The sequence below is a fragment of the Citrobacter sp. RHBSTW-00986 genome, assembly GCF_013783065.1.
GTDB lineage: Bacteria > Pseudomonadota > Gammaproteobacteria > Enterobacterales > Enterobacteriaceae > Citrobacter > Citrobacter braakii.
In genome coordinates this window covers 2417172-2474842 of the sequence record NZ_CP056200.1, presented here as the reverse complement: position 1 = coordinate 2474842, position 57671 = coordinate 2417172, and the positions used below count along the sequence as shown (strand labels likewise).

Below are 57671 nucleotides of genomic sequence, written 5' to 3'. Positions count from 1 at the left end.
TTGGCGGTGTGGATATTCTGGTCAACAATGCCGGGATCCAGCATGTTTCACCGGTGGAGACCTTCCCGGTTGATAAATGGAACGCGATTATCGCCATTAACCTCTCTTCTGTCTTTCACACCACGCGCCTGGCGCTTCCCGGCATGCGTACGCGTAACTGGGGACGCATCATCAATATCGCTTCTGTTCATGGCCTGGTGGCCTCAAAAGAGAAATCCGCCTATGTGGCGGCGAAGCACGGCGTGGTGGGATTAACCAAAACCATTGCGCTGGAGACCGCGCAGACGGGTATCACCTGCAATGCGCTGTGCCCCGGTTGGGTGCTTACGCCGTTGGTCCAGCAGCAAATCGATAAACGTATTGCCGAAGGCGCTGAGCCTGACGCCGCGCGTGACGCCCTGCTGGCGGAAAAACAGCCGTCGCGCGAATTCGTCACGCCGCAACAGTTGGGTGAGCTTGCGCTATTTTTGTGCTCAGACGGGGCGTCGCAGGTGCGTGGTGTGGCGTGGAATATGGATGGCGGCTGGGTGGCGCAATAAAGACATCTGGTGCCGGATAAGACCCCGTCGCATCCGGCACACCATCTTTACGATTTTAACTGATAATCCAGCGTGATTTCCGCGTTCAGTACCTGTGATACCGGGCAGCCGGCTTTTGCTTTCTGGATGATGCCGTCAAACGTGGCGGCATCTATCCCCGGGACGCTCACCTGACTGTGTAGCGCGACTTTGGTGATAGCAAATCCGGCATCCACTTTATCCAGAGAAACATCGGCAGTGGTATCAATGGCATCTGGGGTAAAACCCGCTTCGCCCAGCATGAGCGAAAGCGCCATTGAGAAGCAGGCTGCATGCGCCGCGCCAATCAACTCTTCAGGATTGGTGCCTTTCGCCCCTTCAAATCGGGTATTAAACCCATACGGTTGCTGATTCAACACCCCACTTTCGGTCGACACGGTACCTTTACCGCGCTTAATGTCGCCTTCCCAGTGTGCCTGACCTTTCTTATGGATAGTCATTACCGCTCTCCTGTGTTGTCGTTGGAGTTACAAGTATAGGACGGCTGAGAAAAAGCATGGCACATACGGGATAGTTCTCATTTGCCGCTTAAGCATTGACCTTTCAGCTGAAATGACCGACCATCCAGAAAGCCGCTATTTTTAACATCGGCTTTCTATCAGGTTGTATTTCGTCCGTTCTCATACGGACTCGCCCTTGAAACCAGTAACAGGATTAAGGAGTTAGAATGAAATCGAACCGTCAGGCCCGTCATATTCTCGGACTGGACCACAAAATCTCAAATCAACGCAAAGTCGTGACCGAAGGTGACAAAACCAACGTGGTCAATAATCCTACCGGAAGAAAGCGCCGCGCTGACGGCAAATAGCCTTTCGCACGTCTGACTGAATAACGAGATAAACACCATTGCAACCGCAGTGGTGTTTTTGCTTATAAAACCCCTTAACCCATTCACAATGCTTTATACTTCGGCCGTTTCCCTGGCGGACAGGCCACATACGATCATAAAGAGTGCCAGGGACGGTTATTCAAAAAAGAGTGAGTGACATGGAAAACGAAACTAAAAAACTGCGTTCCCTTTACATCCCCTACGCTGGCCCGGTTCTGCTGGAATTCCCTTTACTGAATAAAGGGAGTGCTTTCAGTGCGGAAGAACGCCGTAACTTCAACCTGCTGGGGTTACTGCCGGAAGTGGTCGAGACGATTGAAGAACAGGCTGAACGCGCCTGGATCCAATATCAGGGATTCAAAACCGAAATCGATAAACATATTTACCTGCGCAACATCCAGGACACCAACGAAACCCTGTTTTACCGGCTGGTGCATAATCACCTTGATGAGATGATGCCGGTTATCTATACCCCAACGGTTGGCGCGGCCTGTGAGCGTTTCTCCGAGATATATCGTCGCGCGCGCGGCGTGTTTATCTCTTATCAGAACCGCCACAATATGGACGATATCCTGCAAAACGTTCCTAACCACAATATCAAGGTCATCGTTGTCACCGATGGGGTGTAGATTCAATCTGTCAATGCAACACCCCTTTCAATTATCTCTTTCGGTGTTTTGAACTTCAGTGTCTTTCTCGGTCTGTTGTTTAGCTGAGCAGCAACCAGATCTAGTTCATGTTGAGTATATTGGGCAAGACATGTCTTTTTAGGAAAGTACTGCCGAATTAGCCCATTTGTGTTCTCATTTGTTCCCCGCTGCCAAGGACTCTGAGGATCGCAGAAGTAAACTTTAACGCCGGTGCTGACAGTAAATTCTAGATGTCTGGCCAGTTCCATTCCTCTGTCCCATGTCAGTGATTTTCTGAGTTCTGACGGTAAACTCAGGAATTTGTCGGTAAGAGCCTGATTTACTGAGACAGAATCTTTGCCCCTGAGTCTAAGGATGATCGTATAACGTGATTTTCGGTCTACAAGTGTGGCTATATGAGAGTTTTTTGTACCTGAGACTAAATCGCCCTCCCAATGCCCCAGAGAGCGTCTGTTATCGATATTTCGGGAACGTTCGTGAATTGGTGTTCCGTTCACTATGTTAATCGTACCTCTTTCGCCTTTGCGGGTATGACGCCTGCCATGGCGAAGGCTATGCGACCGTCGCAGATGCTGTATATTCAGGTGGTGTAGCGCTTCACGGCTACGAAAGTACAGCGTTTTATAAATTGTCTCAGGTGATATTCGCAGCGTTTTTTGACGTGGTTTTGTTCGCCTTAACCATCCTGATATTTGCTCTGGAGACCATTTCATCTCCAGCTTTTCCAGAACAAGCTTTCGCAATGGCAAATTTTGATCCAGTAAGCACGGTTTTGGCCTTTTCGCCATTCTGTTGGCTCGGTTATTAGCATCAACAGCTTTGTAATAGCGTCTGCCCCGATTACGCTGAACTTCACGTGAGATCGTCGAAGGACTGCGATTCAGCGCAGTAGCTATCGCACGAATGCTCATTTTGGCTGACAAACCAGCTCGTATCTCCTCGCGCTCAGACAGTGTCAGGTGAGCTACAGCCCGCTTACGCTCATGGGGTTTTATGCCGCCAGTATCCCTTAACATAGTGAAGATCGTTCCGGGTTTTGAACCCAGGATATTCGCTATTTCACTGAAGCCTGTTCCGTTCTTCCATAGTTCAAAAACAGAGGCTTTTTCCTCTGCTGTAAATGTTCGTCTCATTCAAAAAACCTCCGCAACCCCATGTTTTCACATAACTGTTGCGTTGACCAATTGAATCTACAGGAGCGTATTTTGGGTCTTGGCGATCAGGGGATCGGCGGGATGGGTATTCCAATCGGTAAACTGTCGCTGTATACCGCGTGTGGTGGGATCAGCCCGGCCTACACCCTGCCGGTGGTACTGGACGTCGGAACCAACAACCAGCAACTGCTCAACGATCCGCTGTATATGGGCTGGCGTAATCCGCGTATCACCGATGATGAATACTACGAATTTGTCGATGAATTCATCCAGGCCGTGAAGCATCGCTGGCCGGACGTGCTGTTGCAGTTTGAAGACTTTGCACAGAAAAATGCCATGCCGCTGTTGACCCGCTATCGCGATGAAATTTGCTCGTTTAACGACGATATTCAGGGTACCGCTGCGGTAACCGTTGGCACGCTGATTGCGGCCAGCCGTGCGGCCGGTAGCCAGTTAAGCGAACAGAACATTGTCTTCCTCGGGGCAGGTTCCGCCGGTTGCGGAATTGCCGAGCAGATCATCGCGCAAATCCAGCGTGAAGGTTTAAGCGAAGAAGCGGCGCGTCAACGCGTGTTTATGGTCGATCGCTTCGGCCTGTTAACCGATAAGATGCCGAACCTGCTCTCTTTCCAGACCAAACTGGTGCAAAAACGCGAAAATCTGCAGCACTGGGATACGCAAGAAGATGTGCTGTCGTTACTCGATGTGGTACGCAACGTTAAGCCGGACATCCTGATTGGTGTTTCCGGACAGACCGGCCTGTTTACCGAAGAGATCATTCGCGAAATGCATAAGCATTGCCCGCGTCCGATCGTCATGCCGCTGTCTAACCCGACTTCCCGCGTAGAAGCCACGCCACAGGATATTATCGCCTGGACCGAGGGTAACGCGCTGGTTGCGACCGGTAGCCCGTTTGCACCGGTACTGTGGAAAGAGAAAATCTATCCCATTGCCCAATGTAACAACGCCTATATCTTCCCGGGTATTGGTCTGGGGGTAATTGCTTCTGGCGCATCGCGTATCACCGATGAAATGCTGATGTCAGCCAGTGAAACGCTGGCGCAGTATTCACCGCTGGTGCTCAACGGCGAAGGACTGGTGTTACCTGAGCTGAAAGATATTCAGACCGTTTCCCGCGCCATCGCGTTTGCCGTCGGTAAAATGGCCCAGCAGCAAGGCGTGGCGGTGAAAACCTCCGCCGAAGCGCTGCAACAGGCGATTGACGATAATTTCTGGCAGGCAGAATACCGCGACTACCGTCGTACCTCTATCTGACGGTTTGCCCGGCGGCACGTTGCTGCCGGGCGCTCAGAACTTGCGCGACTGCGTGACTTACGATTACACTTTCACCATCGATTAACATTTGGGAAATAATAAGGAGGATACTTATGCTGTACTGTGAACGTTTTATCGTTTCACATGCTTTTGGCGATCGCCAGTGCTCAAGCGTTATCGGTATCGTGCTGCGATAACTTCTGCTTGAGCGAAGCTAACTTCTAAATCCCCTTCTCTCGGGCTTACCGGGTTATCGTCAGCGATGTTTGACGAGGCGTTTTTACGCCTGTAACTCTTGAGTAAGCAACAATGAGCACATTACTAACCGCACAATCCTTACACGTTGATACGGCATTCGGCACGCTATTCGACGATCTTTCCTTTACCCTGAAAAAAGGCGACCGCGTCGGGCTTATCGGCTACAACGGCTGCGGCAAAAGCACGCTGTTAAAACTGCTCGATGGCACAATTTCGCCGACCAGTGGGATTATCGCGCAGGCAAATCACTGCCATCTCGCCCGTGTAGAACAACATCTCCCAGACGAAATACTGCCGCTCACGCTGCAGGAAGCCGTTCTGGCTCAACTGCCCGAGCATGAACGCGCAGGTCAGCAGTGGCGAGTTGAAGCACTGCTCGCCGAAATGGGGTTCACGCCGGAGAATTTATCTCTGACAGCACACACGCTGAGCGGCGGCCAACACACGCGTCTGTTATTGTCGCGGGCGCTGATGCGAAACCCTGACCTGCTGCTGCTGGATGAGCCGGGTAACCACCTGGATCTGCCAACATTACTGTGGCTGGAACAGTTCTTACAAAACTGGTCTGGCAGTTTTGTGGTGGTTTCCCACGACCCGCAACTGTTAGACGCGGTGACTCACGGAACCTGGATCCTGCGCGATCGAACTCTTCATGCCTTCGATCTGCCCTGTAGCGCAGCGCGTCAGGCTCTGGCAGAAAGAGACATCAGCGATGCTCTGCGCCATAAGGCTGAGCAAAAGGAGATAGACCGGGTGACCGCCAGCGCCAAACGGCTGGCTACCTGGGGGCGGGTCTACGACAACGAAGATCTTTCCCGCAAGGCCAAGCAGATGGAAAAGCAGGTACAGCGCCTGAAAGAGGTACAGACTGAAGTGACGTCAGGAAGTCAGTGGACACTAACATTGCAGGGAGATGCCCTGCGTGCGGATCGTTTGCTGGAGATGACTAATCTGTCCGTGGCCCCTGCTCCCGACGCCGATACGCTGTTTTCCATTGCCGGTCTCCGGTTAAAAAGCGGCGATCGCGTGGCGATTGTCGGGCGCAACGGTTGCGGGAAATCATCGTTGTTAAGGCTTATCTGGCAACAGTTTCACTCACAACTGGCATCACCTTCACTGGTGTTGCACCCGCGCGTTACGTTGGGCTATTACGACCAGACGCTGCACCAACTCGCAGATAACGATTCGTTATTTGACGCGCTGGAGCCGTTTGCTCCGCAGCCTGATATCCGCAAAATGGCGCTGATTAGCGCGGGTTTTCCGTGGGTTCGTCACGCGCAGCGGATCAGTTCCCTAAGCGGCGGTGAGCGCTCCCGGCTGCTGTTTGTTGGGCTAACGCTTGCGCGCTACAGCCTGCTGATGCTCGATGAACCGACCAACCATCTGGATCTGGAAGGTAAAGAGGCGTTAGCAGAAACGCTGCAAAGCTATAACGGCGGCGTGTTGTTGGTCAGTCACGACCGTCAGCTTATCAGCCAAAGCTGTAACCGGTTTTGGTTGATCGACAAGGGCGAACTCAGTGAATGGCACGATCTGGACGCGGTCAATGCGCGTATTCGGGAAACATCCTCGGAGATAACCGTTCCCAAAACGGTGGTCGATGCAAGAGCCGAAACAAACGGTGACAGCGATGGATTGCTGGAACAACTTCTTGAGCTGGAGCAGCGTCTGGCTGACGATCTTGCCCGCAAGCCAAAACATCAAAAGCCGCTGTTACAGGCGCAATGGCGTGAGGAGATTGAGCGCCTGAACTCACAACTGGAGTAAACCGTATTGCCGGATGGCAGGCCTACATCAGCAAAATGCGCGTGTAGGGCCGTCATCCGGCTTATCGAAATATGACGTTTTTTGGGCAAAAAAATGGCGCTACAGGTGTAGCGCCATTACGATCAGGGCACGTCAGGAGTTAGTTAACCCCTTCCTCGCTCTCTTTTTTCGCTTCTTGTCGTTCAACTTCGCGATACCAGCGTGGGTGATGTTTCTTCGCCCAGCGACGGCTCACTTTCCCTTCGACCATGCCTTTAATCGATCCTTTCACCCAGAATGCCATATACATGTGGATGAGGATGGCGTGCATCAGGATAATCCCCGCAGCCGCATGGATAAGCAGGCTATAGCGCACGACCTGCATCGGGAAGAACTGCGCAAAGTACGGACGCCAGATAATGATGCCGGTGATCAGCAGCACGAAAATCATGCTCATGATCGACCAGAACATCATTTTCTGCCCGGCATTGTACTTACCCACGTCCGCCACTTTGTGTTCATTGCCTTTCAGCACTTCCACAATGTTTTTCAGCCACGGGATATCTTTTTTATCCGGGATGTTGTGGTGAACAAAGCGTACAAACATGAACATCAGCGCCACGAAGATCAGCAGTCCGAAGAACGGGTGCAAAATGCGCCCCATCTGCGGCGTACCGAATGTCTGCGTCAGCCATTGCAGAGTCGGGAAGAAAAACGAAATCCCCGACAACGCCACCAGGAAGAAGCAGATCACCACTGTCCAGTGACAGGCGCGGTCGATAAACTTCGTGCGCACAATCATTTTCGACTTACTCATGATGATCCTCCTCGTCGTCGTCCACTTCCTTATTCGGACCGATACCAATGTAGTGGTAAATCAGTCCGGCGAAGGTGGCGATAAATCCGGCAGCGGCCAGCGGTTTTAGCGCCCCTTTCCACAGATTGATAGAGGTATCGATCTGCGGTTCTTTCGGCAGGCCGTGATACAGCTCCGGCTGGTTGGCATGATGCAGAACGTACATCACGTGCGTGCCACCCACACCTTCCGGGTTGTAGAGACCGGCATGTTCATAACCGCGTGCTTTCAGTTTTGCCACTCGCTGTTCGCCCATTTCCAGCATTTCCTGCTTGGTACCGAAATGGATTGCCCCGGTCGGACAGGTCTTCACGCAGGCAGGTTCCTGCCCGACGCTGACGCGGTCCACACACAGCGTACATTTATATACGCGGTTATCCTCTTTATTGAGGCGCGGAATATTAAATGGACACCCGGCAATACAGTAGCCGCAGCCAATGCAGTGCTCTGACTGAAAATCAACAATCCCGTTGGCGTACTGGATGATAGCCCCGGCAGACGGGCATGCCTTCAGGCAGCCCGGATCTTCACAGTGCATACAGCCGTCTTTACGAATCAACCACTCGAGCTTGCCGTTCTGTTCGGTTTCGGTAAACCGCATCACCGTCCAGGACTTGGCGCTAAGATCGGCAGGGTTGTCATACACCCCGACGCAGTGGCCGACTTCATCACGGATATCATTCCACTCTGAACATGCCACCTGACAGGCCTTACAGCCTATACAGGTGGAAACGTCGATCAGCTTTGCGACCTCAGCTTTGTAATCACGGGCCTGAGGCGGCGGCGTGATGGCGTTTGTTGCGGACCGTTTGATGATGTCCTGCGTTTCCATAGACATATGTTCGCCTCCCTTACGCCTTCTCGATGTTAACTAAAAACGCTTTGTATTCCGGCGTTTGCGAGTTTGCATCACCGACATTCGGCGTCAGGGTGTTGGCGATATAGCCTTTACGCGCGACTCCTTCAAAGCCCCAGTGGATCGGGATCCCAACCGTTTCAACCTGCTGACCGTTGACGTGCAGAGTGCGCAGACGACGGGTAACCACGGCAACTGCGCGAATAAATCCACGCTTGCTGCTGACTTTGACGTGATCGCCGTTGGAGATCCCCTTCGCTGCCGCCAGCGTTTCGCTGATTTCCACAAACTGCTCTGGCTGGGCAATCGCATTAAGCAATGCGTGCTTGGTCCAGGTATGGAAATGTTCGGTCAGACGATAGGTCGTCCCGACGTACGGGAAGTCCTGTTTCGTGCCCATGCGTAACTTATCCGCTTCGTACAGACGCGCTGCCGGGTTGGAGATCACGTTCGGATGCAGCGGGTTCGTACCCAGCGGCGTTTCCATCGGCTCGTAGTGTTCCGGGAACGGACCTTCCGCCATCTTATCGATAGCGAACAGACGACCCAGCCCTTCCGGCTGCATAATAAACGGATTGGTGCCACTGCCCGGTGCTGCGGTGTTGAAGTCCGGGATATCGTTCCCCGTCCACTTCGTGCCGTTCCACTGGATCAGCATGCGTTTTGGATCCCATGGCTTACCTTGCGGGTCCGCCGAAGCGCGGTTATACAACACGCGACGGTTTAACGGCCATGCCCAGGCCCAGCCCAGCGTATTACCGAGACCTGACGGGTCGGCGTTATCGCGATTGGCCATCTGGTTGCCCTGCTCGGTCCAGCTACCGGTATAAATCCAGCAGGACGATGACGTAGACCCATCATCGCGCAGAAGCGCAAAGCTGCTGAGTAACTGGCCTTTCTTCGCAACCAGCACACCGTTGGCATCATAGAGATCTTCCAGCGCATAGCCGTTGTTCTCTTTTGCCACTTCCTCGGAGTGCGGTTCGTCCGGCTGCTTATAGTTCCAGCTCATTTTCAGCACGGGTTCTACGGCTTTACCGCCTTCAGTGCGATACATGTCGCGCAGACGGTGATAAATACCGGCCAGAATTTCGCCGTCGTTGCGGGCTTCACCCGGGGCATCCTGACCTTTCCAGTGCCACTGCAACCAGCGACCGGAGTTGGCGATGGAGCCGTCCTCTTCCGCAAAGCAGGTGGATGGCAAACGGAAGACTTCGGTCTGAATAGAAGCCGGATCAACGTCGTTTGATTCACCGTGGTTCTGCCAGAACGTAGAGGTTTCGGTCACCAGCGGATCGATAATCACCAGATACTTCAGTTTGCTCAGGCACTGCACCACTTTGTTTTTGTCCGGGAAGGACGCGACCGGGTTAAAGCCCTGACAGATGTAGCCGGTCACTTTCCCGCTATCCATCATGTTGAAGTATTTGATGACGTCGTAGGACTGATCCCACTTCGGCAGCCACTCAAAGCCCCAGTCGTTTTCTTTCTGCGCCGCATTGCCGTAGAAAGATTTCATCAGGCTGACGAAGAATTTCGGGTAGTTGCCCCAGTAGTTCACCTGATCGGCCAACGTCGCTTTTGGCGTGTTAGCGGCCAGATAGGTTTGCAGATCGGCCTGTTTCTCTGACGGCAGCGTCAGGTAGCCTGGCAGACTGGTAGGGAGCAGCCCTAAGTCGGTTAAACCCTGAATGTTGGAGTGACCGCGTAAAGCGTTGACCCCGCCACCTGCCATCCCCATGTTGCCGAGCAGCAACTGGATCATCGCCATGGTACGGATGTTCTGCGCCCCGACGGTATGCTGTGTCCAGCCCAGCGCATACAGGAATGTGGTGGTGCGATCCGCTGCGCTGGTGGAAGCCAGCACTTCGCAGACTTTCAGGAAGTCTTCTTTTGGCGTACCGCAGATGTTTTCCACCACATCCGGCGTGTAGCGGGAAACTTGCTGTTTTAGCAGATTCCAGACACAGCGAGGATGGCTTAACGTTTCATCGCGTTTTGCGTAGCCGTTTTCATCGAACTGGTAGTTCCAGGACGATTTATCGTATTGGCGTTTTTTCGCGTCGTAACCGCTGAACAGACCGTCTTTAAAAGCAAAATCATCCCGCACCAGCAGGCTGGCGTTGGTGTAATGCTTAACGTATTCAGCGTTGATTTTGTTGTTTTCAATCAGATACAGCAAGACGCCGGACAGGAACGTAATGTCCGTGCCGGAACGAATTGGCGCGTAAATATCCGCTACCGAGGCTGTACGTGTAAAACGGGGGTCAACAACAATTAGCGTGGCATCATTGTTGTTTTTAGCTTCCATCGCCCAGCGGAATCCCACCGGATGTGCTTCAGCGGCGTTACCGCCCATCACCATCACGACGTTGGCGTTTTTAATATCAACCCAGTGGTTGGTCATCGCACCGCGACCAAATGTTGGAGCAAGACTTGCTACCGTTGGTCCGTGTCAGACGCGCGCCTGGTTGTCTACTGCCAGCATGCCGAGTGAGCGCACAAATTTTTGCGTCAGCATGCCGGTTTCATTACTTGCCGCAGATGCACACAGCATCCCGGTAGAAAGCCAGCGGTTTACCGTTACGCCCTGCTCATTCTTCTCAATAAAGTTGGCGTCGCGGTCAGTTTTCATCAGCTTCGCGATACGGGTGAAAGCCTCATCCCAGCTGATACGCTGCCATTTGTCGGAGCCTGGAGCGCGATATTCCGGGTAATGCAGACGGTTTTCACTGTGCACGTAATCCAGTAATCCTGCGCCCTTAGGGCATAATGCCCCACGGCTCACCGGATGATCCGGATCCCCTTCAATATGGTAAATCGACTCTTTGGCGTTTTTTGCTCCATCTCCCAGGCTATACATTAATAGCCCGCAACCTACGGAACAGTATGTGCAGGTGTTTCGGATCTCTTTGGCGCGCAACAGCTTATAGTTTCGCGCCTGAGCCAGTGCCATTTTGGGTGCAAAACCCAGAGCGGCTACTGTTGTTCCCGCCATACCGCCCGCGCAGATTTTAAAAAATTGTCTGCGGCTGACGTCCATTGCTTTCCTCTTTTTTGCAGGGATTCGTACAGGAAATCTCTCAAATTGCGCCAGCGCGGCATGATTGAAAGATGACATGTACAACTTCGCGACGAAACTATCAGCTATATCCATATTTTTTTTGCGTCAAATCAATAACGAAACGGTTCCGCTACTAAATAGTGCACTTCGCTTAACCTTTGTACCCATAAGGGGGTAGACAAAGGGGAATTAATTAGCGCGCTACGGTGTAAAGGTGCTATACATTTCAGCTTAATTTTTGCCAGTACCATGGACAGACAATCAGCATGACAAAACAAAAAGCAACGTTAATTGGGCTTATTGCCATCGTGCTCTGGAGCACGATGGTCGGGCTTATTCGTGGGGTAAGCGAAGGACTGGGGCCGGCAGGCGGCGCGGCGATGATTTTTACATTAAGCGGCCTGTTGCTGATATTTACCGTCGGATTCCCAAATATCAGAAAAATTCCTGTGCGATATTTAATCGCCGGTAGCGTGCTTTTTGTTAGCTATGAAATATGCTTAGCGCTGGCCCTCGGCTATGCCGCTACTCGTCACCAGGCTATTGAAGTGGGTATGGTCAATTATCTCTGGCCAAGTCTGACAATATTATTCGCCATCTTATTTAATGGCCAAAAAACAACCTGGTTGGTGATTCCTGGATTAATCATCGCATTGACCGGGGTTTGTTGGGTGTTGGGGGGCGAAAACGGTCTCAATCCTGGAGAAATTATCAGTAATGTTGCCAGCAGCCCGCTTAGCTATTTCCTCGCCTTTCTCGGCGCTTTTATCTGGGCAACGTATTGCACGGTGACCAATAAATATGCAAAAGGTTTTAACGGCATCACCGTGTTCGTTTTACTAACGGCGGCAAGTTTGTGGGTTTACTATTTTATTACGCCTCAACCGGAAATGGTTTTCAGCACTTCGGTGACGATTAAAATGTTCACTGCAGCATTAACGTTAGGATTTGCCTATGCCGCGTGGAATATTGGTATTTTGCATGGCAACGTGACCGTTATGGCCGTCGGGTCTTATTTTACTCCAGTGCTCTCCTCTGCGCTGGCCGCAGTGTTGCTCAGCGCCCCGCTGTCTCTATCCTTCTGGCAAGGAGCGCTGATGGTCTGCGCGGGGTCTCTGCTTTGCTGGCTGGCAACACGCCGTGCCTGAAAAAAAGTCGGGTTTATCACAAACAAATAAAATCCGGCTATACTTTAGACAATTTAATGAATAATAATTGTTCATTCCACTGCGGTTTATGTTTATATTTTTTTAATTAAATGTTAAATATATGGAAATTAATTAACGCCAGAAAGTATTACTCGGTCATCTATATCTCTTCACATGTATATATTACACCTGCGAAACTAACGCCATTTAAATCATAGTCCGCACAATAGTCCCCCATGTAAATATACCCATTCCGATCTGTCACATATTAAGATTAATACAATCAGCTATATTATGTAGATCTGGATCACACAACTTCAAATATTTCGCAATATTATGAAACTTATTATTGAACTTATACCACTGCGTCATTTAAAAATGGTTTGCCATTGACGAACTCCTTCGTTTAGCAATGGTTTAGGAAACACACCAAGAAATAATTATAAGGATTATTTAGAATGAAACTTAAATTAGTTGCAGTGGCAGTGACTAGCCTGTTGGCGGCAGGTGCGGTAAACGCAGCTGAGGTATATAACAAAGACGCAAACAAACTGGACCTGTACGGTAAAGTTCACGCTCAACACTACTTCTCTAACGATACCAGCAGCGATGGCGACAAAACTTACGCGCGTCTGGGCTTCAAAGGCGAAACTCAGATCAACGACCAACTGGTTGGTTTCGGTCAGTGGGAATATGAATTCAAAGGCAACCGTTCTGAAGATCAGGGTTCCGACAAAGATAAAACCCGTCTGGCATTCGCTGGCCTGAAATTCGCTGAATACGGTTCTTTCGACTACGGTCGTAACTACGGCGTAGCTTACGACATCGGCGCATGGACCGACGTTCTGCCAGAGTTCGGTGGCGATACCTGGACCCAGACTGACGTCTTCATGACTGGCCGTACTACTGGCGTTGCAACCTACCGTAACACCGACTTCTTCGGTCTGGTTGAAGGTCTGAACTTTGCCCTGCAGTACCAGGGTAAAAACGATCGTAGCGCCGACAAAGAAGCTAACGGCGACGGCTTCGGTCTGTCAACTACCTATGAGTACGATGGCTTCGGCGTAGGTGCAGCCTATGCGAAATCTGACCGTACTGACTCCCAGAACAACCACAGCGGTCAGTTCAAAGCTGACGGTAAGAACGCTGAAGTTTGGGCTGCTGGCCTGAAATATGATGCGAACAACATCTACCTGGCAACCACCTACTCCGAAACCCGTAACATGACTACCTTTGGTGGTACTGTTAAAGGTACTGAGATCATCGGTATTGCAAATAAAGCACAGAACTTTGAAGCTGTTGCTCAGTACCAGTTCGACTTCGGTCTGCGTCCGTCCGTTGCTTACCTGAAGTCTAAAGGTAAAGACATCAACGGTTACGGCGACCAGGATCTGGTTGAATACGTAGACCTGGGTGCTACCTACTACTTCAACAAAAACATGTCCACCTTCGTTGATTACAAAATCAACCTGCTGGATGCCAACAACTTCACAAGAGCTGCCGGTGTAAGCACTGACAACATCGTTGCTGTTGGTCTGAACTACCAGTTCTAATTTTGTTGTAGTCTGAATACAAAGCCAGTCCTTCCAGGGCTGGCTTTTTCTCTTAATGTAGACTCGGTCATAAGGAGTATGCCGTGCAGACATTCACTGGTCGTTGTCTTTGCGGGCAGAGTCATTTTACCGTCGACGTCGAAATGCTGGATGTCTATGCCTGTCATTGTACGCTGTGCCAGAAGTGGTCAGGTGGCATCGCTATGTATCTGGAAGCCAGCGCTCAGCCGCTGATGTCGCCGGATTCAGCAGAACCTTCGCACTTCCCTTCTTCAAATCGTGGTGAACGTTTCTTCTGTTCCGGTTGCGGGTGCCCGCTGTGGTTTACCCTAACGGGCAGCGATCGTTATTTTGTGCCGTGGACGCTACTGGAGCTGAATGAGGTGGATCGCCGCCGCCTGGTTTTAGCGGCAGAGATCTATACGGAAACACAGCCTGCGTTCTGGAGGCTGACGGGGCAATACGCTCGACTGAGTGGGAAAGAAGTCGAAGAGATGGATTACCCCTGTCATTTAGCCCATTAGTTATTGACGCTGTACCTTTGCCAGACTGAACCACATTCCTACCGCTAATACGATAAGCATGCTGCCGGCGCTGCTTAAGGCTACGCTGTGCGACCAGGTAAAGGCTTCTTTAGCAGCCGACAGCAACGCCTCACTCAGCGACGACGGGAGCGAGTGCGCCAGTTGCACCGCCTCCCCCATTGACGATGAGGCTCGTTCTATCTCCTGTGGGTTAAGTCCGACAGGCGGCAGAATCGAGGCTGAAAAGCTGCGGCTCAACAACAAACCAAAGATAGCGATCCCAAGCCCGGCCCCCAGTTCATAAGCCATTGTCTCAATGGCGCCCGCGGCAGCGGCTTTTTCTGCCGGGGCTGCCGCCATGATAGCCGCCGTAGAGGCCAGCAGCGCACTGGCGGCGCTGAAACCGAGCAAAGCCATTAATATCCAGGCTTGAATCTGCTGAGTACTGAAATCTGTCATCGCCAGGCCGTAAAAACTGACGGCGCTAAGCGCCATACCCGCCGTTGCCACACAACGTAATCCCAGGCGTGACACCAGCATACCGGCAATGGGTCCGCTGAAGCCGCTTGCCAGCATCACCGGCAGCATAAACAGTCCCGCCTGATACGGTGTTAAACCATGAACAAACTGTAGCTCCTGAGCCATCAGTAACTCGAAACCCACCAGAGTTATCATGGCGGTCATCGCCATCACAACGCCGCTTAAGATGATGCGATGCGTGAACAGCCGCATATCAATCATCGGGCGGGAAGCGGCAAGCTGGATGCGGACAAACTGCCACAACAGTAACGCGCCGGTTAACAGCGTCAACGCAATGGCAGCAGTCGCCGTATTTCCTTTCAGCGCGGTTTTAGCGCTGTAAACCAGCAGCAGAATGGCGACAATCAGCATTATCGCATGACCGAAATTTAACGATTGATCGCGACGTTCGGCCTGGCGCGGCACTAAGCGCGCGGTTAAGGCCATTACCACCAGGACAATTGGCACATTAATTAAGAATACGGATCCCCAGTAGAAGTGCTCCAGCAGCATCCCACCAACCAGTGGGCCAAATGCCGCACCGCCGGAACCCACGGCAGCCCAGACACCGAGCGCCATATTGCGATGCCGTTGCTCAGCGAATGTTGCGCGAATGCCCGCAAGCGTTGCCGGAACAATCATCGCCGCCCCAATCGCCAATACAGCCCGAGTGGCAATCAGCCAACCCGCGCTGTGGGCAAAGGCAGCGGCCAGCGATGCGAGGCCAAATACTCCGCCCCCTAACAGCAGCAGACGTTTAAAGCCAATACGATCGCCCAGCGCGCCCATTGGCAATACCATTCCGGCCATTACCAGAGAATAAATATCAATGATCCACAGCAGCTCGTTACCACTGGCACCCAGCGTCATACTCAGCGTGGGCGCGGCAACGTGCAACACCGTTGCATCAATCGCAACAGGGATGTAGACCAGTACAATAATGACTAACGTTAACCACTGACGAAACATAAAACTCCCTAACGAAACTGAAACTGGACACGTGTCCAGCTTTAGCGATCCTACGGAAATTTGAACGTATGTCCAACTTTTTGTTAGACTGCGTGCTATACGGGTACAGGAGGAAAGATGAGCTATCTGAATCGGGACGAACGTCGGGAAGTTATTCTGCAAGCGGCCATGCGTGTCGCGCTTGAGGAAGGATTTACTGCTATGACGGTGCGGCGTATTGCCACGGAAGCTCAGGTGTCCACCGGGCAGGTACACCATCACTTTACCTCTGCGGGTGAGTTAAAATCCCTCGCTTTTGTGCAACTGATACGGACCCTTCTGGATGCCGAACAGGTCAGTGATAACGCCAGCTTCCGCGAACGACTGCATGCTATGTTGGGCAGCGAAGATGGCGGGTTCGAACCCTACATTAAACTGTGGCGCGAAGCGCAGGTCCTGGCGGATAAAGATCCGGAAATCAAAAGCGCCTACCTGCTAACCATGCGGATGTGGCATGAAGAAACCGCCGCTATCATCACTCAAGGACAGAGTGCAGGTGAATTCTCAGCAATACCGGATGCGGCCGAGGTGGCCTGGCGCTTAATCGCATTGGTTTGCGGCCTGGATGGCATCTATGTCTTAGGCATTGAGGAAATGGCCGACCCTGCATTCGAACGCCATTTGGATCGTATGATTACGTTAGAGTTAGTTAATTGATGTTATAGATGAATTAATAATACATCTTTTAATTTTACAATTGGTAACACTTAAGCAACATGTAATTCCCTCATCACGCCGCGTTATTGCGCTTTTTTATCTATTCTTTCAGTCAATATTCCCAAAACTTTTCAATAGTTTCTAAAAAGAACTCGCGCGGCGCTGTGTGCGTTTATTTCTTTTTCATGAACGGCATGGGCATGGAGAATAATATGTCAGCATCAAATGAGAAAAATAATCGTTATCTTTTAACTGACTGGAAACCGGAGAACCCCGCCTTTTGGGAAAACAAAGGTAAGCATATTGCACGCAGAAACCTCTGGATATCAGTAAGTTGTCTGTTGCTGGCGTTCTGCGTCTGGATGTTGTTTAGCGCCGTGGCCGTCAATCTGAATAAAATTGGTTTTAATTTCACTACTGACCAACTGTTTTTATTAACGGCATTGCCTTCTCTTTCTGGCGCAATATTGCGCGTCCCCTACTCCTTTATGGTACCTATATTTGGTGGGCGCCGGTGGACCATTTTTAGCACGATTATTCTGGTTATTCCCTGCGTCTGGCTCGGTTTTGCCGTGCAAAATAACGCTACTCCGTTTGGCGTATTTATTATCATTGCGCTGATGTGTGGTTTTGCTGGCGCAAACTTTGCCTCCAGCATGGGTAATATCAGCTTTTTCTTCCCCAAAGCGAAACAAGGCAGCGCATTAGGCGTTAACGGTGGTCTCGGCAACCTTGGCGTCAGCGTGATGCAGTTGATCGCGCCGCTGGTGATCTTTCTGCCTATCTTTACCTTTTTGGGCGTACAGGGCGTACCGCAAGCCGACGGCTCGTTATTGTCGCTGGCCAATGCCGCATGGATTTGGGTTCCGTTACTGCTGATAGCCACCTTAGCAGCAGGCATGGGAATGAACGATATTGCCAGTTCGAAGGCCTCAATTGCTTCCCAGTTGCCGGTCCTCAAGCGTTTTCATCTGTGGTTATTAAGCCTGCTGTATCTCGCCACCTTCGGTTCATTTATCGGCTTTTCGGCAGGCTTTGCCATGCTGGCGAAAACTCAGTTCCCGGACGTGAATATCCTGCAACTGGCGTTCTTCGGCCCCTTCATCGGCGCTCTTGCGCGATCGGCAGGTGGGGTGATCTCTGACAAATTCGGCGGTGTGCGCGTCACGTTAATTAACTTCATCTTTATGGCGCTATTTAGCGCCCTGCTGTTTCTCACCCTGCCAGGGTCAGGCGAGGGAAACTTTGTCGCCTTCTACCTGGTGTTTATGGGCTTGTTCCTGACTGCGGGTCTGGGAAGCGGCTCAACCTTCCAGATGATCGCGGTGATCTTTCGCAAAATCACCATATACCGGGTCAAGCTGCACGGTGGTACTGAAGAACAGGCCCAACGTGAGGCGGTAACCGATACCGCTGCCGCCCTGGGATTCATCTCTGCTATTGGCGCTGTGGGGGGCTTTTTCATCCCCAAAGCGTTTGGTTCATCGCTGGCGCTGACTGGCTCTCCGGTGGGCGCAATGAAAATATTCCTCGTGTTTTACATCGTCTGCGTGCTGGTGACCTGGCTGGTCTATGGCCGTAAATCACAAAAAAAATAACAAAATGGATACCGCAGGATCGGACAGTTCGATAGGCCGGATAAGGCGTTAACCGCCATCCGGCCTACCGTTCGATTCACCGTCGGCAATATTCTCAAAGCAGGAGTTATGTCATGAGTAAACTGTTCGATCGCTTTCGCTACTTTAAACAAAAGGGCGATACGTTTGCCGATGGGCACGGGCAAGTGATGCACACCAACCGGGACTGGGAAGACAGCTATCGTCAGCGCTGGCAGTTCGACAAAATTGTGCGTTCTACCCACGGCGTTAACTGTACCGGCTCATGCAGTTGGAAAATCTACGTCAAAAACGGACTGGTGACCTGGGAAACGCAGCAAACCGACTACCCGCGTACCCGCCCTGACCTGCCAAATCATGAACCCCGTGGCTGCCCGCGCGGTGCCAGCTACTCCTGGTATCTTTACAGCGCCAACCGTCTGAAATATCCCCTGGTGCGTAAACGTCTGATCGAACTGTGGCGCGACGCCCTGTCCCGCCAGCCCGATCCGGTGCTGGCCTGGGAATCCATTATGAACGACCCGCAAAAATGCCAGAGCTACAAACAGGTACGCGGGCGCGGTGGTTTTATCCGTTCCAACTGGAAAGAGCTTAATCAGCTCATTGCTGCCGCCAACGTCTGGACGGTGAAAACCTATGGCCCGGATCGCGTGGCCGGGTTCTCCCCGATCCCTGCTATGTCGATGGTCTCCTATGCCGCAGGCACACGTTATCTTTCGCTACTGGGCGGAACCTGCCTGAGCTTCTATGACTGGTACTGCGATTTACCGCCTGCATCACCGATGACCTGGGGCGAACAGACCGATGTTCCAGAATCCGCCGACTGGTATAACTCCAGCTACATCATCGCCTGGGGGTCAAACGTGCCGCAGACCCGTACCCCGGATGCGCACTTTTTTACTGAAGTACGCTACAAAGGCACCAAGACGATTGCCATTACGCCGGATTACTCGGAAGTAGCTAAACTGTGCGACCAGTGGCTGGCACCCAAGCAAGGAACAGACAGCGCGTTGGCGATGGCGATGGGCCACGTCATCCTGAAAGAATTCCACCTCGACAATCCAAGCGATTACTTCATCAATTACTGTCGTCGCTATACCGATATGCCGATGCTGGTTTTGCTGGATGCCCGGGAAGATGGCAGCTACGTGCCAGGGCGCATGATGCGCGCCTCAGACCTTGTCGATGGTCTGGGCGAAAGTAACAATCCGGAGTGGAAAACCGTGGCCTTTAACACTGCTGGCGAACTGGTGGTCCCGAACGGGTCTATCGGTTTTCGCTGGGGCGAGAAAGGTAAATGGAACCTGGAGCCACTGGCGGCTGGCGCTGAAACAGAACTTTCCCTCTCGCTGCTCGGTCAGCATGATGAAGTGACTGGCGTGGCATTCCCCTACTTCGGCGGTAACGAAAACCCACATTTTCGCAGCGTGAAACAGGAACCCGTGCTGATTCGTCAACTGCCGGTAAAACATCTTACCCTCGCCGATGGCAGCCGTTGCCCGGTGGTAAGCGTTTATGATCTGGTGCTGGCGAATTACGGCCTCGACCGTGGTCTGGATGACGCTCATAGCGCGCAAGATTACAGCGAAGTGAAAGCCTACACCCCGGCCTGGGGAGAGCAAATTACCGGTGTCCCTCGTCGTCATATCGAACAAATCGCCCGTGAGTTTGCCGATACGGCGCACAAAACCCATGGCCGTTCGATGATTATCCTCGGGGCTGGCGTCAACCACTGGTATCACATGGATATGAACTACCGTGGAATGATTAACATCCTCGTGTTCTGCGGTTGTGTGGGACAAAGCGGCGGCGGCTGGGCGCACTATGTGGGTCAGGAGAAACTGCGTCCGCAAACTGGTTGGTTGCCGCTGGCCTTTGCGCTGGACTGGAACCGCCCGCCGCGTCAGATGAACAGCACCTCGTTTTTCTACAATCACTCCAGCCAGTGGCGTTATGAAAAACTCACCGCTCAGGAACTCCTCTCTCCGCTGGCTGACGCGTCCAAGTTTAGCGGACATTTGATCGACTTTAACGTGCGGGCAGAAAGAATGGGCTGGCTGCCGTCCGCGCCGCAGCTCAACCTCAACCCTCTGACCGTCAAAGCAAAGGCAGAACAAGCGGGAGTGTCGCCTGCACAATACACTGCACAGGCGCTGAAATCGGGTGAAATTCGTTTTGCCTGCGAGCAGCCGGATAGTGGTAACGACCATCCGCGTAATCTCTTCGTCTGGCGCTCTAACCTGCTCGGCTCCTCCGGTAAAGGGCATGAATACATGCTCAAGTATCTGCTAGGTACCGAAAGCGGGATCCAGGGGGAAGCGCTCGGTTCAAGCGAAGGTATTAAACCTGAAGAGGTGGAATGGCAGTCCGCGGCGATAGAGGGCAAGCTTGATCTGCTGGTAACGCTCGATTTCCGTATGTCGAGTACCTGCCTGTTCTCCGATGTCGTTTTGCCGACCGCCACCTGGTATGAAAAAGACGATATGAACACCTCGGATATGCATCCGTTTATTCACCCGCTGTCGGCGGCGGTCGATCCTGCGTGGGAATCGAAGAGCGACTGGGAAATTTATAAAGGCATCGCCAAAGTCTTCTCTGAGGTTTGCGTCGGGCACCTTGGGCAAGAAACGGATGTGGTATTACAACCGCTGCAACACGACTCCCCGGCAGAACTGGCGCAGCCGTTTGACATTCAGGACTGGCGTAAAGGCGAATGCGATCTCCTCCCGGGGAAAACGGCGCCCAATATTGCCGTTGTGGAACGTGACTATCCCGCCACCTACGAACGCTTCACTTCGCTCGGTCCGCTAATGGACAAGCTCGGTAACGGCGGGAAAGGTATTACGTGGAATACCCAGGCGGAGGTCGATTTCCTCGGCAAGCTGAACTACACCAAACGCGAAGGTCCGGCGAAAGGCCGACCACTGATAGACACCGCGCTGGACGCGTCTGAGGTGATCCTCGCCCTGGCACCGGAAACGAACGGTCAGGTGGCGGTGAAAGCCTGGGAAGCGCTGGGAGCGATGACCGGACGCGACCATACGCATCTGGCGTTGAACAAAGAAGACGAGAAAATCCGTTTTCGCGATATTCAGGCGCAGCCGCGCAAAATCATCTCCAGCCCCACCTGGTCCGGGCTGGAAAGTGAACATGTCTCCTATAACGCAGGCTATACCAACGTCCACGAGCTGATCCCGTGGCGCACCCTGTCCGGTCGCCAACAGTTGTACCAGGATCACGCGTGGATGCGAGCGTTTGGTGAAAGTCTGGTGGCATATCGTCCGCCTATCGATACCCGAAGCGTCAGCAATATGCGCGAAGTTCCGCCTAACGGATTCCCGGAAAAAGCGCTCAACTTCCTGACTCCGCATCAGAAATGGGGGATCCACTCTACCTACAGCGAAAACCTGCTGATGCTGACGCTGTCGCGCGGTGGCCCCATTGTCTGGATCAGTGAGACCGATGCTAAAGAGCTGGGCATTGAGGATAACGACTGGATTGAAGCCTTTAACGCCAACGGTGCGCTCACCGCGCGTGCTGTGGTAAGTCAGCGCGTGCCGCCGGGAATGACCATGATGTATCACGCTCAGGAGCGAATCATGAATATCCCTGGCTCGGAAGTCACCGGTATGCGCGGCGGGATCCATAACTCAGTCACCCGCGTCTGCCCGAAACCCACGCACATGATCGGCGGCTATGCGCAACTGGCATACAGCTTCAACTATTACGGTACGGTCGGCTCTAACCGCGATGAGTTCATCATGATTAGAAAAATGAAAAATATTAACTGGCTGGATGATGAAGGTCGCGATTAGGTACAGGAGGCGAAAAAATGAAAATACGCTCACAGGTAGGCATGGTTCTTAATCTGGATAAGTGCATCGGCTGCCACACCTGCTCCGTCACCTGTAAAAACGTCTGGACCGGACGTGAAGGGATGGAATATGCGTGGTTTAACAACGTTGAGACCAAGCCAGGCATTGGCTATCCGAAAAACTGGGAAGATCAGGAAGAGTGGCAAGGCGGCTGGATTCGCGATGTTAACGGGAAGATAAGGCCGCGCCTGGGCGGCAAGATGGGCGTTATCACCAAAATTTTTGCTAACCCGGTGATCCCGCAAATCGATGATTATTACGAACCCTTTACCTACGATTATCAGCATCTGCATAGCGCGCCGGAAAGCAAGAATCAGCCCACCGCACGTCCGCGTTCACTGATAGATGGCAAACGGATGGACAAGATTATCTGGGGCCCTAACTGGGAAGAGTTGCTCGGCGGTGAGTTCTCAAAACGTGCCCGCGACCGTAACTTTGAGAAAATGCAAAAGGAGATGTACGGGCAATTCGAAAACACCTTCATGATGTATCTACCGCGCTTGTGCGAACACTGCCTGAACCCAAACTGTGTCGCCACCTGCCCGAGCGGTGCCATCTATAAGCGTGAAGAAGACGGTATCGTGTTGATCGACCAGGATAAATGTCGCGGCTGGCGCTTGTGCATCAGCGGTTGTCCGTACAAAAAAATCTACTTTAACTGGAAGAGCGGTAAATCTGAGAAGTGCATTTTCTGCTACCCGCGTATTGAGTCCGGCCAGCCGACGGTATGTTCGGAAACCTGCGTGGGACGCATCCGCTATCTTGGCGTATTGCTGTACGACGCCGACCGCATCGAAGAAGCAGCCAGCACCGAGCATGAGACCGATCTCTACGAGCGTCAGTGCGATGTGTTCCTCAATCCGCACGACCCGGCGGTCATTGAAGAGGCGTTAAAACAAGGTATTCCGCACAACGTCATCGAAGCGGCCCAACGTTCGCCCGTTTACAAGATGGCGATGGACTGGAAGCTGGCGCTGCCGCTGCACCCGGAATACCGCACCCTGCCGATGGTCTGGTATGTACCGCCGTTGTCGCCGATTCAGTCGGTCGCTGACGCGGGGGGACTGCCGCACAATGGCAACATTCTGCCAGCGGTTGAATCACTGCGAATTCCGGTTCAGTACCTTGCCAACATGCTTAGCGCGGGCGATACCGGTCCGGTACTGCGGGCGCTAAAACGAATGATGGCCATGCGCCATTATATGCGTTCGCAAACCGTAGAAGGCGTTACGGACACCCGCGCGATTGAGGAAGTGGGTCTGACCGTTGAGCAGGTTGAAGAGATGTATCGCTATCTGGCCATCGCCAACTATGAAGACCGCTTCGTGATCCCGACCAGCCACCGTGAAATGGCGCGTGATGCGTTCCCGGAGAAAAACGGTTGCGGATTTACCTTTGGCGACGGCTGCCATGGTTCAGATACCAAATTCAACCTGTTTAACAGCAGTCGTATTGACGCCATCGACATCACCGAAGTGCGCGATAAAGCGGAGGGTGAATAATGCAAATCCTGAAGGTTATCGGCCTGCTGATGGAATATCCCGACGAGTTGCTGTGGGAGTGTAAAGACGAGGCGTTGGCGCTTGTGGCCAGCGATGCCCCAATACTTACCGAATTTAGCCAGGGGCTGCTCAATGCGCCATTACTGGATAAACAAGCCGAATGGTGTGAGATATTTGACCGGGGCCGGGCCACCTCTCTGCTGCTGTTTGAGCACGTGCACGCCGAGTCTCGCGATCGGGGTCAGGCGATGGTTGATCTGTTGGCGCAGTACGAAAAGGTCGGACTGCAGCTCGACTGCCGCGAACTGCCGGATCATCTGCCACTGTATCTGGAGTACTTAAGCGTGTTGCCGGAAGCGGAGGCCAAAGAAGGATTGCAGAATGTCGCACCGATTCTGGCGCTGCTGGGGGGGCGTTTGAAACAGCGTGATACGCCGTGGTATCAACTGTTTGACGCCCTGCTACTGCTTGCCGGAAGCCATCTTTCAAGTGACAGTGTCACTAAACAGGTTGGCACGGAAACCCGCGACGATACCCGACAGGCGCTGGATGCCGTCTGGGAAGAGGAACAGGTGAAGTTTATCGAGGATAACGCCACCGCCTGTGACAGTTCACCGTTACAAAACTATCAACGACGCTTTAGCCAGGACGTGGCACCTCAGTATGTCGACGTCAGCGCGGGAGGCCCGAAATGATACAGTACCTGAACGTCTTTTTTTACGATATCTACCCGTACCTGTGCGGCACGGTGTTTATCCTCGGCAGTTGGCTACGCTATGACTACGGGCAATACACCTGGCGGGCCTCTTCCAGCCAGATGCTGGACAAACGCGGCATGGTGTTATGGTCAAACCTGTTCCACATCGGCATTCTGGGGATCTTTTTCGGGCACCTGTTTGGCATGTTAACCCCGCACTGGATGTATGCCTGGTTCCTGCCGATTGCGGTAAAGCAGCAGATGGCGATGATCGCCGGTGGGCTCTGTGGCGTGCTGACGCTGGTCGGTGGCGCTGGCTTGCTGGTACGTCGTTTGACCAATCCGCGCATTCGTGCAACCTCCTCCACTGCCGATATCCTGATCCTCTGCGTTCTGCTGATTCAGTGTATCCTCGGCTTAACCACCATCCCATTCTCTGCGCAGCATCCTGACGGCAGTGAAATGCTGAAACTGGTAGGTTGGGCGCAGTCGGTGGTGACTTTCCAGGGCGGCGCGTCTGCGCATCTGGATGGCGTGGCGTTGATTTTCCGTGTGCATCTGGTTCTGGGGATGACTATCTTCCTGCTGTTCCCGTTCACACGCCTGGTTCACGTGTGGAGTGCGCCGTTTGAGTACTTTACCCGCCGCTATCAAATAGTGCGTTCACGCCGATAAATCCGCATTGAAATGTCGGGTGACGACACGCCTTATCCGGCCTACAACCAGGCACCGTAGGCCGGATAAGATAGCGATCGTCGCCATCCGGCATTTTGCACGTTATGATGCTTCTCCATTCCAGGGAGAACGTTAATGAAACCACAGGTTTACCACGTCGATGCCTTTACCTCGGTACCTTTTCGCGGCAATTCAGCAGGCGTGGTTTTGCATGCTGACGGACTGAGCGAAACACAGATGCAACTCATTGCTCGCGAGCTGCGTCATTCGGAAACCGCTTTCCTGCTGACCAGCGACGACAGCGATGTTCGCATCCGCTATTTCACGCCGACGGTCGAAGTTCCTATCTGTGGGCATGCTACCGTCGCTGCACATTATGTGCGGGCAAACGTGCTTGGTTTGGGCAACAGTACAGTCTGGCAAACCTCGCTGGCTGGTCGTCATCGGGTGGATATCGAAGCTACCGGGAATGACTATCGTATTAGCCTTGAACAAGGCGTACCCGGATTTGAACCTCCGCTGGAAGGGGCTATTCGTAGTGCGATTATCGAGGCCCTACACCTGAGCGAAGACGATATGCTGGCAGGCTTGCCGATTCAGGTTGCTACCACCGGGCATTCGAAAGTGATGATTCCGCTCAAGCCCGAGGTGGACCTCGACGCCCTTTCCCCTGATTTGCAGGCTTTGACAGCCATTAGCCAACAAATTGGCTGTAACGGCTTCTTTCCTTTTCAAATCTGCCCGGGCGAAAACGCCACCGATGGCCGCATGTTTTCGCCTGCAATTGGGATTGTGGAAGACCCGGTTACCGGCAATGCCAACGGTCCAATGGGCGCGTGGTTGGTTCACCATGGGCTGATGGCGCATGATGGGAAAACGTTACGTGTTCAGGGACATCAGGGCCGTGCGCTCGGGCGCGACGGTATTGTTGATGTGACGGTGACTATCCGTGATAACCAGCCAGAAAAAGTCACCATTACCGGTTCGGCGGTGATCCTGTTTCACGCAGAATGGGCGATAGATTTTTAATTGTTCCCGTAGGCCGGATAAGGCGATTACGCCAATCCGGCACTAATCCCGATGCCCCTATTTCCCCGCCTCCGGATGCGTATCAAACGCCGCCATTACCGTCGCCAGCTCATCCTGGGTAAACCCATGCTTCACGTCCTCCACGCCCAGGCCAAACCGCTCCTGCAACAAAGCATACAGACTGGCGACGTCAGGTAGATTAATCTGTTCTACCGCGTGTCCATCCTGATAATGGGTGAAATGAAAATTGGTTAACGTTAATTTCCCGCCGTCGGGCAGATGACGACACATCAGCAAATGATGGCGAAAATGTGATTGCGGCCAGTGAGCGGACCAGAAGTTTCCTATCAGATAATCGCTCTGATGCTGTACGACCAGGTCGAAACGGTACATTGATTGCCAGTGTTCGTGATGACAGAACTGTAGGATCCAGTCTTCACCTTCCTGAATCAACCGATACTCGCCGTGTGGTGTCTTCTGCTCAACATTAGCCTGCAGACGAATCGGCGCCGTCAGCGTTTGCCCGCCGAAGCCAACGTCGGCGATCCACTGCTCTCCCTGCAACTCAACCAGCAACAGACGATGCGTGCGTGGTGGCAGGCTTGACGGGTTCGCCAGTACCACACGTCCGAGCAGACTGCGTACGGTAAAACCGATTTCGCGTAGCGCTCGCTCAAATACTCCGTTCTGTTCAAAACAATAGCCGCCGCGACGCGCCGTCACCAGCTTCTCTTCCAAAGACAAATCGTCAAGCTGCATCTCTCTTGGAAGCAATACATCCAGGTTTTCAAAAGGTATGGCGGCGTTGTGCAGTAAATGCAGCGCCCGTAAGGTTTCAATGTTGACCCTGGCCAAATCTGACCAGCCAATACGGGCAAAATAAGCGGTTAAAAAAGGCGTCATACGGAGTTCCTGTTCGATTAATGCAGTACTTATAACGCATTTTTAATTTTGCGCCGTCGATTTTGTGCGTTGTTCCTCCAGACAAGGCGACAAAATCGCTAATACCGTTAATATCTATGTTTATTGTGGTGTGTTATCTCTCAGCCAAGGAGCATCCATGAGCCATTTTCGTCCGATCGAATTAAAACATGCCAGTCGGTTGCTAAATCACGGCCCAACGATATTAATCACCAGCCGGGATGAGCATACCGAGCGGCGAAATGTGATGGCTGCCGCGTGGTCAATGCCCGTGGAGTTTGAACCACCGCGGATCGCTATTGTTGTCGACAAGACCGCCTGGTCACGTGAGCTCATTGAACGTAGCGGCAAATTCGGCATCGTTATTCCGGGCGTTGCCGCCGCTAACTGGACCTGGGCCGTAGGCAGCGTTTCCGGTCGTGTGGAAGATAAATTCAATTGCTACGGCATTCCCGTGGTGCAGGGACCGGTGCTGGGTTTACCGCTGATTGAAGCCAAATGTCTGGCCTGGATGGAGTGCCGCCTGTTGCCTGCCACTGCGGCACAGGAAAAATATGACACGCTGTTTGGTGAAGTGGTCTCGGCTGCCGCTGATGAGCGAGCCTTCGTGGAAGGACGCTGGCAGTTTGATGATGGCAAGCTCAATACCCTGCATCACCTTGGGGCCGGAACGTTTGTCTCCAGTGGAAAACTCATAACAGCAGCTGAATAATGGCACGACAAAACGGGCGGAAAATCCGCCCATTTTGTCTTACATGCTGTAGCCGGGTTTTTTAATCAACCTGGCCATCTGCGGCGCAATCTCCACATCCCACACGCCCTGCCACGCCTCGGGCTCAATTTCATTAAGCGCCACGCTCACTGAACTGTCTTTGCTTTGCAAATGACGAATAATGACGTCGGTAATATCCGCCGCCAGCGCGGATTTTTGTTCGTCGTTCAGGTCGCGAGGAAAACATTTGATATCGACGTGCGGCATAGCAGATTCCTTATTGTTTTGGGATGCAGGTAACTTATGCGGATTCTCGTTCCACCAGGTGAAATCCAACATCAATGATATCGTCTTCACGCGGAATTTGTTCGATACGATCGGCAAGCAGAGAGGCGGCGCGTTGTCCAATAGCCCGTCTGTCGACGCTGACGGTGGTGATGGCAGGTCGGTTACTGGCGGCAAAGTCGAGATCGCCAAAACCGATTACCGCTAATTCCTGCGGCACGCGTAGACCACGGCTTTCGGCTTCCATGATCGCCCCCTGAGCTAACGTATCTGAGCTACAGACGATGACATCAAACGCGCGTTCAGCCAATAGCTGTGCCAACCCGCTACGCCCCAATGCCAGAGAGGCAGGAAGCGGGACATCCACCTGTGCGCCAGCCGCGATACCATGACGACTCAGCGCATCGCACAGTCCTTGTTTACGCTGGCCTGCCCGGCGATCGGCGGTCCATAGCAAACCAGGACGGCGATACCCTTTGTCCAGCAAATAGTCTGCTACCGCCTGCCCGACTTTTTCATGCGAAAACCCCACCAGCATATCGATGGGCGTTGGCGTTAAATCCCATATTTCCACGACCGGGATGGCCGCATTAAGAATCACCTTTTTCAGCTCGGCGGTATGATGGATACCGGTGAGCACTACACCATCCGGGCGACGAGAAAGCAGCGTCGCCACCAGCTCAGCCTCTGTTTGCGGCGTATAACCCGACACGCAGAGCAAGATGTGGTATCCGCGTTCAGCCAGTTCATCGCTTAATGACTGAATGGTATCGACAAACATATTGTTGTTAATTTGTGGGACAACCACAGCGATAAGCTTACTGCGACGCGACGCCAGCCCCCCGGCCAGCGCGTTGGGAATATAGCCAGTGGCGCGTACCGCCTGCATCACTTTTTCTACTGTTCTCGGGCGCACCAGTTGCGGGGTATTCAACGCCCTGCTCACCGTCATGGGCGACAATCCCGCGGTACGGGCAACATCTTCCAGCGTGGGTGCGCGCGGAGGTCTGGGATTTTTCACTGTCGATGCCCTTGTCAAAAATCGCTGATTTATCCTGGCATTATTCATCATGATTTCGGCTATTGCCAGCACCCCTCTACGATAACGCTGAGAAAACAGCAGCTTAGTTAATTAGCGCCATCTGAAATGATAGCGCCATCATAATGACTTGTGCATTTACCCATAAAGTATTGGAATGTGATGCTGTTTACAAGTTACTGCCCTTTTGTCTCAGTATTTGTGAGCGATTGTTCAAAACGCATTCAATTCGCTGGCGCAATGATTGCGCTAACACTAAAAATGTTAGCGCAATCATTTGTTATCACCAGGAGAGATTAAAATGTCATTAAGTGCGAATTCCGATGCCGTAACGTATGCCAAATCAGCCAATGCAAAAACCGCGGCTGAAACCGGCGACCGTATCGAGTGGGTTAAGCTGTCCCTGGCTTTCCTTCCCCTGGCAACACCCGTGAGCGATGCCAAAGTGCTGACCGGTCGCCAGAAACCCCTAACCGAAGTCGCCATTATTATCGCGGAGATCCGCAGTCGCGACGGGTTTGAAGGCGTTGGATTTAGTTACTCCAAGCGGGCTGGCGGCCAGGGAATCTATGCCCATGCCAAAGAAATTGCCGATAACCTGTTAGGCGAAGATCCAAACGATATCGACAAGATCTACACCAAGCTGCTGTGGGCTGGCGCTTCCGTGGGGCGCAGTGGCATGGCGGTTCAGGCTATCTCCCCTATCGATATCGCCTTGTGGGATATGAAGGCCAAGCGTGCAGGGTTGCCGCTGGCAAAACTATTGGGCGCACACCGGGACTCCGTGCAGTGTTACAACACCTCCGGCGGATTCCTGCATACGCCGCTGGATCAGGTGCTCAAAAACGTCGTTATTTCCCGTGAAAACGGCATTGGCGGCATCAAACTCAAGGTTGGTCAGCCAAACTGCGCCGAGGATATTCGCCGCTTAACCGCGGTGCGTGAAGCGCTGGGCGATGACTTCCCGCTGATGGTCGATGCCAATCAGCAGTGGGATCGAGAAACCGCCATTCGTATGGGACGAAAAATGGAGCAGTTCAATCTGATCTGGATTGAAGAGCCGCTGGATGCCTACGATGTGGAAGGTCACGCCCAACTGGCCGCCGCGCTTGATACCCCGATTGCTACCGGTGAAATGCTGACCAGCTTCCGCGAACATGAACAGTTGATCCTCGGTAATGCCAGTGATTTTGTGCAGCCCGATGCACCGCGTGTGGGGGGAATTTCACCGTTTCTGAAAATTATGGACCTGGCGGCGAAACACGGTCGCAAACTGGCTCCGCACTTTGCCATGGAAGTTCACCTGCATCTGTCCGCCGCTTACCCGCTTGAGCCATGGTTGGAACATTTCGAATGGCTGAACCCGTTATTTAATGAACAGCTTGAGCTGCGCGATGGGCGGATGTGGGTTTCCGACCGTCACGGTCTGGGATTCAGCATCAGCGAGCAGACACGCCGCTGGACGCAATTAACCTGCGAGTTTGGTAAACGTCCTTAATTTATTTGGCGGGTAAGTAATACCCGCCCTCTTCCCTACAGAAACGCTCTCAACCTTATGAAAGGAGTGGGTGATGAACACAATAATAAAGCGCACAAAAGTGCGTTACGGTATTTTGATATTTCTGTTTCTTGCCACCGTATTTAATTACGCCGATCGCGCGACGTTATCCGTCGTGGCTCCGATTATGAGCAAAGAATTAGGTTTTGATCCCGAAGCAATGGGGCTGGCCTTTTCTGCCTTCGGTATTTCTTATGTCATTATGCAATTGCCTGGCGGCTGGCTACTTGATCGCTACGGTTCTCGTCTGGTATACGGCTGCGCCCTGATTGGCTGGTCACTGGTGACCATGTTTCAGGGCACCATTTATCTGTATGCCAGTCCACTTGTGGTATTGATAATCTTACGTTTACTGATGGGTGCCATTGAGGCTCCGGCCTTTCCTGCCAACAGCCGATTAAGCGTGCAGTGGTTTCCTAATAATGAACGTGGCTTTGTCACCTCAGTTTACCAGGCCGCGCAATATATCTCGTTAGGGGTAATTACACCGTTAATGACGATTATTTTGCATAATCTCAGCTGGCACTTTGTTTTTTATTACATCGGGGCGATTGGCGTTATTCTTGGCATCTTCTGGCTGGTAAAAGTCAGAGATCCTATGCATCATCCGAAGGTAAACCAGCAGGAAATTGACTATATCCGGGAAGGCGGTGGCGAACCGTCGCTGGGAAATAAAAAAGAGCCACAGAAGATTACCTTTGCGCAAATAAAAAGCGTCTGCGTCAACCGCATGATGATTGGCGTTTACATCGGGCAGTTCTGCGTGACGTCAATCACCTGGTTCTTCCTGACCTGGTTTCCTACCTATCTGTATCAGGCTAAAGGAATGTCGATCCTTAAAGTGGGGTTTGTCGCCAGTATTCCTGCTATTGCCGGTTTTATCGGTGGATTGTTAGGGGGCGTTTTTTCAGACTGGCTATTAAAGCGCGGCTACAGCCTGACGGTTGCTCGTAAGCTACCCGTTATCTGCGGAATGTTACTTTCCTGTGTCATCGTTATCGCTAACTACACCTCGTCAGAATTTGTGGTTATCGCGGCGATGAGTCTGGCATTTTTCGCCAAAGGCTTTGGCAATCTGGGATGGTGCGTACTTAGCGATACTTCACCAAAAGAAGTGCTCGGCATTGCTGGCGGCGTATTCAATATGTGCGGCAATATGGCGAGTATTATCACGCCGCTGGTGATCGGCGTCATTCTGGCGAATACCCAGTCCTTCGATTACGCCATTCTGTACGTCGGTTCGATGGGGCTGATTGGCCTGATTTCTTATCTGTTTATCGTGGGGCCGCTGGATCGTATTACGCTGAGCCCGTCCGTCGCGTAATGTAAGCTTATGGCGATAGTTCGCCCGCTGTTCCGGGATTTGCACTCCTGCGGAACAGCGTTTTTTTATTCAAATAATCTTATTATTTTTCAGTACAGTACGCAGTCGCGGGTGCTGGCAAACCGCGTCAGCGATGGCGCTGATATTGGGCGTGTTGTCCTGAAACCAGTCATGCCCCGGCCCCCAGGTGCGCATAACGGCAATATAAACGTCCAGCAGTGTTAGCTGATCGCCAAACGCGTACGGCTCAGCGCTTAGCTGGTCGTTCAGCCACATATAAAGCGATTTGCGGTACTCAATACAGTTCTTTTTCAACTGCGCCGCGGCGTCTGGTACCCAGCGTTGTGGATAATCGGCATAGGTAAACGTTGGATAGACATTTGCCACCAGCCATATCAACAGACGCTGAAACTGCTGGCGCTCAGCGTGCCCAACGGGTGGCGCAAGTTCAGGACAACGATCGAGGATCATCAGGGCGATCGCCGCCGTTTCCGTCATCACGTTACCATTTTCCAGTATCAGTGTGGGCACCTGGCACAACGGATTCATTTTTTTAAGCAACTCCCGCGAAGGCCCGTCGCGGTCAAAACCATCCACATCAATAAAGCTGTAAGGGATCTCCGCCAGTGTGAGCATCACTTCACTGATGGCCGATCCCCAGCCCGGCACCCCATAGACCTTAATCATGCTGCACCCCCCCAAAGTTAAAACACTAAGTGTAGAGCAGCATTCGTCAGTCTATGCAGGCCTGCCTATCTTTCCCTGCAAGTTCACAGCACTTTCGACAAGAACTGCTGGGTGCGCGTGTGGCGTGGATGATTCAGCACCTGCTCGCTGCTGCCCTGTTCGACAATTTTGCCATCGACCATAAACACCACCTGATCCGCCACTTCCCGGGCGAACCCAATCTCGTGCGTGACCACAACCAGCGTGGTTCCCGACTGCGCCAGTGCTTTGATGACATCCAGAACTTCGCCTACCAGTTCAGGATCCAGCGCTGAAGTGGGTTCATCAAACAGCATAACGCGTGGATTTAGCGCCAGCGCACGGGCAATAGCGATACGCTGCTGCTGACCGCCGGAGAGATGACGCGACCAGGCATCGGCTTTATTACGCAAGCCAACGGCATCAAGCAGAGTTAATGCCCGCTCGGTGGCGGCTTTACGCGATGCCAGACCGTGCGCAATGGGCGCTTCAATCAAATTCTCCAGCACCGTTAAGTGCGGGAACAGATTAAAATTCTGGAACACATAGCCGACGTTAACGCGCTGGCGCAAAATTTCCGCCTCTTTCAGCTCATACAGCTTGTCTCCCTGCCGACGATAACCAATGTAATCGCCATCGATTTGAATAAACCCTTCATCGACGCGCTCCAGATGGTTGATCGTCCGCAAGAGTGTGGATTTCCCTGAACCGGACGGGCCAAGAATAACCGTTACCGTTCCGGGAGGGATCTCCAGCGACACATTATCCAGCGCTTTGTGGCGACCGAAGTATTTGCTGACGCCGGTAATGGAAATATGGCCTTCAGGCGAGTGGGACATGGACGGCCTCCTGCTGCGGACGTTGACGGTTGCGTTTTTCTGCACGGCTCACCCGGGCGGTATTGATTGCTGAACGTCGCTCGCTGCGGGCCAGCGCGCGTTCGACCAGGTGCTGAATTAACGACAGGACGCTGGTGATCACCAGATACCACACCGCACCCACCATCAGCAGCGGGATCACTTCCTGCGTGCGGTTGTAGATCATCTGGATGGTGTAGAACAGCTCTGGCATTGCCAGCACGTATACCATCGCCGTCCCTTTCGCCAGACTGATGATTTCATTGAAGCCAGCAGGCAAAATGGTGCGCAGCGCCTGCGGCAGAATAATTCGCAGCGTACGTCGCCATGCGGGTAAGCCCAGCGCTGCCGCTGCTTCGTACTGGCCGTGGTCAACCCCTAAAAATCCACCACGAATAATTTCAGCGGTATAGGCGCTTTGCACCAGCGTCAGGCCAACCACCGCGGTGGAAAACTGGCCGAGTACATTGATGGTCTCAAAACTGCCCCATTGAATGGGAGTAAACGGAATACCAATCGCCAGCGTGTCGTACAAATAGGAGAAGTTGTACAAAACGATGAGCACCACAATCAGCGGTAACGAACGAAACAGCCAGATGTATCCCCATGCCAGACCGTTCAGCAACCAGGAAGATGAAAGCCGTGCCAGCGCCAGCAGACCACCGATGATAATACTCAACAGCGTACCGATAAGCGTCAGTAGCAGAGTTTGCCCAAGGCCGGACAAGATAACCGGATCAAAGAACCAACGGGCAAACACGCCCCATTCCCAGCGCGGATTAAACGCCACGGACTGGATAATCACCGCCAGGACAAACAAGGCAATGACTGCTCCTGCGGTGCGCATAGGATAGCGCGCCGGTACGACTTTAATACTCTCCGTCGTTTTCATCTTCTCTCCTCAGGCTATTCTGGCCTGACCGGCGATGGTCAACAGTTTGGTAAAGCGCAGCCGGCCATCAAACGGTGGCAGGCTGTACTCTTCGGGATCGCGCGCTGTATCAAATTGCGGATCGTAGCCCTGGCTTAAATAAAGTCGCACGGCCTCCGGCTGGCGAAATCCCGTGGTCAGATAAATCCGGCTGTAGCCCGCCAGCAGCGCCCTGCGTTCCAGCTCCTGCACCACGCGCGCCGCCAGCCCCTGCTGACGAAGGCTGCTTTTCGTCCAGATGCGCTTAATCTCGGCGGTGTCTTTGTCGTAAGGTTTGTAGGCCCCGGTGGCGATAATCTCGCCGCTGCGCTCCAGCACCACGAAAAGTCCCTGCGGTGCCAGATACCATTCGGTCAGCTCCACTTCAGCGTCGCGAGAAAAATAATCGCCATAGCGGGCGGCATATTCACCGAACAGACCGTTCAAAATTGGCTGCAGCTCGCTGGCTTCAGGTGAGACCACGCGAAATTGATCGCTCACGATGACCTCCTTAGTCGCCTAAACCGGCCGGGTTGATTTCAGATTGCGGAATACGTTCCACCCCTTCTCCCCAGCGGTTCAGCACCTTGTCATAGTCGCCGTTGCCAATTACGCCGTTGAGGGCGGTTTGTACCGGCAGAACCAGACCGCTGTCCTTTTTCAGCGTCACAGCGATGTGTGCCGCTTTTGGCCAACCGCCATCAACGCTGCCCACCCGTTGCGTTTTACCGTTGAGTGCAGCTTTCCACGCGCCGATAACGTTAGGACCGAAGTAAGCATCGGCGCGGCCTGACTGCAGAGCCAGGGTTTGCGCGGCATCATCTTTGGTATACACCGGCGTAAACGGCTGCAACCCTTTCTTCACGTTCTCATCGTTCCAGGCGAGCAGGATGGCTTCCTGATTTGTCCCCGAACCGACGATGATGCGCAGACCGGCGATATCTTCCGCCTGCTCGATTTTCTTCAGCTTACTGCCGGTTTTGACATAGAAGCCAAGGGAGTCCTTACGATACGTCGCGAAATCGAATTTCTCTTTGCGGGCTTTGGTGACGGTAATATTGCTGATCGCGGCATCATATTTGCCGGACGTGACGCCCAGCGGCCAGTCTTCCCATGACGTGGGTACGACGTTGAGTTCCAGCCCCAGACTGTCAGCCACCAGACGAGCGATGTCCGCCTCGCTGCCGATCAGTGTCTTATTGTCATCGGCAAAGACGGTCAGCGGCGGCTGGCTTAACCCGGCAATCGCCACGGTGAATTTACCCGGTACGGCCAGGTGCAGATTCGCGGGCAACTGCGCAATCGCCTGCGGATTTTTTGCCGTATTGATTGGCGTTTTATTGGCTTCCAGGCTTACGCCCGTACCGTTAATAGTCACATCATTTGCCCAGACGTTAGCGCTGAAAGCCAGTGACAGCGCGAGGAAGACTGATTTTTTCTGCATAGCGTTTTTCTCTTATTGTGTGAATTGGTTTGCAGGTGTCGCGAGTCCCAGGCTTGCGCGCAGGGTCGTACCGGGATATTCATGGCGGAACAGGCCACGCACCTGAAGCACGGGGACAACCTGTTCGACAAAACGCGGGAAGGTATCTGGCGTTCCCCCCTGGATGATAAAACCGTCTGCGGCTTTTTCGTCGAACCACTGCTGAAGACCATCGGCAACCTGTTGCGGCGTACCGCTGAAACGTGGGCGTGGACTGGCCGCTTCCAGAGCAACCTGGCGTAGCGTTAAGCCACGCTCACGCGCGTTGCGTTTGATCTCATCAGTCGTACTGCGAAAGCTGTTTTGTCCAAGGGAACCCAGATCCGGGAACGGTGCGTCCAGTGGATATTGGGCGAAATCATGATGTTCAAAGTAGCGGCCCAGGTAGTTCAGCGCGTCGGTAATAGAGACCAGCGCAGCGGTAGTCTGATACTGCTGCTCAACATCCTCTGCGCTGTCGCCAACAATCACGCTGACGCCCTGGAATATATGCAGTTGTTCGGGATGTCGCCCGGCGTAGGCCAACTGGCTTTTTACATCCTGATAGAACTCTTTGGCCTCCGCCAGCGACTCCTGATGGGTAAAAATAGCATCGGCATGCTGCGCCGCTAATTTCTTACCATCCTGTGAAGCGCCCGCCTGGAATATAATCGGACGACCTTGTGGCGTGCGCCCAATATTTAACGGCCCTGCGACCTGAAAATAATCTCCATGATGGTTAAGCGTGTGCAGTTTTTGCGGATTAAAAAATTCTCCACTTGCCTTATTACGGGTAAAAGCATCATCTTCCCAGGAATCCCACAGTCCTTTCACCACCTGTAAATATTCATCGGCGATACGATAACGCAGGGCATGTTCTGGATGCTGGGCACGGGAATAGTTCTTTGCCGAACCCTCCAGAGGTGACGTGACCACGTTCCATCCGGCTCGCCCCTGGCTGAGATGATCAAGGCTGGCGAACTGCCGTGCGGTAGTAAACGGCTCGCTGTATGATGTGGATACCGTGCCAACCAATCCCAGATTCTGGGTAATGCTGGCCAAAGCAGATAATACCGTCAGCGGCTCAAAGCGATTTAAAAAGTGTGGAATTGATTTTTCATTAATATACAGACCATCAGCGACAAAAATAAAATCCAGCTTCCCTTTTTCCGCAATAAGCGCCGTCTCTTTGACAAAATCAAAATTAATACTGGCATCGGCCTGTGCCGCCGGATGACGCCATGCGGACATATTTCCCGCTGCGCCATGCAGAATAGTGCCGAGCCGTAGTTGCCGATTTTCAGCCATAATAACCCCTACCCAACAGGTAAACTTAAAGATGTGCGAATGCCGTTTTTGCTAACTGTGCAAAGTAATGCGCGGCAGGTTCAATTAAACGTTCGTCCGGATTAAAGCCCGGGTGATGTAATCCGTATTCACTGGCGCTGCCAATACTGACAAATGCCCCAGGCGTATTTTGCAGATAGACAGCAAAATCCTCGCCGCCCATATGCAGGTCGGCATGGTGGGTGGTGTAGCCTGATTGTTTCGCCACGGCGGTGGCGATATCGGCCCAACGTGCATCGTTTACCAACGCGGTCGGCCCCGCATGCCAGATAACGTCGATTTGTGCGCCAAAGGCGTGGGCAAAACCGGCGGCGATGTCATTAACCCGTGCTTTAACCTGCTGCTGCACCGAAGTCCGGTGCGTTCTGAGCGTCCCTTCCAGCTCAACGGATTCTGGCAACACGTTCCATGTATTTCCTCCCTGAATACGGGTCACGCTAAGCACCACTGAATCCAGTGTGTTAACGTCGCGACTGGCAACGCTTTGCAACACCGTGACCAGTTGGCTGGCGAGCAGGATGGCATCTCTGCCTTCATGCGGACGCGCCGCATGTGCGCCCTTGCCATTAATACGCAGCACGAAGCGATCGACGTTGGCATAGAACGCGCCGCCGCGTGTGGCAAATTCCCCCACTGGTAAACCTGGCTCATTGTGCATGCCAAAAATAGCCGCAACGTTGTGCAGCGCACCGGCGCGGATCAGCGTTTTTGCGCCACCGAAACTCTCTTCAGCGGGCTGAAACAAAATACGTACTCGACCCGGTAAGTGTGTTTCCTGTTGTTTAAGCAGCAGCGCGGCGCCCAGCATGACGCTGGTGTGGACGTCATGCCCGCAGGCATGCATCACTCCCGGAGTGAGGGAGCGAAACGGCACATCGGCGCTTTCTTCTATCGGTAGCGCATCGATATCCGCTCGCAGCGCGATGACATCTTCTCCCTGCCCGATTTCCGCGACCAGACCGGTTTTCAGGTCGAACGGCAAAATCTCGACGTCCGCTGCGTGCAGCCAGGCGTGAATGCGCGCCGTCGTTGCCGACTCTTGCAGGGAAAGCTCCGGGTGCTGGTGTAATTCACGACGCCAGTTGATAAGCGTTGAGGCCAAAGTCATCAGAGCACCTCCACGGCGTTATGGGCTTGCGCCAACAACCGCAGCGATGTCAGACGCGCGTGACCTTCCGCCACTGGCGTGTCGATAATGAACTCCTCAATGCCAAATTGCGTATGCAGGGCATTCAGCTTCGCCATCACCTCCTGAGCCGTGCCGTGTAACAACGCCTGCTCACGACGCGCGATTTTGCGTGGCGGACTGCCGGCCTGCGCGGCGAATGCCAGCGCCTGCTCTTCACTGGCTACCGTGACACGTTGACCATTCTCCAGCTCCACGCCCCAGATTTGCACGTTTTCCGCAAGCTGCGCGGCGGTATCGTTACTGTCAGCCACAATCACCTGGACGGCAACTATCGTTGGACGTGCGCTGTGGGTCTGCCAGAAGGACAAAACGTCACGCAATAACGCGCGGTCACCGTTGAGGTGTGCCGCGAAGATAAAATGCCAATTAAATTGCGCTGCTAACTGTGCGCTTTGCACACTGGCTCCCAGGACAAACCCTTCCGGCGGTATCGGTGGGATTGGCGTCGGAAATACCGTTTCCCCGCTTTCCGTGCCGCTCAGCGTTAGCCAGTCGTTAAGCTGGGAAAGTTGGTCGGCAAAACTGCCTTTTTCATCCTGATGCACTCCTTGCTGTAGTGCCTGAGTCGACAGTGGTAAGCCGCCAGGGGCTTTCCCTACGCCGAGATCGACACGCCCGGGTGCAAGCGAGGCCAGAAGATTGAAGTTTTCCGCCACTTTGTACGGGCTGTAATGTTGCAGCATCACGCCACCGGAGCCTACACGAATACGCTGGGTTTGCCCGAGGATCCAGGCAATCACCAGCTCCGGTGATGGGCTGGCCAGCTGTGGCGTATTATGGTGTTCCGCGATCCAGAAACGATGGTATCCCCACTCTTCTGCCCGCTGCGCCAGACGTAACGTCCGGGCAAGCGCCATCGCGGCGGTTTCACCTTCCCCGAGGGGGCTTTTATCCAGAATACTCAGGCGATATGACATGTTACGGGCCTATGCTTGTTAACATGTCATTATTATTAAATTATCAGATAACCATGCAGAAACATTTAATTCACATTTGCTCAGCTAAAAAGTAGATAACCAGCCCTGACGCTGTCAGGGTTAAAATTCGGATCGCCTTGTACTGGTCGGAACACGAAACTGAAAACACGCGGAATGTATGGCCTACAAAATATAATAGGGTCGTTGGTCTCACGGGAATAACATCCAAATCATTTCATGCCAGTTTTCTTTTTGCGAAAACGTTTTTTAACGCGATTTACGTTAAGTCAGGTTAAATGACTTAAAACGTTATGCGGTTGTATAAAATGTTTCAATTTTATGACCCTGAATGAATATTCCACAGAGATTTTTTAATTTAAATACTTCCACAGAAATGATGATTAGTAGAGAATGCAGCGTTTCTTATTAAAACGGTTTAAAACGGCTTTTTAATATTCCTCCCGATTTTATTGCGGGAATTTTTGTATGGATTATACATATCATTATGGGGCCTCTATGAAAAGTAACATGCCCGTTACACAAATTGAGCACGCACTTAACGACAAAGCGACGCTGCTTTCAACGACGGATAAAGAAAGTCATATTACCTACGCTAACTCTGCTTTTATCGATGCCAGCGGATTTAACGAAGATCAATTAATGGGCGAAGCGCATAATATTATTCGCCATCCTGACATGCCTCCCGCTGCATTCGCCGATATGTGGTACACGCTACAGCAGGGAGACAGCTGGACGGGTATGGTGAAAAACCGCCGCCAAAATGGTGACCATTACTGGGTTCGCGCCAACGTTACGCCGGTCTGGCACAATGAAAAACTCACCGGTTACATCTCAGTGCGTACCGTTCCTTCGCGTGATGAAATAACTCACAGCGAAAGTTTATACCAAAAAATGAATAGTCAGCAGTTTAAAAGCTTTCGACTTTTTAAAGGGATTATCATTCGTCGCGGCTTATTGGCATGGACCTCCATGTTTAAATGGCTGAATATCAGCCAGCGCGTCAATTATTCTTTAGGGGTGACGGCCCTGCTCGCTTTGCTATTTATCTTCGCCCCGTTTAATCCATTTATTCAGTCGGGTGGCTTGCTGGTGTTATTTATGGCGCTGGCTATTTACCTTAAGTATCAAATTTGTCAGCCAGTTAATACGCTCCTGACGCAAATGAAGAAAGTGGTGTCCGGTCGTAAACCTGATAACTGTCATTTAAATCGGGTGGATGAGATCGGAATGCTAATGCGACTGGTTAATCAGTCCGGGCTTAATCTGAATTCTCTGGTCGATGACGTCAGTACGCAAATTTCCGGTATTCGCGCTATCAGTCAGCGGGTGTCAAAAGAAGGTACGGCGCTGCATCAGCGTTCAGAAGAAACCTCTGCCGACCTGCAACAAACCGCTGCGGCCATTGAAGAAATTGGTAGCGCGGTACAACAAACCGCTGAGACGGCAGCACATACCATGACCATGGCCGATAAAACCAGCGCCAACGCTGCAGAAGGCGGCGATATCATGAAACAAACTATCGCCATGATGCAGGCGATATCGCGTGACAACGGGCAGATCGTTGACATCATTGGCGTGATCGACAGCATCGCCTTTCAGACCAATATTCTGGCGCTCAATGCCGCGGTTGAAGCCGCGCGAGCCGGGGAATCCGGGCGTGGCTTCGCCGTTGTCGCGGCAGAAGTCCGCAATCTGGCCCAACACTCGGCGTCTGCGGCAAAAGAGATCAAACAGCTTATTGAGAAGAACGTCGCCAATGTTAATAGCGGCGTCAAAATGGTGGAGCAAACAGAAACGCATCTCACCGGGATGATTGGGGATGTACTGCAGATGTCGATGATGATCAAAGACATTAGTCTGGCCACGCGTGAGCAAACCCAGGCTTTGGATCTGATTAACGATTCAATTTCACGCGTTGGCACCATGACACACAATAATGCCGAGATGGTGGAGCGCGTCACCGACGCCACCGCCGATCTGACCCAGCGTTCATCACGCTTACAGCAGGCCGTTCAGGTCTTTGGCGTATCGGCATAACGTTACGGCGCTTATTGGGTGAATGTCTCGATAAGCGCACTCCTCTACATGGGGCTCTACGCCGGAACCGCCGAAATTTCCGGTCCGTTGCTTTTAGTGATCTTTCGGTACCTCAATGACTCCATCAGCAATGCCCTGAGCCAGCCTTTCCATCCATTTTGCAAAGCGAAATATCCAGGGTATTGCAGGCATCTGGACTTTTGAAGCGCTGTCCATCCCCCGTTTAAAGGCATCCATATAGTCATAACAGCCCGCAATAATTGAGCATCATCATTATCATGAACTATCTTCGCCAACTGCCGTTGTTCAGAAGTTAAGTCGACCATTTTCTTTCCTCCTTTGGTGCCCCTCGTCATCAGGCACAACAACGATCGTTCCATGAGTCTCGATAGATAATATTACCCTCCGTATACTTCCAGGTAATCGCCTCATAACGCAACTCGAGCGTTTCAAGGTGAGTACTACTCATACCGTTAGGTGACAGGTATGGCGCAACCGTTGTGAACTTGACGTTTTCCAGAATGATATTGAAATACTCCGCCTCGATGCCCGATTCCAGGATACGGTACATCTTGATTGTCGCCTTCTTCATGGTTCGGCCTTCACAGACAGCGCGGTACAGGAGCGGTGTTGTCTGATCAAATTCCTTCACTATCGTGATCGGGCTATGAACGCGCGTCCCTGTAAGTTTGCCCCAATTGGGGTCTACTGGAATGGTTACTCCGTGCGAAAATGATTTTAATTCGATGGAACCCAAACGCAGGGGCATTAAACAACTGCCAACAATCGGCGCTCCATTTTCATCTTCAAGCCATAAATGAGCGGGAGTAGACATATAATTTCCTTATCAGTGATGATTTAAGTAACTGTGATATTAACGCTGTCACCATTTACAGTAACGCGTGAAAATAACAATCATAACTATGGCGAATACGCCTGTAGGCCAGACAGGGCTGTCAGGGAAAAAATATCCCTGGAGCAATGCGAAAATAATCGTAAAAATTACAGGTCCGTACAGCGATGATAAAAACCTGAGCTGCCACAGTAGAAATTTCTTTAGTGATCGAATCATGGTTATCTGATCATCCGGGTGATGATATTTGCTATACCGGAATCAGATGACCATTGCGCTTCAATTGCGCCCGCGCGCTCAAATACCGGTTCAATCAGGAAATACATCATATCCAGTTGTTGCATGTAAAGTGCAGAGTAATAAGCTGGATACTGGACGTGTAGACGACGAGCACTATCCGCCGCTTTCTGAACCAAGCCGTACGTGGCCACAACCCCCGCAGTCGTACCCGCTGCACGTCCCGTAAGAGCACTGAGTTGCATACTTAGATGCAATCCGATACGGACGCTGGTAGCGACCGCTAAAGCGTACCCCGCACCGGTAAGGGTGCTGGCCGCGATATGAACATTTACAGCCATAAGTGCTTTTTTTATATGCTCTAATTGGGCATTAGTTTTGTATTTGAATACTTCTTCAAAGTAGACACGAAGCATTTCATAGACAACGTCACCATGCTGGATAATGCGAATAACAGCATTCCTGAATGCGCAGATCCTCCGTTTTTTGCTGCTGGCAAACATCATTATATTCATCGGTAAAGCAGGACGTGTAATACAGCAGACGGGTAGCGCCCTTTCCCAAGGTTTCAACTTGATTTGTAACCTGCTGACCGACGGCAGAAACTGCATGATCGAGCTTTAATGCAAGGATCCTGTTAGCCTGTAGGTAACTGATGACTTCATTGTTGTTGTACATAACCGCTCCATGCTAATTTCATTACATCCAGTTTTTCATTACTTTTCTCGGGAAAGCGTCCGATAAAAGGATTCGTCAGCATATAAAAAATGCCTGATCCAGCCTGCGGGCAGATTGTTCTGGACCTTATCACACGCGAAAAAAGCAATCTTGATCGCATCGTCGCCACGCCGGGGCTGAAGGAAATGACGCAGGGAACGCTGATCCGCAAGTTATGTACATATACAACGGCCAACCCGACAAGACAGGCGATATTTGAATACGATCGGCTGGTTCGCAGTATTTACACGCTGAAGTATCTGCGTGACCCGAAGTTGGAACGCAATATCCGTCGCTCCCAGAATCGCGTTTAATCTTATCACCAGTTACGTGCATCAGTCGCCAAAGTCGGCGGTAAGAAAGAGTTAACAGGGAAAAATGATACTGAAACGGACATCAGTACCCAGTGTGGGCGATTGATCTCCAATGCGATCATTTATTACAACTCCGTGTTCCTGTCACGTTTGCTGGAGAGACTGGAAGCCGAAGATAATACCAAAGGCGTCGAGGCGCTGCCCGGATATCACAGATGGCCTGACAGCACATTTTACTGAACGGGCATTACACCTTCCAGAGCAGCAATGAACTTATCGATCTGGATACTCTTGTTGCCGGACTTAAACTGGGTTTCGGCGGTTCCGGCGTAGAACCTCTACAGGTATAAACGCCCTTCTCTTTTATTGGCTGAATCGAGGCCACACCACGCCAGTACCGGCTGCATAAAAATGCTGAATTCTTGTTACCGGGGCTTTGCGGAACCAATCAATTGAATGTAGGATGCTCGGCCGGCAGTTTTCCCTCGTAACACAATGAAGGGTAAGGCTGTTTTCGCCGCAGCAGGTGCGGCAAAAAGGATGTTGTATTTTTGTCAGGTCAACAGGAATCGTAATGAACACAAACAACACGCAAGCCGCGGAACAACATGCGGCGAAACGACGCTGGTTGAATGCTCACGAAGAGGGGTATCACAAAGCGATGGGCAATCGACAGGTACAAATGATCGCCATTGGCGGCGCAATTGGTACCGGGTTGTTTTTAGGGGCAGGCGCACGCCTGCAGATGGCCGGCCCGGCTTTGGCGCTGGTCTATCTGGTATGCGGTATTTTTTCGTTCTTTATACTGCGCGCGCTCGGCGAACTGGTTTTACATCGCCCTTCCAGCGGTAGCTTCGTTTCCTACGCCCGTGAATTTTTAGGTGAGAAAGCCGCCTATGTGGCTGGCTGGATGTACTTCATCAACTGGGCGATGACCGGCATTGTCGATATCACCGCGGTGGCGTTGTATATGCACTACTGGGGCGCATTTGGCGACGTGCCGCAGTGGGTGTTCGCCCTCGGCGCGCTGGCTATTGTCGGCACCATGAACATGATCGGCGTGAAGTGGTTCGCGGAGATGGAGTTTTGGTTTGCGCTGGTTAAGGTACTGGCAATTGTGATTTTCCTGGTGGTGGGTACCGTTTTTTTAGGTACCGGAAAGCCGCTGGATGGTAACGCCACGGGTTTTCACCTGATTACCGACAACGGCGGCTTCTTCCCGCATGGCCTGCTGCCTGCGCTGGTACTGGTACAGGGTGTTGTTTTCGCCTTTGCCTCTATTGAACTGGTGGGTACCGCAGCCGGTGAGTGCAAAGATCCGCAAACGATGGTGCCGAAAGCAATCAATAGCGTTATCTGGCGTATTGGTCTGTTCTATGTGGGTTCTGTCGTGCTGCTGGTTCTGCTACTGCCCTGGAACGCCTATCAGACGGGGCAAAGCCCGTTTGTGACCTTCTTTTCCAAACTGGGCGTGCCGTACATTGGCAGTATCATGAATATTGTGGTGCTCACCGCGGCGCTTTCCAGCCTTAACTCAGGGTTGTACTGCACCGGGCGTATTTTACGCTCCATGTCGATGGGCGGTTCGGCACCGAAATTCATGGCTAAAATGAGCCGTCAACAGGTGCCCTGGGCCGGGATCCTCGCCACGCTGGTCGTGTATGTCGTCGGGGTATTCCTGAACTATCTGGTGCCGTCACAGGTGTTTGAGATCGTGTTGAACTTCGCGTCACTGGGCATTATTGCGTTATGGGGATTTATCATGGTCTGTCAGATGCGTCTGCGCCGGGCCATAAAAGAAGGTAAAACGGCAGACGTCAGCTTTAAACTGCCGGGCGCACCGTTTACCTCGTGGTTAACGCTGCTGTTCCTGCTGAGCGTACTGGTATTGATGGCGTTTGACTATCCAAACGGCACCTATACCATCGCGTCATTACCGCTGATTGCCATCCTGCTGGTCGCGGGCTGGTTCGGCGTGCGTAAACGTGTTGCAGAGATCCACCGCACCGCGCCATAACGGCAGAAGGCCTGACAGGTTAATCCTTCAGGCCTTCTTTTTTAGTTCGCTTCAATCAACTGCGCTACGTCGTTGCTGTTAATTTCCCGCGCATTCCCATCCTGATCGGTATAACTGGTCATTCCCGTGTCTTTATCCAGTTTTGGCTTACCCTGGGTGGTGATGGTTTGTCCGCTTTTGGTCGTCATGACGTAATCGGTGGTGCATCCTGCCAATGTAAACAGCATTACGCCTGCACAAAGACAGATAAATGGCTTTTTCATGGTATTCCCGTGTTATTCAGTTAGCCGTTGAGGGCGTAGTGTAAGTCCCTGAAGTAGGTCAGGCTACTGGCGGGGTGTAACGAGGCGTATCGGGGGATTTAGAGAAGTGACAGGAGGGGTTTCCCCCTCCGGTTAATTACAGCGCAATACGAATAACATCGTCCGGCTGGGTGGCTTCCTGCTCGCGGGTGGACTTCTGTTTCACGCTCACGTACAGGGTTTTACCGTCGACGGAGAGCGCCAGGCTATTCGGGAATGTTGGGGTCTCGAACGTTTTAACGACTTTATAGCTTTTCGCGTCGATCACGCTCACTTTGCCGGCCTGACGATGGGTCACGTAGGCCTCGTTACGCGCCGGGTTAAACAGCACGGCCAGGGATTCCGGCGCGGCGACTTTTGCCAGGACGTTGCCATTACGGGTGTCGATTACCAGCACTTCCGCCGCTTTAGAGTCGGTGACAAAGGCGCGGTTGCCCGCCGTGTCCAGGCTCAGGTTGATGAAGAAATGCTCTTTTCCATCATCCAGCAGCTTTTTACGGCTGAGAATTTTGTTGGTGGTGGTATCGATGGTGATGAATTCACCGTCCGCATTGGCGGTGTACAGGCGTTTAGCCTTGCTGTCGACAGCCAGAGCGGTGCTCATTTTGCCGGTATTTTGAATGGTGTCCTTCAATTTAATGGCATCACCGTCCACCACCCAAATCACGCTCTCTTTACCAATACCGCTAATGTATACCGTGTTGGTGGCGTCATCGGCGACCAGCTCACGCGGCTGCAGCGGGCGAACGTCTTCAGAACGCTTACGCGCATCCAGCACCAGACGTCCTTTCACCGCGCCCGTTTTGGCATCCATTGCCGTCACCGCGCTGTTTACCGTGTTGCCGAACCACAGCGTTTGCGTGGCGTTGTTGATGGTGGCGCCAAACGGTTTGAGATCGTTATGAATAACCTGAGTCACTTCGAGGGTGACCGGGTCAAGACGGTAAACCACCCCGCCGGTATCCAGTTTGCGGCTCTGCGAAGTCGCCAGCCACAGCGCGTTCTCTTGCTGACTGTATGCCATTTCATAGGCGCCTTTACCCACGGCTTTGCGCAGCAGTTCTTCTGCAGCCTGCGTAGTAAAAGATGATGCAACGAGCAGTGAACCTAACAGTAAAGAACCACGCAGACGCGGCGAAAACAGATGACGTAAAGACATGACGACTCCCTTTGATAAATTCGTTTGTTACTGCTTCACATAGCTTCAATGAGCAAAATCATGGTTTTGCCTTTTTTAAGAATGAGAATAGTAATCATTATTCATCTCAAAGTGGAGCACTTCTTCACATATTGACTACAATCGTTGTCATTGCCCGAAAAATTAGCGCAATTCAGCAGCGCTAAAATTCATCTTTTATAAAAAATTCACGCGCTTATCGCTGGTGTTACGGCGTAAGCATCATTAACTGGCCTTGTTCATGACGATTTTTGCAGCCCGCTACACTGCACTTCCTGTTTCTTTACTGCCTGTCTTCCTCTCGCCTTATGCCGTGGCAGAAAGTGAGATAAACGATCAAACGTTGATCGTTAGCGCGTCACCACAGTCCGTTTCTGAACTGGACACCCCTGCCGCCGTCAGCGTCGTTGACGGAGAAGATATGCGTCTGGCAACGCCGCGAATTAATCTGTCTGAATCCCTGACCAGCGTCCCTGGGCTGCAGGTGCAAAATCGGCAGAACTACGCCCAGGATCTCCAGTTGTCGATTCGCGGATTTGGTTCGCGAACCACTTATGGCATCCGCGGCATTCGTTTGTATGTCGACGGGATCCCGGCAACCATGCCGGATGGGCAGGGTCAAACATCCAACATTGATATCAGCAGCGTACAAAATATTGAGGTTTTACGCGGCCCCTTCTCTGCTCTGTATGGCAATGCGTCTGGTGGAGTGATGAATGTCAGTACTGAAACGGGACATGAGCCGCCAACCATTGAAGCCAGCAGTTATTACGGCAGTTTTGGCAGTTGGCGCTACGGGTTAAAAGCAACGGGCGCACTGGGCGATGGCACACAGCGAGGGGATGTGGATTACACCGTTTCAACAACCCGGTTTACTACCCATGGTTATCGCGATCGCAGCAGCGCCCAAAAAAATCTGGCCAATGCCAAACTGGGCGTGCGCATGGACGATACGAGCAAACTAACCCTGATTTTCAATAGTGTAGAGAGTAAAGCTGACGATCCTGGTGGTCTTACCGAGTCGGAGTGGCAGGCCAATCCGCAGCAATCTCCCCGCGCTGAGCAATACAACACGCGAAAAACCATCAAGCAGACCCAAGCAGGATTGCGCTATGAACGCCAGCTTAGCGCGAAGGATGATATCAGCATCATGACTTATGCGGGCGAGCGTGAAACCACTCAGTATCAGTCAATCCCGATGGCCCCGCAGTTAAAACCCTCTCATGCCGGAGGCGTTATTACCCTGCAACGTCATTATCAGGGGATAGACAACCGCTGGACTCACCGTGGCGAGCTGGGTATACCCGTGACCTTCACCACCGGTCTGAATTACGAAAACATGAGCGAAAACCGTAAAGGCTACAACAACTTTCGCCTTGATGATGGCGTGCCAGAATATGGTCAGAAAGGCGACTTACGACGTAACGAACGTAACCTGATGTGGAATGTCGATCCCTATCTGCAAACCCAGTGGCAATTAACGCAGAAACTCTCGCTGGATGCCGGGGTTCGCTACAGTTCGGTGTGGTTTGATTCTAACGATCGCTATATTACGCCTGGTAACGCAGATGACAGCGGTGACGCCAGCTATCACCAGTGGTTACCTGCTGGATCGTTAAAATACGCCATCACCGATGCCTGGAACGTCTACCTGGCCGCGGGACGTGGGTTCGAAACGCCCACCATCAACGAGTTGTCTTACCGCTCCGACGGCCAAAGTGGGATGAATTTTGACCTACAGCCTTCCACAAACGATACCGTGGAAATCGGCAGTAAAACGCGTATCGGCGATGGGCTGTTTACCGCAGCGCTATTCCAGACCGATACCGATGACGAGATCGTGGTTGACAGCAGTAGCGGCGGGCGGACAACCTACAAAAATGCTGGAAAAACCCGCCGTCAGGGAGGTGAGTTATCCTGGGACCAACGCTTTGCCGCAAGCTGGCGCGTAAAAGCTGCATGGACCTGGCTGGATGCGACCTACCGCAGCAACGTCTGTGGCGATCAAAACTGCAACGGCAACCGCCTGCCTGGCATTGCGCAAAACATGGGATTTGCTTCGCTGAGCTACGTGCCTGATGAAGGTTGGTATGCGGGAACTGATGTTCGTTATATGAGCAACATTATGGCAAATGATGAAAATACGGCGCAAGCCCCGTCCTATACCGTAGTGGGTTTAAATACCGGCTATAAATTTTATTACCGCAGTCTGATGATCGACCTGTTCGGTCGGGTGGATAATCTGTTTGATAAGTCCTACGTCGGTTCGGTGATAGTGAATGAGGCAAATGGTCGATATTACGAACCGGCGCCAGGACGAAACTATGGCGTAGGGATTAATCTGGCCTGGCGTTTTGAGTAACACTGGCGGGAATGACTCCCGCCATCCGTTTTACGCATCGTCTGCAAGACGAATCACCACTTTACCGAAGTTTTTGCCGGTCAGCAGGCCGATAAAGGTCTGCGGCGCATTTTCCAGACCGTCGGTGATTTGTTCGCGGTAATGGATTTTGCCCTCTTTAACCCAGCGCCCCATCTCCCGCTGAAACTCCTGAATGCGGTGACCATAATCCTGACCAATGATAAAGCCCTGCATCCGAATTCGCTTTTTCAGCAGCGTTGCCATCAGCAAAGGTAATCTATCGGGTCCGCCTGGAAGCGATGTGGCGTTGTAACCGCTGACCAGTCCGCACAGCGGAATGCGCGCAGAGGTATTGAGCAATGGCAAAACGGCGTCAAATACCTTGCCGCCGACGTTTTCGTAGTAAATATCGATCCCCTGCGGACAGGCTTTTGCCAGCTGTTGCGCAAAATCTTGTGCGTGGTGATCGAGGCAGACATCAAAGCCCAAGACCTCGGTGGCATGTCGGCATTTCTCTGCCCCGCCTGCAACCCCGATCACCCGGCAGCCTTTGAGCTTACCAATCTGCCCTACCGTTGCGCCAACCGGGCCGGTGGCGGCGGCCACAACCAGCGTTTCCCCCGCTTTTGGCTGACCGATATCCAGCAGCCCCATATAAGCAGTAAACCCTGGCATCCCCATCACTCCCAGCGCCCAGGAGGGATGTTCGGGATTATCGCCAAGTTTCACCAGCCCGTTACCGTCGGAGATGTCATAGTCCTGCCAGCCGCTGTAGCTCAGCACCCACTCGCCAGGCTGGTAATCAGGATGGTTGGAGGACACCACGCGACTCACGGTCCCGCCAACCATCACGCCGCCAATCTCTACCGGCGGGGAGTAAGACGGCTCATCGCTCATGCGTCCACGCATGTAGGGATCGAGGGAAAGAAAAATGGTGCGCAGCAAAACCTGGCCTTCACCCGGCGTTGCCACCTCATCGTCTTCAAGACGGAAGTTTTCCGGGACCGGCGCGCCATGCGGGCGGGAAGCCAGTACCCAGCGGCGATTGCGATTAGTCTGTTGACCCATGATGTGCTCCTCTGCTTTTAGCATGATTCCATCAATAGTAGCAGCCTGTGTCCGCCAGTTAGCTGACGACATGATTTAACCGCACAACCAGGTAAACGCAGGGTTGTGCGGTTTCATTAATAAACCGACAATCATTCGGCGGGCCAAGCTCCAGGCAATCGCCAGCCCGCATTTCATGACGCACGTCCCCTTCCACAAAGACCAATTCCCCCTGCTGTAGCCAGATAAGTTGTCTTGCCTGCACGTAGGAAGAGGCTGGCATCGGGATATCGCTTCCGGCGGGCAATTCTATCTGTACCAGATCAATAGGCAGATCGCTGCGCGGTGAAACGTGGCGGCGCAGATAGTGGCTTTGCGGGTCGTGCCAGACAGGCTGATCAGCGAAGCGCAGCAGCTTGCCCTCCTGCATTTCGGCCCGCGCCATCAGCATAGACATGCTGATACTAAAGGCACCGGAGAGCCTGCCCAGCAGCGTGGCCGTAGGGCTGCTCTCACCGCGCTCTATTTTATGGATCATCGCCCGCGACACGCCTGCGCGTTCAGCGAGTTCCGTCAGAGACCAGCCGCGAGACTCCCGCTCAATGCGAATTCTTGCACCGATCCGTTGATTTATGCTGTCTTCAATAGTATTCATATTGTAATACTATAGTGAACAACCCCTGAGGTTCAACATGTCCATTCGATTTGCCAGCAAAGAAGATTGTGCCGCCATTGCAGAAATCTACAACCACGCGGTACTGCATACGGCGGCTATCTGGAACGATCAAACGGTCGATGCCGAAAACCGTATCTCATGGTATCAAGCCCGCCAGTTGATGGGCTATCCGGTGCTGGTGAGTGAAGAGAATGGCGTGATTACAGGGTACGCCTCCTTTGGCGACTGGCGTAACTTTGATGGATTCCGTCATACCGTTGAACATTCGGTATATGTCCATCCTGCTCATCAGGGTAAAGGCCTGGGACGAGCGCTGCTCAGCAGGTTAATAGAAGAAGCCCGCGCGTGCGGCAAGCATGTGATGGTTGCGGGCATTGAGTCTCAGAATCAGGCGTCGCTGCATCTGCACAGTACGCTGGGTTTTAAAACCACCGCGCAAATGCCACAGGTTGGCACGAAATTTGGGCGCTGGCTGGATCTGACTTTTATGCAGTTGCAGTTAGACGATCGCCGCGAACCGGATGCCAGCAGATGAACCAGACGCTAACCCTCTCCTTTCTGATTGCCGCAGGTATTGGTCTGGTGGTGCAAAATACCTTGATGGTACGCATCACGCAGACGTCCTCGACGATCCTCATCGCCATGTTACTTAACTCTCTGGTCGGGATCGTGCTGTTTGTCAGCATACTGTGGTTTAAGCAAGGTATGGCGGGGTTTGGGGAACTGGTTTCCAGCGTGCGCTGGTGGACGCTAATCCCTGGCTTGCTGGGATCGTTCTTTGTTTTTGCCAGCATCAGTGGATACCAAAATGTGGGCGCTGCAACCACTATCGCGGTGCTGGTGGCCAGCCAGTTAATCGGCGGACTGGTGCTGGATATTCTGCGCAGTCATGGCGTACCGCTGCGGGCGTTGGTGGGGCCGGTCTGCGGCGCGGTGCTGCTGGTTGTTGGGGCCTGGCTGGTGGCGAGACGTTCGTTTTAATTGCGCTTATCCGGCCTGAACATGCAGGCCGGATAAGGTGTTACCTCGCCATCTGGCCACAATGAATTACAGGATTGTGCCGCCTTTGGTCAACTGTTCGCGACGGGTTTCCATATCCTCTTTATGCTGACGGCCATGATGTGCGATAGCCGTACGCAAACGCTGTTGCTGGGTGTAACGTTCTTCCCGGCTCAGCACGACATCATCGCTGAGTTCAATCAGCAATTCATTCATATGCGTAATGACGCTCTCTTCAATGGTGGCATCAACACGTGCGCTGACCTCATCCAGATGCGACATAACCTCTCCTTAACTCATTAATTTAATTTTGCTTTTGAAAAATCGCTGCCCATCAGGCTAACGCTGTATCCGCTGACGTTGCTGCGCGTCGCGTAAAACGTTTTCCCGTTTGCCAACGCAATCCACGGAGCCTGCTGGTAGAAAATTTCTTGCGACTGCTGGTAAAGCGCGGCGCGTTCTTCCGGTTTACTCACCAGTTTCGCCTTTTGAACCAGCGAATTATACTCTTTATCGCACCAGCGCGCGGCGTTAGATCCGGTTTTAATGCTGTCACAGCCCAGCAGTACATCGGCGAAGTTGTCCGGATCGCCGTTGTCTGACATCCAACCGAACAACGCGGTGTCATGCTCACCTTTACGCATTCCGGAGAGATATTCGCCCCACTCGTACGACACAATTTTCGCCTTCACGCCAACCTTCGCCCAGTCGCTTTGGATCATCTCGGCAATCCGTCGGGAGTTCGGGTTGTATGGGCGCTGAACCGGCATTGACCACAGCGTCGCTTCAAAGCCGTTTTCAAGTCCCGCCTGTTTCAGCAGATCTTTCGCTTTTTGCGGGTCGTAAGCGTAATCCTGCAAATCTTTATTGAAACCCAGCATATTCGGCGGAATTGGCGATTTTGCCACCGTACCGGAACCTAAAAAGACGGCGTTAATAATGGCCTTTTTGTCTGTCGCGTAGTTAAGCGCCTGACGCACCAGCACGTTATCAAACGGTTTTTTCTCGGTATTAAACGCCAGATACCCGACGTTCAGCGCTTCAACCGAATGCAGCGTCAAATCTTTATTCTTCTTAATCTCGTCAAACTGTACGGGCGCAGGTGCCGGAATTATCTGGCATTCATTGGTTTGCAGTTTCGCCAATCGGGTCTGAACGTTTGGCGTGATTGAGAAGATCAGGTGCTTCGTGGGGACGGCGCCGTCCCAGTAGTTCGGGTTGGCGAGATAGCGGATTTGCGAATCCTGCTTGTACTGCTGCAACACGTATGGCCCGGTGCCAATTGGCCAGTTATCGACGTTTTCCGGAGTGCCTTTTTTCAGCATCACGTCGGCATATTCCGCAGAGAGGATGGAGGCAAAATCCATTCCCCAGTCGGCAAGAAACGCGGCATTAGGTTCATTAAGGATAAACTGAACGTGATAATCATCGACCTTCTTCACTTCTTTAATCAGTTTATCCAGACCGACATCGTTGAAGTATTCGTAGCTTCCCTGAGAAATTTTGTGGTACGGATGATCGGCATCTTTCTGTCGTAATACCGAGAAAACCACGTCATCAGCGTTGAAGTCACGGGTTGGTTTGAAGAATTTATTACTGTTGAATTTCACGCCCTGACGCAGGGTAAAAGTGTAGGTCTTACCGTCCGGCGAAATCGTCCAGTCCGTTGCCAGAGACGGAACTGGCGTATTTTTTACCGGATCAAAGTTGATGAGTCGGTTGTAGAGCACCTGTGAGCTGGCCACAAACGATGGACCGGAACTGGCGATTTGCGGGTTAAATGACTCTGGCGACGCTTCTGAGCAGTAAATGAGAGTGTCGGTATTGGCCGCGAACGCCGCGCCTGATGGTAAGACGGCGCTGAGCGCCAGCGCGAGTAACGTTTTCCTTGCAATCATGGTTATAAGCCTTCTTATTTTATTATTAACCGAGATATCAGAGCATAGCTGACAAAAACTGACCAATAACAAATCACTATCAGGTTATTCTAATTCGGTGTATTTCGCTGAATAATTCATCACCCTAAGCGAATTAATTTCCCTTAAGTCTTTTTCAAAACGTCAAGATTTTTCCCGGCACTCTATGCCATGAAAATTCGCCCCTTTTTGCCTCTCTTCCACCGTTTGCTCGTTTTTATAAAACGTAAAGTAGATACGTGAAGAAGTCTAAGGGGTAACAACGTGGCAAAAACTCTCTTGCGCAGCGGCAATTTGGATGACTATCAGGCCGTGGGCGGCGGTGGTCAGGCCGTGTTTGATTCAGCATTGCAAATTCGTGAAACGCTTCGCCTGCGTAAACAGCAGGCGATGGTGGATTGTCTGGCGATCCCACAAATTAACGACAACGGCGATCGCGTTGACTGGTATTCGCCGATTGAAGGGAAAGCTGTTGCATGGAAAGCCGCTGATGAAGAGGCCCGTTTTCGTGCGCTGCGCTATCTGGGGAGCACGCTGGAAAATGCGGCGGCGCTGAGCCGTAAAAGTCTGCAATCGGGTAAAACCTCCCTGCAACTGTTTGGCTCCCTGCTGGAAAAAGCCATCCAGTTTCCTGGTGAGAATCACGTGTTTCTGGTTGAAGGTAAACCCGTTATTACGTTCTGGGGTTTCGTCAATCTGAATGAAAATCCTCGCGACGATGTGCTCGATTGCCTGCGCCTTGCCGATATTCCTCCGGTCGTCACCGTAGCGGAGCCTGAGCCGGAAGAAGAAATCACTGCCCAAATCACCTTCGTCGAGGCCGAGGCGCCTTTGTTGACTCCAGTCGTTGAGCTACCTAAACCGGCTGAACCTGAACCACAACCCCCGGTCGTTGTTAACGAACCGGAAGTCTCGCCGCCGCTCGCACAGAAGAAACCCGCACGCCGCCTGCCGTTGTGGAGCCTGCCCGTTGCCGCGGTGATCATTGCAGCCATGGTTGGGCCGCTGCTGTGGAAGCAACAGCCCACCCCGCCCGTACCCGCTGTTCCCCCTGCAGACGTCGCTAAGTCAGATATAGCACCGCTGCCAGAACTGACATCTGCACTGCCGCTGCATCGGGCTGAAGTGGTTCCGGTCGCCAAAAAAGAAAAACCTGTCGAGGGACCGGTCGTGATCGCCGCGATTCCGAAAGATGCGCTGGTGATGGATGCCAACCAGATGAAGGCAGGAACGACGCGTTTTCTCAACGGTAACTGGCGCGTAATGGTTGATGTTAAAGATCCGGTTAGCGGTAAAGCGCCGTCGCTGCGCTATCAGATCCAGGCCAATAAAGGTACTGCGCGCGTGGTTCATGGCGACAATATTGTTTGTCGTGCCGAGATTTTCTCCGGTTTGCATCAGTCAGGTGAATTAATGATTAAGAGTCGCGGGAATGCCCGTTGTACGGACGGGTCACGTTATCCGATGCCGGAAATTACCTGCAAAGCGGGAACCAATGACGTCGCCGCCTGTACCGCACGTTATGACGATCACGCGGAAATCCCTCTGACGATCAAAAAGATAGGTGCCTGATTTTATGTTGGTGAATTTGTGTGACTACAAACAGAGCGTGACGCTCATCGCCAATAGCGGTGTGCAATTTCTGGATTTTGGCCTGACGCCGCAGGAATCTGCGCATCATGGCCGCTTTGTGCGCAAAACGGCAAACGGTCCCCTGCTGCGGCTGGATTTCGATCTGACAACCGGACGTTATACCTTACCAGGCAGCACCGGCGGTCAGCCCGAAGTGGTGAAGCCGGAAAGCACCCAGAAGCTGCATTATTCGCTGGACGTGCTCGACGGTGTCTGGCTGCCGCTGCCGTTCCTGCGCTTTAATCCGCCGCGTACGTTCGTTGAAGGCCCGGATAACTGGGCGCGCGTACAGGTGCGAAAGCTGGCGCAACCTGACAGCGCGGGCAACACCCACCGCGTCACCGTGGCGCTGGACAGCCAGCTCACTGAAAATGCCCCTGCGGCGTTAACCCCCAACGAAAATGACCTGCTGAACGGTACGCGATTTGCGCTGGCCTGGCATGACAACGAAATTGCCGATTTCCTCGACCAGACCTGGATTGACGGCTGGTTGCGCGAATCCTTTATGCATCATGTCACACAGCATGAGAACCGCTCAGAACAAGAGATCCAGCAGGCGCTGCGTAACTTTGAATATCAGGCGCACTGGCTGAATGTGCTGACCCTGTTAGGCGAGCAGCTTTCCGTTCCGGAAGTGAAACTGGTCACGCATACCCTCAGCACGCCCGCCATTCCCGTTGATCTTATCCTGGATATCGGTAACACCCATACCTGTGGCGTCCTGATTGAAGATCACGGGGATGCCAATGACGGACTGCGCCAGACAGCCGAATTGCAGGTGCGTTCGTTAAGCGAGCCACAGTTTCTCAACGATCCGTTGTTCACCAGCCGACTGGAGTTTTCCGAAGCGCGTTTTGGTAAGCAGCACTTTTCCGTGGAGAGCGGCCGTGATGATGCCTTTATCTGGCCGTCGATTGTACGCGTTGGCGATGAAGCCCGAAAGCTGGCGATGCAGCGCATGGGCACTGAAGGCAGCAGTGGGATCTCCAGCCCGCGCCGTTATCTGTGGGACGAAACGCCGGTGTTACATGACTGGCGCTTTAGCCAGATGAATGGCAAAACCCAGCGCGAACCACTGGCTACCGCCTTCCCGCTGATGAACCTGATGAACGATGACGGGCAACCGCTGTTCAGCCTGCCGCAGGATGATCGTCTACCGGTATTCTCACCGCAATACAGCCGCAGTACGCTGATGACGCATATGTTGTGCGAAATACTGGCCCAGGCGCTGGGGCAAATTAACAGCGTGGCGACGCGTTTGCGCCTCGGATTCCCGGCATCTCCTCGTCAGTTGCGTACGCTGATCCTGACCCTGCCGTCGGCGATGCCCAAACAGGAGCGTGAGATTTTCCGCCTGCGCATGTTTGAAGCTATTGCGTTGGTCTGGAAAGCGATGGGCTGGCACCCGCAGGATGAAGACTTCACCACCCGTAAACAGCAGGAAAAGAGCGTGGTTCCCGTACCTGAGATCCAGATGGAATGGGATGAGGCCAGCTGCGGGCAACTGGTGTGGCTGTATAACGAAGCTATCTCTCACTACGATGGTCACACCGAATCGTTCTTTAACGCCCTTGCCCGCCCGGACCGTCTGCCGGAGCCTGGTGAGACTAAAGGTCGTGCGCTGCGCGTGGCATCGATCGACATTGGCGGCGGAACAACGGATATGGCCGTCGTCCATTACCAGCTTGATGACGGCGTGGGTACAAACGTCAAAATTACCCCGCATCTGCTGTTCCGTGAAGGCTTTAAGGTTGCGGGCGATGATATGCTGCTGGACGTGATTCAGCGTTGCGTGTTGCCTGCGCTGCAAACCCGCCTGCAACAGGCTGGCGTGACCGACGCCGCCGCATTGCTGGCTACGCTATTTGGCGATTCCGGGCGCATCGACACCCAGGCGATTTTGCGTCAACAAACGGCGTTACAACTCTTTATGCCGCTCGGTCATGCGGTACTTTCAGCCTGGGAACAAAGTGATATTAACGATCCGGTAGCGGGTCTGCATGCCACCTTTGGCGAACTCCTGAGCCAGCAACCAACGCGCAACGTGCTGAATTACATCCAGCAGGCTA

At 52.7% G+C, this 57671-nt stretch carries 45 protein-coding genes and 6 pseudogenes (2 of these 51 cut by a window edge); 26 read left to right on the top strand and 25 right to left on the bottom strand.

What is annotated here, in order from left to right:
* Positions 1-539, top strand: partial view of a 3-hydroxybutyrate dehydrogenase gene (locus HV345_RS12145; protein WP_047359111.1) — the 3' portion only. 232 nt of this gene lie to the left of the window's left edge; only the last 539 of its 771 coding nucleotides appear in the window; the start codon falls outside the window, past its left edge; the stop codon is at positions 537-539.
* A 47-nt stretch (positions 540-586) separates the two neighbouring features.
* Here HV345_RS12145 and HV345_RS12140 read toward each other — a convergent pair whose 3' ends face one another.
* On the bottom strand, positions 587-1018 hold the full coding sequence (locus HV345_RS12140; RefSeq protein ID WP_019076792.1) for an OsmC family protein: 432 nt from the start codon (positions 1016-1018) through the stop codon (positions 587-589).
* A gap of 227 nt (positions 1019-1245) precedes the next feature.
* Here HV345_RS12140 and sra point away from each other — a divergent pair, with 227 nt between their 5' ends.
* Positions 1246-1386, top strand: coding sequence for a stationary-phase-induced ribosome-associated protein (gene sra / locus HV345_RS12135; protein ID WP_006684530.1), 141 nt, complete (start codon positions 1246-1248; stop codon positions 1384-1386).
* Positions 1387-1565: 179 nt separating this feature from the next.
* Positions 1566-2030 (top strand): annotated as a pseudogene (gene maeA, locus HV345_RS12130) (malate dehydrogenase); the annotation flags it as partial.
* Positions 2031-2038: 8 nt separating this feature from the next.
* On the opposite strand, the gene HV345_RS12125 reads toward maeA, so the two are convergent.
* Complete coding sequence (locus tag HV345_RS12125; protein ID WP_001254932.1) at positions 2039-3190, bottom strand: IS30-like element IS30 family transposase; 1152 nt, start codon at positions 3188-3190, stop codon at positions 2039-2041.
* A 60-nt stretch (positions 3191-3250) separates the two neighbouring features.
* Between HV345_RS12125 and HV345_RS12120 the strand changes: the two are divergent.
* Together HV345_RS12120 and HV345_RS12115 are read left to right on the top strand one after the other, a co-directional pair.
* Positions 3251-4486 (top strand): annotated as a pseudogene (locus HV345_RS12120) (NAD-dependent malic enzyme); the annotation flags it as partial.
* A 309-nt stretch (positions 4487-4795) separates the two neighbouring features.
* On the top strand, positions 4796-6511 hold the full coding sequence (locus HV345_RS12115; RefSeq protein ID WP_181636681.1) for an ABC-F family ATP-binding cassette domain-containing protein: 1716 nt from the start codon (positions 4796-4798) through the stop codon (positions 6509-6511).
* 139 nt (positions 6512-6650) lie between these two features.
* Here HV345_RS12115 and fdnI read toward each other — a convergent pair whose 3' ends face one another.
* From fdnI to fdnG, 3 genes are read right to left on the bottom strand one after another with little or no spacing between them, the layout of a single operon-like run.
* Positions 6651-7307 carry a formate dehydrogenase-N subunit gamma gene (gene fdnI, locus HV345_RS12110; protein ID WP_016153106.1) on the bottom strand — a complete coding sequence of 219 codons (657 nt, stop codon included), beginning with the start codon at positions 7305-7307 and terminating at the stop codon, positions 6651-6653.
* A complete protein-coding gene (fdnH, locus tag HV345_RS12105) occupies positions 7300-8184 on the bottom strand; it encodes a formate dehydrogenase N subunit beta (RefSeq protein ID WP_016153107.1) in 885 nt (294 codons plus the stop codon). The genes fdnI and fdnH overlap by 8 nt, the downstream gene beginning before the upstream one ends.
* 13 nt (positions 8185-8197) lie before the next feature.
* A complete protein-coding gene (gene fdnG, locus HV345_RS12100) occupies positions 8198-11245 on the bottom strand; it encodes a formate dehydrogenase-N subunit alpha (RefSeq protein ID WP_181636680.1) in 3048 nt (1015 codons plus the stop codon).
* A gap of 287 nt (positions 11246-11532) precedes the next feature.
* Between fdnG and yddG the strand changes: the two genes are divergently transcribed.
* From yddG to HV345_RS12085, 3 genes are all read left to right on the top strand, one after another.
* A complete protein-coding gene (gene yddG, locus HV345_RS12095; protein WP_016156546.1) occupies positions 11533-12414 on the top strand; it encodes an aromatic amino acid efflux DMT transporter YddG in 882 nt (293 codons plus the stop codon).
* Positions 12415-12872: 458 nt separating this feature from the next.
* Positions 12873-13967, top strand: a complete 1095-nt coding sequence (ompD, locus tag HV345_RS12090; protein ID WP_019076795.1) for a porin OmpD — start codon at positions 12873-12875, stop codon at positions 13965-13967.
* Positions 13968-14110: 143 nt separating this feature from the next.
* Positions 14111-14491: a GFA family protein gene (locus HV345_RS12085; protein WP_087121860.1), complete on the top strand. Its 381-nt coding sequence runs from the start codon at positions 14111-14113 to the stop codon at positions 14489-14491.
* Here HV345_RS12085 and HV345_RS12080 read toward each other — a convergent pair whose 3' ends face one another.
* Positions 14492-15979, bottom strand: a complete 1488-nt coding sequence (locus tag HV345_RS12080; RefSeq protein WP_103283815.1) for an MFS transporter — start codon at positions 15977-15979, stop codon at positions 14492-14494. It abuts the gene before it with no gap.
* A 117-nt stretch (positions 15980-16096) separates the two neighbouring features.
* Between HV345_RS12080 and HV345_RS12075 the strand changes: the two genes are divergently transcribed.
* The 7 genes from HV345_RS12075 to HV345_RS12045 all read left to right on the top strand — a co-directional run bounded on the left by HV345_RS12075 (position 16097) and on the right by HV345_RS12045 (position 26069).
* Positions 16097-16675 (top strand): TetR family transcriptional regulator, encoded by a 579-nt coding sequence (locus HV345_RS12075; RefSeq protein WP_016153113.1) that lies wholly within the window; start codon positions 16097-16099, stop codon positions 16673-16675.
* 212 nt (positions 16676-16887) lie between these two features.
* Positions 16888-18273: a NarK family nitrate/nitrite MFS transporter gene (locus HV345_RS12070; protein WP_047358146.1), complete on the top strand. Its 1386-nt coding sequence runs from the start codon at positions 16888-16890 to the stop codon at positions 18271-18273.
* A 113-nt stretch (positions 18274-18386) separates the two neighbouring features.
* Positions 18387-22106 carry a nitrate reductase subunit alpha gene (locus tag HV345_RS12065; protein ID WP_181636679.1) on the top strand — a complete coding sequence of 1240 codons (3720 nt, stop codon included), beginning with the start codon at positions 18387-18389 and terminating at the stop codon, positions 22104-22106.
* 17 nt (positions 22107-22123) lie between these two features.
* Positions 22124-23668 carry a nitrate reductase subunit beta gene (narH, locus tag HV345_RS12060; RefSeq protein ID WP_181636678.1) on the top strand — a complete coding sequence of 515 codons (1545 nt, stop codon included), beginning with the start codon at positions 22124-22126 and terminating at the stop codon, positions 23666-23668.
* Positions 23668-24363 (top strand): nitrate reductase molybdenum cofactor assembly chaperone, encoded by a 696-nt coding sequence (narW, locus tag HV345_RS12055; protein WP_181636677.1) that lies wholly within the window; start codon positions 23668-23670, stop codon positions 24361-24363. The genes narH and narW overlap by 1 nt, the downstream gene beginning before the upstream one ends.
* The gene (gene narI / locus HV345_RS12050; protein ID WP_003833047.1) at positions 24360-25040 is read left to right on the top strand and encodes a respiratory nitrate reductase subunit gamma; all 681 of its coding nucleotides are present in this window, start codon (positions 24360-24362) and stop codon (positions 25038-25040) included. Before narW ends, narI begins: the two co-directional genes overlap by 4 nt.
* A gap of 135 nt (positions 25041-25175) precedes the next feature.
* Positions 25176-26069: a PhzF family isomerase gene (locus HV345_RS12045; protein WP_181636676.1), complete on the top strand. Its 894-nt coding sequence runs from the start codon at positions 25176-25178 to the stop codon at positions 26067-26069.
* 57 nt (positions 26070-26126) lie between these two features.
* Here the strand turns inward: HV345_RS12045 and nhoA are convergent, their stop codons facing one another.
* Positions 26127-26972, bottom strand: coding sequence for an N-hydroxyarylamine O-acetyltransferase (gene nhoA, locus HV345_RS12040; RefSeq protein WP_047358142.1), 846 nt, complete (start codon positions 26970-26972; stop codon positions 26127-26129).
* A gap of 157 nt (positions 26973-27129) precedes the next feature.
* On the opposite strand from nhoA, the gene HV345_RS12035 reads away from it, so the two are divergent.
* A complete protein-coding gene (locus HV345_RS12035) occupies positions 27130-27702 on the top strand; it encodes a flavin reductase family protein (RefSeq protein ID WP_016156553.1) in 573 nt (190 codons plus the stop codon).
* A gap of 39 nt (positions 27703-27741) precedes the next feature.
* On the opposite strand, the gene pptA is transcribed toward HV345_RS12035, so the two are convergent.
* On the bottom strand, positions 27742-27969 hold the full coding sequence (gene pptA / locus HV345_RS12030; RefSeq protein ID WP_047358141.1) for a tautomerase PptA: 228 nt from the start codon (positions 27967-27969) through the stop codon (positions 27742-27744).
* Positions 27970-28003: 34 nt separating this feature from the next.
* Entirely contained in the window at positions 28004-29056 is a 1053-nt protein-coding gene (locus HV345_RS12025) for a LacI family DNA-binding transcriptional regulator (protein WP_370468755.1), read from the bottom strand.
* Positions 29057-29327: 271 nt separating this feature from the next.
* Here HV345_RS12025 and HV345_RS12020 point away from each other — a divergent pair, with 271 nt between their 5' ends.
* Together HV345_RS12020 and HV345_RS12015 are read left to right on the top strand one after the other, a co-directional pair.
* A complete protein-coding gene (locus tag HV345_RS12020; RefSeq protein ID WP_016153126.1) occupies positions 29328-30524 on the top strand; it encodes an L-talarate/galactarate dehydratase in 1197 nt (398 codons plus the stop codon).
* A 73-nt stretch (positions 30525-30597) separates the two neighbouring features.
* Positions 30598-31908, top strand: a complete 1311-nt coding sequence (locus HV345_RS12015) for an MFS transporter (RefSeq protein ID WP_016156557.1) — start codon at positions 30598-30600, stop codon at positions 31906-31908.
* A 69-nt stretch (positions 31909-31977) separates the two neighbouring features.
* On the opposite strand, the gene HV345_RS12010 is transcribed toward HV345_RS12015, so the two are convergent.
* From HV345_RS12010 to HV345_RS11975, 7 genes and pseudogenes are all read right to left on the bottom strand, one after another.
* A complete protein-coding gene (locus tag HV345_RS12010) occupies positions 31978-32595 on the bottom strand; it encodes a glutathione S-transferase family protein (RefSeq protein WP_016153128.1) in 618 nt (205 codons plus the stop codon).
* Between the two features lie 83 nt (positions 32596-32678).
* Positions 32679-33452 (bottom strand): amino acid ABC transporter ATP-binding protein, encoded by a 774-nt coding sequence (locus HV345_RS12005; RefSeq protein ID WP_016153129.1) that lies wholly within the window; start codon positions 33450-33452, stop codon positions 32679-32681.
* Positions 33436-34362, bottom strand: coding sequence for an amino acid ABC transporter permease (locus HV345_RS12000; RefSeq protein ID WP_016153130.1), 927 nt, complete (start codon positions 34360-34362; stop codon positions 33436-33438). Before HV345_RS12000 ends, HV345_RS12005 begins: the two co-directional genes overlap by 17 nt.
* 9 nt (positions 34363-34371) lie before the next feature.
* Positions 34372-34881: a GNAT family N-acetyltransferase gene (locus HV345_RS11995; protein WP_016153131.1), complete on the bottom strand. Its 510-nt coding sequence runs from the start codon at positions 34879-34881 to the stop codon at positions 34372-34374.
* A 10-nt stretch (positions 34882-34891) separates the two neighbouring features.
* A pseudogene (locus HV345_RS26420) lies at positions 34892-37150 on the bottom strand (NtaA/DmoA family FMN-dependent monooxygenase).
* Between the two features lie 25 nt (positions 37151-37175).
* Entirely contained in the window at positions 37176-38297 is a 1122-nt protein-coding gene (locus HV345_RS11980; protein WP_016153134.1) for an amidohydrolase, read from the bottom strand.
* Positions 38297-39295 carry an MsnO8 family LLM class oxidoreductase gene (locus HV345_RS11975; protein WP_049271585.1) on the bottom strand — a complete coding sequence of 333 codons (999 nt, stop codon included), beginning with the start codon at positions 39293-39295 and terminating at the stop codon, positions 38297-38299. Before HV345_RS11975 ends, HV345_RS11980 begins: the two co-directional genes overlap by 1 nt.
* A 516-nt stretch (positions 39296-39811) precedes the next feature.
* Here HV345_RS11975 and HV345_RS11970 point away from each other — a divergent pair.
* Positions 39812-41353: a PAS domain-containing methyl-accepting chemotaxis protein gene (locus HV345_RS11970; protein ID WP_181636674.1), complete on the top strand. Its 1542-nt coding sequence runs from the start codon at positions 39812-39814 to the stop codon at positions 41351-41353.
* A 93-nt stretch (positions 41354-41446) separates the two neighbouring features.
* Here the strand turns inward: HV345_RS11970 and HV345_RS11965 are convergent.
* The 3 genes and pseudogenes from HV345_RS11965 to HV345_RS11955 all read right to left on the bottom strand — a co-directional run bounded on the left by HV345_RS11965 (position 41447) and on the right by HV345_RS11955 (position 43121).
* Positions 41447-41679, bottom strand: a pseudogene (locus tag HV345_RS11965) (hypothetical protein).
* Between the two features lie 29 nt (positions 41680-41708).
* The gene (locus HV345_RS11960; protein WP_053389794.1) at positions 41709-42188 is read right to left on the bottom strand and encodes a type VI secretion system tube protein TssD; all 480 of its coding nucleotides are present in this window, start codon (positions 42186-42188) and stop codon (positions 41709-41711) included.
* Positions 42189-42427: 239 nt separating this feature from the next.
* Positions 42428-43121 (bottom strand): annotated as a pseudogene (locus tag HV345_RS11955) (hypothetical protein).
* Positions 43122-43190: 69 nt separating this feature from the next.
* Here HV345_RS11955 and HV345_RS11950 point away from each other — a divergent pair.
* Together HV345_RS11950 and ansP are read left to right on the top strand one after the other, a co-directional pair.
* A pseudogene (locus HV345_RS11950) lies at positions 43191-43824 on the top strand (Tn3 family transposase); the annotation flags it as partial.
* A 224-nt stretch (positions 43825-44048) separates the two neighbouring features.
* Positions 44049-45491, top strand: coding sequence for an L-asparagine permease (ansP, locus tag HV345_RS11945; RefSeq protein WP_181636673.1), 1443 nt, complete (start codon positions 44049-44051; stop codon positions 45489-45491).
* 41 nt (positions 45492-45532) lie between these two features.
* Here the strand turns inward: ansP and HV345_RS11940 are convergent, their stop codons facing one another.
* Both HV345_RS11940 and HV345_RS11935 read right to left on the bottom strand, forming a co-directional pair.
* The gene (locus HV345_RS11940; protein WP_003020157.1) at positions 45533-45754 is read right to left on the bottom strand and encodes a YgdI/YgdR family lipoprotein; all 222 of its coding nucleotides are present in this window, start codon (positions 45752-45754) and stop codon (positions 45533-45535) included.
* A 136-nt stretch (positions 45755-45890) separates the two neighbouring features.
* On the bottom strand, positions 45891-46952 hold the full coding sequence (locus HV345_RS11935; protein ID WP_181636672.1) for a YncE family protein: 1062 nt from the start codon (positions 46950-46952) through the stop codon (positions 45891-45893).
* A gap of 259 nt (positions 46953-47211) precedes the next feature.
* Here HV345_RS11935 and pqqU point away from each other — a divergent pair, with 259 nt between their 5' ends.
* The gene (gene pqqU, locus HV345_RS11930) at positions 47212-49332 is read left to right on the top strand and encodes a TonB-dependent receptor PqqU (protein ID WP_181636671.1); all 2121 of its coding nucleotides are present in this window, start codon (positions 47212-47214) and stop codon (positions 49330-49332) included.
* A gap of 30 nt (positions 49333-49362) precedes the next feature.
* Here the strand turns inward: pqqU and HV345_RS11925 are convergent, their stop codons facing one another.
* Together HV345_RS11925 and HV345_RS11920 are read right to left on the bottom strand one after the other, a co-directional pair.
* On the bottom strand, positions 49363-50400 hold the full coding sequence (locus HV345_RS11925) for an NADP-dependent oxidoreductase (protein WP_016156570.1): 1038 nt from the start codon (positions 50398-50400) through the stop codon (positions 49363-49365).
* A gap of 58 nt (positions 50401-50458) precedes the next feature.
* Positions 50459-51034, bottom strand: coding sequence for an XRE family transcriptional regulator (locus HV345_RS11920; protein WP_181636669.1), 576 nt, complete (start codon positions 51032-51034; stop codon positions 50459-50461).
* Between the two features lie 37 nt (positions 51035-51071).
* Here HV345_RS11920 and mddA point away from each other — a divergent pair, with 37 nt between their 5' ends.
* The gene (gene mddA, locus HV345_RS11915) at positions 51072-51590 is read left to right on the top strand and encodes an L-methionine sulfoximine/L-methionine sulfone acetyltransferase (protein ID WP_016156571.1); all 519 of its coding nucleotides are present in this window, start codon (positions 51072-51074) and stop codon (positions 51588-51590) included.
* Positions 51587-52036 carry a DMT family transporter gene (locus HV345_RS11910; RefSeq protein ID WP_016156572.1) on the top strand — a complete coding sequence of 150 codons (450 nt, stop codon included), beginning with the start codon at positions 51587-51589 and terminating at the stop codon, positions 52034-52036. The genes mddA and HV345_RS11910 overlap by 4 nt, the downstream gene beginning before the upstream one ends.
* Positions 52037-52102: 66 nt before the next feature.
* On the opposite strand, the gene HV345_RS11905 is transcribed toward HV345_RS11910, so the two are convergent.
* Together HV345_RS11905 and HV345_RS11900 are read right to left on the bottom strand one after the other, a co-directional pair.
* Entirely contained in the window at positions 52103-52336 is a 234-nt protein-coding gene (locus HV345_RS11905; protein ID WP_046275594.1) for a YdcY family protein, read from the bottom strand.
* A 17-nt stretch (positions 52337-52353) separates the two neighbouring features.
* Positions 52354-53952 (bottom strand): ABC transporter substrate-binding protein, encoded by a 1599-nt coding sequence (locus HV345_RS11900; RefSeq protein ID WP_016156573.1) that lies wholly within the window; start codon positions 53950-53952, stop codon positions 52354-52356.
* 282 nt (positions 53953-54234) lie between these two features.
* On the opposite strand from HV345_RS11900, the gene HV345_RS11895 reads away from it, so the two are divergent.
* Positions 54235-55542: an SrfA family protein gene (locus tag HV345_RS11895; RefSeq protein WP_103928220.1), complete on the top strand. Its 1308-nt coding sequence runs from the start codon at positions 54235-54237 to the stop codon at positions 55540-55542.
* Positions 55543-55546: 4 nt separating this feature from the next.
* Positions 55547-57671, top strand: the 5' portion of a protein-coding gene (locus HV345_RS11890; RefSeq protein ID WP_181636668.1) for a virulence factor SrfB. Its footprint extends 857 nt past the window's final position; 2125 of the gene's 2982 nt are visible here — the first part of the coding sequence; the start codon lies at positions 55547-55549; the stop codon falls past the right edge of the window.

Coding starts and splice junctions, on each gene's coding strand:
- narW (WP_181636677.1), top strand. CDS start 23,668: ATGCAAATCCTGAAGGTTATCGGCCTGCTGATGGAATATCCCGACGAG.
- HV345_RS12080 (WP_103283815.1), bottom strand. CDS start 15,979: ATGTTTCGTCAGTGGTTAACGTTAGTCATTATTGTACTGGTCTACATC.
- HV345_RS11905 (WP_046275594.1), bottom strand. CDS start 52,336: ATGTCGCATCTGGATGAGGTCAGCGCACGTGTTGATGCCACCATTGAA.
- HV345_RS12125 (WP_001254932.1), bottom strand. CDS start 3,190: ATGAGACGAACATTTACAGCAGAGGAAAAAGCCTCTGTTTTTGAACTA.
- HV345_RS12085 (WP_087121860.1), top strand. CDS start 14,111: ATGCTGGATGTCTATGCCTGTCATTGTACGCTGTGCCAGAAGTGGTCA.
- HV345_RS12045 (WP_181636676.1), top strand. CDS start 25,176: ATGAAACCACAGGTTTACCACGTCGATGCCTTTACCTCGGTACCTTTT.
- HV345_RS12035 (WP_016156553.1), top strand. CDS start 27,130: ATGAGCCATTTTCGTCCGATCGAATTAAAACATGCCAGTCGGTTGCTA.
- HV345_RS12065 (WP_181636679.1), top strand. CDS start 18,387: ATGAGTAAACTGTTCGATCGCTTTCGCTACTTTAAACAAAAGGGCGAT.
- HV345_RS12000 (WP_016153130.1), bottom strand. CDS start 34,362: ATGAAAACGACGGAGAGTATTAAAGTCGTACCGGCGCGCTATCCTATG.
- narH (WP_181636678.1), top strand. CDS start 22,124: ATGAAAATACGCTCACAGGTAGGCATGGTTCTTAATCTGGATAAGTGC.
- HV345_RS12140 (WP_019076792.1), bottom strand. CDS start 1,018: ATGACTATCCATAAGAAAGGTCAGGCACACTGGGAAGGCGACATTAAG.
- pptA (WP_047358141.1), bottom strand. CDS start 27,969: ATGCCGCACGTCGATATCAAATGTTTTCCTCGCGACCTGAACGACGAA.
- HV345_RS12115 (WP_181636681.1), top strand. CDS start 4,796: ATGAGCACATTACTAACCGCACAATCCTTACACGTTGATACGGCATTC.
- HV345_RS12015 (WP_016156557.1), top strand. CDS start 30,598: ATGAACACAATAATAAAGCGCACAAAAGTGCGTTACGGTATTTTGATA.
- HV345_RS11980 (WP_016153134.1), bottom strand. CDS start 38,297: ATGACTTTGGCCTCAACGCTTATCAACTGGCGTCGTGAATTACACCAG.
- nhoA (WP_047358142.1), bottom strand. CDS start 26,972: ATGACGCCTTTTTTAACCGCTTATTTTGCCCGTATTGGCTGGTCAGAT.
- HV345_RS11940 (WP_003020157.1), bottom strand. CDS start 45,754: ATGAAAAAGCCATTTATCTGTCTTTGTGCAGGCGTAATGCTGTTTACA.
- HV345_RS11960 (WP_053389794.1), bottom strand. CDS start 42,188: ATGTCTACTCCCGCTCATTTATGGCTTGAAGATGAAAATGGAGCGCCG.
- ompD (WP_019076795.1), top strand. CDS start 12,873: ATGAAACTTAAATTAGTTGCAGTGGCAGTGACTAGCCTGTTGGCGGCA.
- HV345_RS12010 (WP_016153128.1), bottom strand. CDS start 32,595: ATGATTAAGGTCTATGGGGTGCCGGGCTGGGGATCGGCCATCAGTGAA.
- HV345_RS11900 (WP_016156573.1), bottom strand. CDS start 53,952: ATGATTGCAAGGAAAACGTTACTCGCGCTGGCGCTCAGCGCCGTCTTA.
- narI (WP_003833047.1), top strand. CDS start 24,360: ATGATACAGTACCTGAACGTCTTTTTTTACGATATCTACCCGTACCTG.
- HV345_RS12075 (WP_016153113.1), top strand. CDS start 16,097: ATGAGCTATCTGAATCGGGACGAACGTCGGGAAGTTATTCTGCAAGCG.
- sra (WP_006684530.1), top strand. CDS start 1,246: ATGAAATCGAACCGTCAGGCCCGTCATATTCTCGGACTGGACCACAAA.
- HV345_RS11910 (WP_016156572.1), top strand. CDS start 51,587: ATGAACCAGACGCTAACCCTCTCCTTTCTGATTGCCGCAGGTATTGGT.
- ansP (WP_181636673.1), top strand. CDS start 44,049: ATGAACACAAACAACACGCAAGCCGCGGAACAACATGCGGCGAAACGA.
- HV345_RS11970 (WP_181636674.1), top strand. CDS start 39,812: ATGAAAAGTAACATGCCCGTTACACAAATTGAGCACGCACTTAACGAC.
- fdnH (WP_016153107.1), bottom strand. CDS start 8,184: ATGTCTATGGAAACGCAGGACATCATCAAACGGTCCGCAACAAACGCC.
- pqqU (WP_181636671.1), top strand. CDS start 47,212: ATGACGATTTTTGCAGCCCGCTACACTGCACTTCCTGTTTCTTTACTG.
- HV345_RS11925 (WP_016156570.1), bottom strand. CDS start 50,400: ATGGGTCAACAGACTAATCGCAATCGCCGCTGGGTACTGGCTTCCCGC.
- HV345_RS11935 (WP_181636672.1), bottom strand. CDS start 46,952: ATGTCTTTACGTCATCTGTTTTCGCCGCGTCTGCGTGGTTCTTTACTG.
- HV345_RS12025 (WP_370468755.1), bottom strand. CDS start 29,056: ATGAATAATGCCAGGATAAATCAGCGATTTTTGACAAGGGCATCGACA.
- HV345_RS11920 (WP_181636669.1), bottom strand. CDS start 51,034: ATGAATACTATTGAAGACAGCATAAATCAACGGATCGGTGCAAGAATT.
- fdnI (WP_016153106.1), bottom strand. CDS start 7,307: ATGAGTAAGTCGAAAATGATTGTGCGCACGAAGTTTATCGACCGCGCC.
- HV345_RS12020 (WP_016153126.1), top strand. CDS start 29,328: ATGTCATTAAGTGCGAATTCCGATGCCGTAACGTATGCCAAATCAGCC.
- mddA (WP_016156571.1), top strand. CDS start 51,072: ATGTCCATTCGATTTGCCAGCAAAGAAGATTGTGCCGCCATTGCAGAA.
- HV345_RS12005 (WP_016153129.1), bottom strand. CDS start 33,452: ATGTCCCACTCGCCTGAAGGCCATATTTCCATTACCGGCGTCAGCAAA.
- HV345_RS12070 (WP_047358146.1), top strand. CDS start 16,888: ATGTCAGCATCAAATGAGAAAAATAATCGTTATCTTTTAACTGACTGG.
- yddG (WP_016156546.1), top strand. CDS start 11,533: ATGACAAAACAAAAAGCAACGTTAATTGGGCTTATTGCCATCGTGCTC.
- HV345_RS11975 (WP_049271585.1), bottom strand. CDS start 39,295: ATGTCATATCGCCTGAGTATTCTGGATAAAAGCCCCCTCGGGGAAGGT.